46 protein-coding genes and 3 riboswitches (1 of these 49 cut by a window edge) are annotated in these 57671 nt (G+C 36.7%); of the genes, 16 read left to right on the top strand and 30 right to left on the bottom strand.

All coding sequences use genetic code 11. From position 1 onward, the window contains the following. The 3 genes from LC457_RS19845 to LC457_RS19835 all read right to left on the bottom strand — a co-directional run. Window positions 1-52 carry the start of a hypothetical protein gene (locus LC457_RS19845; protein WP_223601400.1) on the bottom strand. The gene continues 701 nt to the left of window position 1, outside the view, so the window shows 52 of its 753 coding nt (coding positions 1-52); its start codon is at window positions 50-52; its stop codon lies off the left edge, out of view. A gap of 201 nt (window positions 53-253) precedes the next feature. After that, the gene (locus LC457_RS19840; RefSeq protein ID WP_223601399.1) at window positions 254-2371 is read right to left on the bottom strand and encodes a TonB-dependent receptor; all 2118 of its coding nucleotides are present in this window, start codon (window positions 2369-2371) and stop codon (window positions 254-256) included. 103 nt (window positions 2372-2474) lie between these two features. Continuing rightward, window positions 2475-2566, bottom strand: a riboswitch (TPP riboswitch). Between the two features lie 135 nt (window positions 2567-2701). Further along, on the bottom strand, window positions 2702-3406 hold the full coding sequence (locus LC457_RS19835; protein ID WP_223601398.1) for a WG repeat-containing protein: 705 nt from the start codon (window positions 3404-3406) through the stop codon (window positions 2702-2704). A gap of 353 nt (window positions 3407-3759) precedes the next feature. Between LC457_RS19835 and LC457_RS19830 the strand changes: the two genes are divergently transcribed. Beyond that, window positions 3760-6543, top strand: a complete 2784-nt coding sequence (locus LC457_RS19830) for a bifunctional aconitate hydratase 2/2-methylisocitrate dehydratase (RefSeq protein ID WP_223601397.1) — start codon at window positions 3760-3762, stop codon at window positions 6541-6543. Window positions 6544-6862: 319 nt separating this feature from the next. After that, entirely contained in the window at window positions 6863-9130 is a 2268-nt protein-coding gene (locus tag LC457_RS19825; RefSeq protein ID WP_223601396.1) for an aconitate hydratase, read from the top strand. A gap of 167 nt (window positions 9131-9297) precedes the next feature. Here LC457_RS19825 and LC457_RS19820 read toward each other — a convergent pair whose 3' ends face one another. Together LC457_RS19820 and LC457_RS19815 are read right to left on the bottom strand one after the other, a co-directional pair. Then, window positions 9298-9975 (bottom strand): LytTR family DNA-binding domain-containing protein, encoded by a 678-nt coding sequence (locus LC457_RS19820; RefSeq protein WP_223601395.1) that lies wholly within the window; start codon window positions 9973-9975, stop codon window positions 9298-9300. After that, the gene (locus tag LC457_RS19815) at window positions 9968-10987 is read right to left on the bottom strand and encodes a sensor histidine kinase (protein ID WP_223601394.1); all 1020 of its coding nucleotides are present in this window, start codon (window positions 10985-10987) and stop codon (window positions 9968-9970) included. The genes LC457_RS19820 and LC457_RS19815 overlap by 8 nt, the downstream gene beginning before the upstream one ends. A 191-nt stretch (window positions 10988-11178) precedes the next feature. Between LC457_RS19815 and LC457_RS19810 the strand changes: the two genes are divergently transcribed. After that, window positions 11179-13302: an outer membrane beta-barrel family protein gene (locus LC457_RS19810; RefSeq protein ID WP_223601393.1), complete on the top strand. Its 2124-nt coding sequence runs from the start codon at window positions 11179-11181 to the stop codon at window positions 13300-13302. Window positions 13303-13330: 28 nt separating this feature from the next. Next, window positions 13331-14170, top strand: coding sequence for a DUF5694 domain-containing protein (locus tag LC457_RS19805; protein WP_223601392.1), 840 nt, complete (start codon window positions 13331-13333; stop codon window positions 14168-14170). A gap of 111 nt (window positions 14171-14281) precedes the next feature. Here the strand turns inward: LC457_RS19805 and LC457_RS19800 are convergent, their stop codons facing one another. Further along, window positions 14282-17026 (bottom strand): TonB-dependent siderophore receptor, encoded by a 2745-nt coding sequence (locus LC457_RS19800; protein ID WP_223601391.1) that lies wholly within the window; start codon window positions 17024-17026, stop codon window positions 14282-14284. A gap of 300 nt (window positions 17027-17326) precedes the next feature. Next, a riboswitch (SAM-I-IV-variant riboswitch) is annotated at window positions 17327-17424 on the bottom strand. A gap of 118 nt (window positions 17425-17542) precedes the next feature. Here LC457_RS19800 and LC457_RS19795 point away from each other — a divergent pair. Beyond that, window positions 17543-19768, top strand: a complete 2226-nt coding sequence (locus tag LC457_RS19795; protein WP_223601390.1) for an outer membrane beta-barrel protein — start codon at window positions 17543-17545, stop codon at window positions 19766-19768. 189 nt (window positions 19769-19957) lie between these two features. Here LC457_RS19795 and LC457_RS19790 read toward each other — a convergent pair whose 3' ends face one another. From LC457_RS19790 to LC457_RS19730, 13 genes are all read right to left on the bottom strand, one after another. Next, window positions 19958-20668, bottom strand: coding sequence for a HesA/MoeB/ThiF family protein (locus LC457_RS19790; RefSeq protein WP_223601389.1), 711 nt, complete (start codon window positions 20666-20668; stop codon window positions 19958-19960). Between the two features lie 114 nt (window positions 20669-20782). Then, on the bottom strand, window positions 20783-21901 hold the full coding sequence (gene thiH / locus LC457_RS19785) for a 2-iminoacetate synthase ThiH (RefSeq protein WP_223601388.1): 1119 nt from the start codon (window positions 21899-21901) through the stop codon (window positions 20783-20785). 9 nt (window positions 21902-21910) lie between these two features. Then, window positions 21911-22687 (bottom strand): thiazole synthase, encoded by a 777-nt coding sequence (locus LC457_RS19780; RefSeq protein WP_223601387.1) that lies wholly within the window; start codon window positions 22685-22687, stop codon window positions 21911-21913. Next, window positions 22684-23298, bottom strand: coding sequence for a thiamine phosphate synthase (locus LC457_RS19775; RefSeq protein ID WP_223601386.1), 615 nt, complete (start codon window positions 23296-23298; stop codon window positions 22684-22686). The genes LC457_RS19780 and LC457_RS19775 overlap by 4 nt, the downstream gene beginning before the upstream one ends. A gap of 4 nt (window positions 23299-23302) precedes the next feature. After that, window positions 23303-24040, bottom strand: a complete 738-nt coding sequence (locus LC457_RS19770) for a hydroxymethylpyrimidine/phosphomethylpyrimidine kinase (protein ID WP_223601385.1) — start codon at window positions 24038-24040, stop codon at window positions 23303-23305. Then, a complete protein-coding gene (locus LC457_RS19765) occupies window positions 24016-24603 on the bottom strand; it encodes a thiamine phosphate synthase (RefSeq protein WP_223601384.1) in 588 nt (195 codons plus the stop codon). Before LC457_RS19765 ends, LC457_RS19770 begins: the two co-directional genes overlap by 25 nt. Further along, window positions 24600-26411: a phosphomethylpyrimidine synthase ThiC gene (gene thiC / locus LC457_RS19760; RefSeq protein ID WP_223601383.1), complete on the bottom strand. Its 1812-nt coding sequence runs from the start codon at window positions 26409-26411 to the stop codon at window positions 24600-24602. Before thiC ends, LC457_RS19765 begins: the two co-directional genes overlap by 4 nt. A 24-nt stretch (window positions 26412-26435) precedes the next feature. Further along, window positions 26436-26642 carry a sulfur carrier protein ThiS gene (gene thiS, locus LC457_RS19755; protein ID WP_223601382.1) on the bottom strand — a complete coding sequence of 69 codons (207 nt, stop codon included), beginning with the start codon at window positions 26640-26642 and terminating at the stop codon, window positions 26436-26438. 57 nt (window positions 26643-26699) lie between these two features. Beyond that, window positions 26700-26796: riboswitch (TPP riboswitch) on the bottom strand. Window positions 26797-26902: 106 nt separating this feature from the next. Further along, window positions 26903-27745: a hypothetical protein gene (locus LC457_RS19750; RefSeq protein ID WP_223601381.1), complete on the bottom strand. Its 843-nt coding sequence runs from the start codon at window positions 27743-27745 to the stop codon at window positions 26903-26905. Window positions 27746-27765: 20 nt separating this feature from the next. Beyond that, the gene (locus tag LC457_RS19745; RefSeq protein WP_223601380.1) at window positions 27766-28443 is read right to left on the bottom strand and encodes an RluA family pseudouridine synthase; all 678 of its coding nucleotides are present in this window, start codon (window positions 28441-28443) and stop codon (window positions 27766-27768) included. An 11-nt stretch (window positions 28444-28454) separates the two neighbouring features. Beyond that, the gene (locus LC457_RS19740) at window positions 28455-28769 is read right to left on the bottom strand and encodes a hypothetical protein (protein WP_223601379.1); all 315 of its coding nucleotides are present in this window, start codon (window positions 28767-28769) and stop codon (window positions 28455-28457) included. Between the two features lie 3 nt (window positions 28770-28772). Further along, window positions 28773-29588: a 3-methyl-2-oxobutanoate hydroxymethyltransferase gene (gene panB, locus LC457_RS19735; RefSeq protein WP_047381678.1), complete on the bottom strand. Its 816-nt coding sequence runs from the start codon at window positions 29586-29588 to the stop codon at window positions 28773-28775. 61 nt (window positions 29589-29649) lie between these two features. Further along, window positions 29650-30363 (bottom strand): Crp/Fnr family transcriptional regulator, encoded by a 714-nt coding sequence (locus tag LC457_RS19730; protein ID WP_034692595.1) that lies wholly within the window; start codon window positions 30361-30363, stop codon window positions 29650-29652. Window positions 30364-30451: 88 nt separating this feature from the next. Here LC457_RS19730 and LC457_RS19725 point away from each other — a divergent pair, with 88 nt between their 5' ends. The 9 genes from LC457_RS19725 (at window position 30452) to LC457_RS19685 (ending at window position 40040) form a co-directional block, all read left to right on the top strand. Beyond that, entirely contained in the window at window positions 30452-32830 is a 2379-nt protein-coding gene (locus LC457_RS19725; protein ID WP_223601378.1) for a heavy metal translocating P-type ATPase metal-binding domain-containing protein, read from the top strand. Window positions 32831-32939: 109 nt separating this feature from the next. Beyond that, window positions 32940-33152, top strand: coding sequence for a cbb3-type cytochrome oxidase assembly protein CcoS (gene ccoS / locus LC457_RS19720; protein ID WP_223601377.1), 213 nt, complete (start codon window positions 32940-32942; stop codon window positions 33150-33152). Window positions 33153-33173: 21 nt separating this feature from the next. Continuing rightward, window positions 33174-35435, top strand: coding sequence for a cytochrome-c oxidase, cbb3-type subunit I (gene ccoN, locus LC457_RS19715; RefSeq protein WP_047377333.1), 2262 nt, complete (start codon window positions 33174-33176; stop codon window positions 35433-35435). Window positions 35436-35457: 22 nt separating this feature from the next. Then, window positions 35458-35658: a cbb3-type cytochrome c oxidase subunit 3 gene (locus tag LC457_RS19710; protein WP_002983870.1), complete on the top strand. Its 201-nt coding sequence runs from the start codon at window positions 35458-35460 to the stop codon at window positions 35656-35658. 10 nt (window positions 35659-35668) lie between these two features. Continuing rightward, window positions 35669-36550, top strand: a complete 882-nt coding sequence (locus LC457_RS19705) for a cbb3-type cytochrome c oxidase N-terminal domain-containing protein (protein ID WP_223601376.1) — start codon at window positions 35669-35671, stop codon at window positions 36548-36550. Between the two features lie 94 nt (window positions 36551-36644). Beyond that, entirely contained in the window at window positions 36645-38099 is a 1455-nt protein-coding gene (gene ccoG / locus LC457_RS19700) for a cytochrome c oxidase accessory protein CcoG (RefSeq protein ID WP_223601375.1), read from the top strand. A gap of 10 nt (window positions 38100-38109) precedes the next feature. Then, the gene (locus LC457_RS19695) at window positions 38110-38562 is read left to right on the top strand and encodes a FixH family protein (protein ID WP_223601374.1); all 453 of its coding nucleotides are present in this window, start codon (window positions 38110-38112) and stop codon (window positions 38560-38562) included. Continuing rightward, on the top strand, window positions 38553-39278 hold the full coding sequence (locus tag LC457_RS19690) for a sulfite exporter TauE/SafE family protein (protein WP_223601373.1): 726 nt from the start codon (window positions 38553-38555) through the stop codon (window positions 39276-39278). Before LC457_RS19695 ends, LC457_RS19690 begins: the two co-directional genes overlap by 10 nt. An 18-nt stretch (window positions 39279-39296) precedes the next feature. Continuing rightward, a complete protein-coding gene (locus LC457_RS19685) occupies window positions 39297-40040 on the top strand; it encodes a hypothetical protein (RefSeq protein ID WP_223601372.1) in 744 nt (247 codons plus the stop codon). 57 nt (window positions 40041-40097) lie between these two features. Here LC457_RS19685 and serS read toward each other — a convergent pair whose 3' ends face one another. The 11 genes from serS to LC457_RS19630 form a co-directional block, all read right to left on the bottom strand. Next, window positions 40098-41366 (bottom strand): serine--tRNA ligase, encoded by a 1269-nt coding sequence (serS, locus tag LC457_RS19680; RefSeq protein WP_223601371.1) that lies wholly within the window; start codon window positions 41364-41366, stop codon window positions 40098-40100. A 66-nt stretch (window positions 41367-41432) separates the two neighbouring features. Continuing rightward, window positions 41433-41951, bottom strand: coding sequence for a hypothetical protein (locus LC457_RS19675; protein ID WP_223601370.1), 519 nt, complete (start codon window positions 41949-41951; stop codon window positions 41433-41435). A 38-nt stretch (window positions 41952-41989) separates the two neighbouring features. After that, on the bottom strand, window positions 41990-43888 hold the full coding sequence (gene asnB, locus LC457_RS19670) for an asparagine synthase (glutamine-hydrolyzing) (protein ID WP_223601369.1): 1899 nt from the start codon (window positions 43886-43888) through the stop codon (window positions 41990-41992). Window positions 43889-43954: 66 nt separating this feature from the next. Then, window positions 43955-45208, bottom strand: coding sequence for an oligosaccharide flippase family protein (locus LC457_RS19665; RefSeq protein WP_223601368.1), 1254 nt, complete (start codon window positions 45206-45208; stop codon window positions 43955-43957). A 5-nt stretch (window positions 45209-45213) separates the two neighbouring features. Further along, a complete protein-coding gene (locus LC457_RS19660; protein ID WP_223601367.1) occupies window positions 45214-46347 on the bottom strand; it encodes a glycosyltransferase in 1134 nt (377 codons plus the stop codon). A gap of 97 nt (window positions 46348-46444) precedes the next feature. Then, window positions 46445-46933, bottom strand: coding sequence for a hypothetical protein (locus LC457_RS19655; RefSeq protein ID WP_223601366.1), 489 nt, complete (start codon window positions 46931-46933; stop codon window positions 46445-46447). Between the two features lie 109 nt (window positions 46934-47042). Next, a complete protein-coding gene (locus tag LC457_RS19650) occupies window positions 47043-48179 on the bottom strand; it encodes a hypothetical protein (RefSeq protein WP_223601365.1) in 1137 nt (378 codons plus the stop codon). Between the two features lie 20 nt (window positions 48180-48199). After that, the gene (locus tag LC457_RS19645; RefSeq protein WP_047381714.1) at window positions 48200-48985 is read right to left on the bottom strand and encodes a (Fe-S)-binding protein; all 786 of its coding nucleotides are present in this window, start codon (window positions 48983-48985) and stop codon (window positions 48200-48202) included. An 87-nt stretch (window positions 48986-49072) separates the two neighbouring features. Further along, window positions 49073-50410, bottom strand: coding sequence for a (Fe-S)-binding protein (locus LC457_RS19640; protein ID WP_047424663.1), 1338 nt, complete (start codon window positions 50408-50410; stop codon window positions 49073-49075). 8 nt (window positions 50411-50418) lie between these two features. Beyond that, window positions 50419-51369, bottom strand: a complete 951-nt coding sequence (locus LC457_RS19635) for an MlaD family protein (RefSeq protein ID WP_223601364.1) — start codon at window positions 51367-51369, stop codon at window positions 50419-50421. Between the two features lie 129 nt (window positions 51370-51498). Further along, window positions 51499-53652: a peptidylprolyl isomerase gene (locus LC457_RS19630; RefSeq protein WP_223601363.1), complete on the bottom strand. Its 2154-nt coding sequence runs from the start codon at window positions 53650-53652 to the stop codon at window positions 51499-51501. A 260-nt stretch (window positions 53653-53912) separates the two neighbouring features. On the opposite strand from LC457_RS19630, the gene lon reads away from it, so the two are divergent. Then, window positions 53913-56318 carry an endopeptidase La gene (lon, locus tag LC457_RS19625; protein WP_223601362.1) on the top strand — a complete coding sequence of 802 codons (2406 nt, stop codon included), beginning with the start codon at window positions 53913-53915 and terminating at the stop codon, window positions 56316-56318. Between the two features lie 207 nt (window positions 56319-56525). Next, complete coding sequence (locus LC457_RS19620) at window positions 56526-57638, top strand: AI-2E family transporter (RefSeq protein WP_223601361.1); 1113 nt, start codon at window positions 56526-56528, stop codon at window positions 57636-57638. Window positions 57639-57671: the final 33 nt, after the last annotated feature.

Below are 57671 nucleotides of genomic sequence, written 5' to 3'. Positions count from 1 at the left end.
TGGCAGTTCCAAATTGTTTTAAGTATTCTAAAATGTATGCTGAAATATTCATTTGGCAGCAAATTTATAACTTTTTCATGACTTTTTAAGATATTTAACCTATATAAAAAAAGACTGCCGAAACAGTCTTTTGATTATTCTGTATCAAAACTGGAATACAGCTATTTAAACTTCTTTTTTTAAGCTTAACAATTGTAATGAAACGGGTAAAAGGGCAAATTTTCAAATTCACTTATTTGCTTCCAACTTCTCATTACTGAATCTTCCAGCTCACTCCAAACATAAAATTGGTTCCTGCCTGTGAAAAATAATAGGGCTGTCCTTCATACACAGATCCATTGTTGACATATTTCTTGTTGAACAGGTTATTCACCAATAGTTTTAATGCAATTTCATTATTGGCAATTTTAAACTGGTACTGAGCGTTGAAATCTGTCAGGAAATAATCTTTAAGCTGCAGATTGGCATCTTCCGTATTATCCAGATATTGTTTCCCGACATACTGATTCATTAAAGCAAACTGAAAGTTCTTTGTAGGATTAAATTTCAGACCTAAATTGGCAATCACATTCGGAGAGAATGAAATCTGTGTATTTCCAAGGCTTTTAGGAACATCTCCATTTTGAATATTAAAATCCTGGTTTCTGCTCTGGCTTAAAGTTACATTTCCTGAAACCTCCCATTGTTTAGATAATTTTGCCAATGCACCAAGCTCCACTCCTCTTCTGTAACTCTTCCCGGAATTGGTTCTGATGAAAGCTCCTACATTGTTAAGTTCACCATTTAAAACCAATTGGTTGACATAATACATATAATACACATTCGCAGTAAATGATACGATCCCAAACTGTTTTTCAAAACCCGCTTCAATATCATGAAGTTTTTCAGCTTTCACATCATTATTTGCCATCAGATCATCCCTGTTCGGTTCACGGTGGGCATGAGCATATGAAAGGAATACTTTACCTCCTTCTATTCTGTAATTTACCCCCGCTTTTGGATTAAAAAACAGCCAGTTTTTGCTTAAATCAGCACCTTCACCATCACCTGCCATGAGGATCTTAGTATTGTAATTGATTTTTCTTAGCTGCAAATCACCAAAAAATTCAAAATTATCTACTCTGAACAAAGCTTTTGCAAAACCGGATACTTCATTCTTTATCGAGCGGCTTCTGTAATACTCGCTTTCATCAATCTGCGGAAAAAATACCCCCGTAACATTTCCGTAGTGTCTACCGTAATATTGATTGGCTACAACTCCCATGTTCAGATCTAAGTTTTCAAACTTTCCGTAAAGTGTTGAAACAACTCCATAAAAATCATTATTCAGCCATTTTTTTCTGATAAAGTCTGAATATTTTATGGTCTGCCCTCCTTCAGTCAGATCAGGTAAATTATATCTGGAAAAAGGATCTCCCTGCTTGTAATTTTCGTAATATCCTTTTCCTTTAGTATAGTGAAAAGTAGTTTCAAGATTCCATCGGTCACTGAATTTCTGTTCCCAAAGCAACTGATAATGGTTCTGTCTGTAATTGTCTGTTTCGTTATCATAGAAGCTTACAATATTCTCCCAACTGGCATCATAAATGGCACCTGAAACATTAAATTTAGGATCGGTTTCCCATGTTTTTCTATCAATACCGTTCCATGCCTGGTAGGTTTTCTCTTTTCCACCGAAAGCCATTAAACGTAATTTGGTATTCCCTTCTTCAAATAAGGCCGTAAAATTATAAGAATGTAAATTTGAGGAAGCCCTGTCTATATACCCATCAGAGTGAATATGGGTATATCTTCCCATTACAGAAAGACGGTTTTTCCAGAACTTACCGGAGCCTATCTCAGCTGAATATTTATAGGTATTGAATGAGCCGTAGCTGTCATCTGTTTTAAAATAAAACTTTTCTTCAGGATCTTTAGAAATCACATTGATACTTGCACCGAAAGCAGAAACGCCATTATTAGAGGTTCCCACCCCTCTTTGAATAACGATCTGTGAAGCAGAACTTGTAAGGTCAGGAACATTCACAAAAAAAGTTCCCTGGCTTTCAGAATCATTATACGGAACGCCATTCATCATTACATTAATCGCGCTTCCTGAAACTCCACGAATTCTAAAACCGGTATATCCTACCCCATTTCCTGCATCTGAAGTAGAAATAATGGAGGTTTGATTTTTTAAAAGAATAGGAAGATCCTGTCCTAAATTTTTACCGTCTAAATCTTTCTGTACATTGATGATTTCCTTTGCAACCGGCAGTCTTTTGGTAAAGTTGACCGCCTCAATTTCTCTGACTTTCAGAGAATCCTTATTCTGAGCCTGCATAAAGGCTACTGAGCCTACGCTAAGCCCTAAAAAAAATAATCCTTTCATTCTATAAATCTTGACATTTAATGAATAAAAGGGGTGATTATGAAATAATTGACAAATAGCAAATGACCATTGATGTTTATCGATCATTTATCGCTAATCATCTATCAATTATTTAAATGGTTCCCTAAACAGCATTACCTGTTCCAGGTTCATTGGGTATAATCTCAGCCTGTTACAGCACCCCTTTATTTCAGCTGCAAAATTACAAAAAATATATGAATTGAGATTCGCGGTGCGAGGTGCAGGGTTTTGAGTTACGGGATAGAAAAAAGCAGAATGAAAAATAAGAGTTATTGGATGAATCATTCATCATTCATCATTTATAATTCTTTAGTAGGTTTTATTGTTTGAGTCAACATAATAGTAATTCGACCCATCTTTGGTCACTTCAAACATCTTACCCAGCTTCCAGCTGAAGTTTCTTTTAATATTGGCGTATTCAAAAGGAATAATGATCTTATTGTTAACATCAATCACTCCAAATTTATCATTATTGGACGCAACAATCATCGGATTGGCCACATCATCTCCTTCCATAATGTACAGATACTGATATTGAGGATAAATCTGGAACTGTCTGTAATCTGCTGCATTCACAAATTTTGATTTTTCAATAATTCCGTAAAAGCCATTCATAGTATATGCCTGAAATAGCTGCTGCTTATATTCTTCGAAGATACATTTTCCAAAATCTGCTTCTTTGAACTGGTATACTCTCTTTCCAGACTGGTCTATCCTGTAAGAGATCATATCTTTTTCTACTGTAGCATATTCTTTTGTGCCAAATTTTCTGACTTTTTCATTAGGAGAATTCAGAAGGTTGCAATCTTCATAAAAAAATACGGCAATATGATATTCCGGTTGAATAATAAATTTTCCGTTCTGGTTAACATACCCAAAATGATCTCCTTTTTTCTTAGGAATCAAAACCGGAAGATCTTTATTGATTATTACTAAATCAGGGTTAGGCTTATTGGCTGCAGGCCCTTTCTTAACCGCAGTTTTCACACCTTTCTTCACCGTTATTTTCTTCACAGATTTAGTCTGTGAAAAAACGAAAAACGAAATAAAAATGCATAAAACTTTAAGGATATTTTTCATATTCGCCATATGTCTACAAAAATATGACCAAAAATAGATATTATAAAATTCATATTTATAAAGAATCTAAATAATTTCGTTTCTATAAAATATTAAAAATTCGTAATTTTGGGAACATTTTGAATTGTTTGATAATTTTAAAAACTTTAAAAAAAAGTGTAGATTATGCTGACTTTATTCGGTTAATGTTGCATCAAAATGCGAGAACTCAAAATGTCATTAACTGTATTTGTACAGACCGGTAAAGAAGAAGCAGGCCTACCTTTAATGTTGAAAGACCTTCTATTATGAATATTTATAAGGATTACATCAAAGAGATTGAAGAAAGAAAAACCCAGGGGCTTCATCCAAAGCCAATTGATGGTGCTGAATTACTAAGCGAAATCATTACACAGATTAAAGATTCAGGTAATGCTGACCGATCGGATTCTCTTAAATTTTTCATTTACAACACGCTACCCGGAACGACAAGTGCAGCGGGAGTGAAAGCAAAATTTTTAAAAGAAATTATTCTGGGTGAATCCGTAGTAGAAGAAATTTCCCCGGCATTTGCCTTTGAATTATTATCTCATATGAAAGGCGGGCCTTCTATTGAAGTGCTGCTAGACCTTGCTTTAGGTAATGACGCAGCTATTGCTAAAGAAGCAGCAGCCGTTCTTAAAACACAGGTTTTCCTTTATGAAGCAGATACAAACCGTCTGAAAGAAGCATTCAACAGCGGTAACGAAATTGCAAAAGAAATCCTTGAAAGCTATGCAAAAGCTGAATTCTTCACGAAACTTCCTGAAGTTGCTGAAGAAATCAAAATAGTAACATTCATTGCTGGTGAAGGAGATATCTCTACAGATTTACTTTCTCCGGGTAACCAGGCCCACTCAAGATCAGACCGTGAACTTCATGGTAAATGTATGATCACGCCTGAAGCTCAGGAAGAAATCAAAGCTTTACAGGCACAACATCCTGATGCAAGCGTTATGCTTATCGCTGAAAAAGGAACAATGGGTGTTGGTTCATCAAGAATGTCCGGAGTAAATAACGTTGCTCTTTGGACAGGAAAACAGGCAAGTCCATATGTGCCATTCGTAAACATTGCTCCAATTGTAGGAGGAACAAACGGTATTTCTCCAATTTTCCTTACAACTGTAGATGTTACCGGAGGTATTGGTGTTGACCTTAAAAACTGGGTAAAGAAAGTTGACGAAAACGGAAACCCAATTCGTAACGAAAATGGAGACATTGTTCTTGAAGAAGCTTATTCAGTAGCAACAGGAACTGTTTTAACGATCAATACAAAAGAAAAGAAATTATATAACGGCGATAAAGAATTGATCGACCTTACCAAATCTTTCACTCCGCAAAAGATGGAATTCATCAAAGCGGGTGGATCTTACGCGATCGTATTTGGTAAAAAACTACAGACATTTGCAGCCCAGCTTTTAGGAATTGAAGCGCCTGCGGTTTTTGCTCCATCAAAAGAAATTTCTCACGAAGGACAAGGACTTACTGCTGTAGAAAAAATATTCAACAGAAACGCTGTTGGAACTACTCCAGGAAAAGTATTGCACGCAGGTTCAGATGTTCGTGTAGAAGTTAATATCGTTGGATCTCAGGATACGACAGGTCTTATGACTTCTCAGGAATTGGAATCTATGGCTGCGACAGTAATTTCTCCAATCGTAGACGGTGCTTACCAGTCAGGATGTCACACCGCTTCAGTATGGGATAAAAAAGCTCAGGCTAATATTCCTAAACTTATGAAATTCATGAACGAGTTCGGTCTTATTACAGCCCGTGACCCGAAAGGTGAATACCACGCAATGACTGACGTTATCCACAAAGTTCTTAACGACATCACTGTAGATGAGTGGGCTATCATTATTGGTGGTGACTCTCACACAAGAATGTCTAAAGGAGTGGCTTTCGGAGCTGACTCAGGAACTGTTGCGCTTGCATTAGCTACGGGTGAAGCATCTATGCCGATTCCTGAATCTGTGAAAGTAACCTTCAAAGGAAACATGAAAGAACACATGGATTTCCGTGATGTGGTTCATGCTACACAGGCTCAGATGCTGAAGCAGTTTGGAGGAGAAAACGTATTCCAGGGCAGAATCATTGAGGTTCACATCGGAACACTTCCTGCTGACCAGGCATTTACCTTTACAGACTGGACTGCTGAGATGAAAGCAAAAGCTTCTATCAACATTTCTGAAGACAATACTTTGATTGAGTCACTGGAAATTGCAAAAGGCAGAATCCAGATCATGATTGATAAAGGTATGGATAACCATAATAAAGTTCTTCAAGGCTTAATTGACAAAGCTGATAAGAGAATTGCAGAAATCAGATCAGGAGAGAAACCTGCTTTGACTCCGGATGCAAATGCTAAATATTACGCTGAAGTAGTGGTAGATCTTGACGTAATCGTTGAACCAATGATTGCCGACCCGGATGTAAACAACGATGATGTTTCTAAGAGATATACTCACGATACCATCAGAGATCTTTCTTATTACGGAGGAGAGAAAAAAGTAGACCTTGGTTTCGTAGGATCTTGTATGGTTCACAAAGGAGACCTTAAGATTGTTTCTCAGATGCTTAGAAACATTGAAAAGCAACAAGGGAAAGTAGAATTTAGCGCTCCTCTTGTAGTAGCAGCACCTACTTATAATATCATTGATGAGCTGAAGGCAGAAGGAGACTGGGAATTATTAGAAAAATACTCAGCTTTTGAATTTGATGATAATGCTCCAAAAGGAGAAGCTCGTGTTGAATACAAAAATGTAATGTATCTTGAGCGTCCCGGATGTAACCTTTGTATGGGTAACCAGGAAAAAGCGGCTAAAGGAGATACAGTATTGGCAACTTCTACACGTCTTTTCCAGGGAAGAGTAGTTGAAGATTCTGAACGTAAAAAGGGAGAATCTCTACTTGCTTCAACTCCGGTTGTAGTTTTATCTGCTATCATCGGAAGAATTCCTAACATTGATGAGTATAAGGCAGCAGTTGAAGGCATTGATCTTACAACTTTTGTACCTTCTATTAAAGAATTAACAAGTACAAGCGCTCACTAATAGAATTCATAAATAAGTCGTAAGACTATTGAAAATTATATAATTGGAAGATTTTAGTCCTTTAGGATTTAAAATCTTCCAATTTTTTGTTTAGAATGTTTCTATTTTAAGTTAAATACATTTTTTTTCTGATAAAATCTCGAAAATAGAATCTATTTTTTCTTAAATTGAAAGTTATAAAATCTCTTGAATATATCGTCAAAATCATCCTGTTAGTGGATTATAGGAACGTTTTTTGATGTATAAAGAATTGATTTTTCTTTTTCAAACATAAGAGAAAGAAGCATTAAACGGAAAAAGAACAAAATTAAAATACGATATGACTTTTGATATTGATATGATCAAAAAAGTGTACGAGCGTTACCCTGAAAGAATTGCTGCGGCAAGACAAATCGTGGGAAAACCTCTTACCCTTTCAGAAAAAATCCTTTACACCCACCTTTGGGAAGGAAATGCTACACAGGCTTATGAAAGAGGAAACTCTTATGTAGACTTCGCACCAGACAGAGTAGCAATGCAGGATGCCACTGCACAGATGGCACTTTTACAGTTCATGCAGGCAGGAAAAACTAAAGTTGCTGTTCCTTCCACTGCTCACGCAGATCACCTGATCCAGGCAAAAGTAGGTGCTGATAAAGATTTACAGGAAGGTATCAACAAAAACTCCGAGGTATTCAACTTTCTGAGTTCTGTATGTGATAAATACGGAATCGGATTCTGGAAGCCGGGAGCTGGTATCATTCACCAGGTTGTACTGGAAAATTATGCTTTCCCTGGAGGAATGATGATTGGTACAGATTCACACACCGTAAATGCAGGCGGACTAGGAATGGTAGCCATAGGTGTAGGTGGTGCTGATGCGGTAGATGTAATGGCAGGAATGGCCTGGGAGCTTAAAATGCCAAAACTTATCGGGGTAAAATTAACCGGTAAAATGAGCGGATGGACTTCTGCAAAAGACGTTATCTTAAAAGTAGCCGGAATCCTTACCGTAAAAGGAGGAACAGGATGCATCGTAGAATATTTCGGTGAAGGAGCAGAATCTCTTTCAGCTACAGGTAAAGGAACTATCTGTAACATGGGTGCAGAAATCGGAGCAACAACTTCTACTTTCGGATATGACGATTCTATGAGAAGATATCTTGCTGCTACCGGAAGACAGGATGTGGTAGATGCTGCCGATAAAATTGCTGAGCATTTAACAGGTGATGCAGAAGTATATGCAAACCCGGAACAATATTTCGACCAATTAATTGAAATCAACCTTTCTGAACTGGCTCCACACTTAAACGGACCTTTCACTCCGGATTTGGCGACTCCTGTTTCTGAATTCAGAGCTAAAGCAGAAGCTAACGGATGGCCTCTAGAAGTAGAATGGGCACTTATCGGATCTTGTACCAACTCTTCTTATGAAGATTTATCAAGAGCTGCTTCTATTGTAGAGGATGCTGTTTCAAAAGGAGTAAAACCTAAAGCTATCCTGGGGATCAATCCAGGTTCTGAGCAGGTGAAATTCACAGCAGAAAGAGACGGATTCTTAGATTCTTTCAGAAAATTTGAAAACGCAAGAATCTTTACCAACGCTTGTGGACCATGTATCGGACAATGGGACAGAGAAGGTGCTGAAAAAGGAGAGAAAAACTCAATTATTCACTCTTTCAACAGAAACTTTGCAAAAAGAGCGGATGGTAACCCAAATACCCATGCATTTGTAGCTTCTCCTGAAATGGTAGCAGCTGTTGCAATCTCAGGTAGATTAGACTTTAACCCAATTACAGATACATTAACTAACGAATCAGGTGAGCAGGTAAAACTTGATGAGCCTAAAGGTTTTGAACTTCCTGAAAAAGGTTTTGCTGTAGATGATAACGGATATCAGGCTCCATCAGAAGACGGTTCAAGCGTTGTTGTGAATGTAAGCCCTACTTCGGACAGGCTTCAGTTACTGGAAGAATTCCCGGCTTGGGATGGTAAAAACATTGAAGGAGCTAAAGTATTGATCAAAGCTTTCGGAAAATGTACTACTGACCACATTTCTATGGCTGGACCATGGTTGAAATACAGAGGTCATTTAGATAATATTTCAAACAACATGTTGATTGGAGCTGTAAATGCTTACAACATGGAAACCAATAAAGTTAAAAACGAATTAACCGGTGAATACGGTGAAGTTCCGGCTGTACAAAGAGCTTATAAAGCTGCAGGCGTTCCAACAATTGTTGTAGGAGACCAGAACTACGGTGAAGGTTCTTCAAGAGAGCACGCTGCTATGGAGCCAAGACACCTTGGGGTGAAAGCTGTATTGGTAAAATCATTCGCGAGAATCCATGAAACCAACCTTAAGAAACAAGGAATGCTTGGAATCACTTTCGCCAATGAGGCTGATTATGACAAAATCCAGGAAGATGATACGGTTAACTTCTTAGATCTTGATCAGTTTGCACCAGGAAAACAACTGACTTTGGAATTCGTTCACGCTGACGGAACTAAAAATATCATCATGGCTAACCACACTTACAACGATCAGCAGATTGATTGGTTTAAGGCTGGTTCTGCTCTGAACCTGATCAAACAACAGGAAAAATAAGATTAATTGTTAGATTAATTAATATAAAGGCGGCTTCAATTGAAGTCGTCTTTTTGTTTTACCACATAGAAATATCGATGTTATGGAAATTCAATAGAGGTGGACTTTAGTTCACCAGATTTTTAGGCATCCATTCTAATTGGCTTTAGCCAAAACTTACAATATACTTATTTTAACCTATCCAAAAGCCCCGCTCTATAGCTTTCACCAATCGGAATTTCATATTCAAAAAGAATAACTTTTTTTGCCCCGATACTTTTGATTTTATCCAAATTGACAATGAAAGATTTGTGAATTCTTACAAATTTTTCAGAAAGCTGATTTTCCATAGATTTAAGAGTATCCAAAACAATATATTCATTACTTTCTGTTCGGATATTGACATAGTCTTTGATGCTTTCAACGTAAAGAATTTCTTGAAAACCGATCCGATGCCTTTGCCCCGAAGATTTCACAAAGAAATGGGTATTTTCTTCCTGTGGAAAAGAAAAACGTTCCTGAGCTTTTAATACGCTCTTTTGAAACCTTTCAAAAGAAATAGGTTTTAGAAGATAATCTACCACATTATGTTCATAGCCTTCCAATGCATATTCCGAATAAGCGGTTGTTAAAATATATTTTTGATTGGCTCCCACAATCTTCATAAAATTGATTCCCGTAAGTTCCGGCATCTGAATATCCAGAAAGATGAGGTCTGAATCATTTTTCTGCAGATATTCTAAAGCCAGAATCGGATTTTCTGTAGAGAAAACCAGTTCAAGAAAAGGAGTTTTCTCCACATAATGCTCCAGAAGAGAGATTGCCAATGGTTCGTCATCAACAATAATGCATTTTATCTTATTCATCCTTCAAATCAATTTTTAAATCTACAATAAATTCCGTTTCTGAATCTTTGATTTCCAGCTGGTGTTTAGGATACAAAATTTCCAATCTTTTTTTCACATTCTGAATTCCTATTCCAGAAACAGTATCTTTCATTTTCTGTGTCTTAAAGTTTAAAAGATAAAAATGCAGCACCTTGTCATGATCTGAAATTTTCATCTCAAACCCTTTATTCCGGAAATCACCATGTTTAAAAGCATTCTCAACAAATGGGACCAACAACATCGGTGAAATCTTCAGATGAGGATGTTGAATATTTTTTTCTATAATCAATAACTCTGGATTCCTGATTCTAAGTTTCTCCAAAGCAATAAGACTGTCAATATATCCAACTTCCTTATCCAGAGGAATAGAGTCTTTTTCAAGGTCTTTTGTGCTGTACCTCAGCAATTGCCCAAGTTCTTCAATGGCAGGAAGTGCTTTATCTGATTTCTGATAGACCAGGGAATAAATATTATTTAATGAATTAAAAATAAAATGAGGATTGATCTGAGTCTTCAGTGCCTGCAGTTCCGCCTGTTTTTTTTCGATCAGAAGTTGTTTTTTATCATTTTCCGCAACTCCATACTTTTCCAGTATCCAAAGAATACCCGCTATAAAAGTAGTCAGGGAACTGTTATAAATATTATCAAAAAAATAGTAAAGAAGGCCTGTTTTTTCATCATAATTCCGGAAACCCAGAGTAGAGGGCAGAATCATTTCTTCCAAAGCATATCTCATGCTGGCAAAACATAACAATGTCAGGATAAAAACGAAAACCGCTGAATACAGTTTCTCAAGCTTAAAAACCTTTGGAAATATAAACAGATAGGAAATATAGAATGTGGTAATTTTTACAATAAAATAGGTAATTCTCAGAATATGTAATTCAGGACGATTGGTCTCCGGAACAAAAAAATTAGGCGTAATGACGGTTCCAAAAAAATTGAATCCCCAGTAAATAATTTGAAGCCAGATAATTTGCTTTTTATTCATAATCAAATATAAATCTCTGCAGGGACAATTCATCAACCCTTTTCGACAAAAACCTATTTTTTTCCGACGAAACTATTTTGACATCCAAAATCATCGCCTTCATCTAAATACTATTTCTTTTCAAATGACCTTCTTATACTTTTGTCACAGAAATTTAAACTAAACAGCATTTAATCTGTTATTTACATCTTATGAAAAAACAGTTTTTATTTATAACTACACTTGTTTGTTCTTTGGTAACCGCACAAACTAAAGATACTGCAAACGTTAACAAAATTGAGGCAGTAACGGTGAACGGTAAAAAAGTTCTGGTAGAGCGAAAAGTAGATCGTCTTGTTTATAATGTTCAGAATTCTATGCTTTCGCAGGGAAGCTCAGGAACTGAGGTTTTGGCAGGAACTCCTTTATTACAGGTAGATGAGAACAAAGGTCTTCTTTCCATTGCAGGAAAAAATGGAGTTTCTGTGATGGTGAATGATCGGATGCTTAATCTTTCCGGATCTGAACTGATCAATTATCTGAGAAACCTTCGTTCTGAAAACATCCTTAAAATTGAAGTGATCACCACACCGCCTGCCAAATATGAAGCTCAGGGAAACAGCGGGATTATTAATATTGTTCTTAAAAAAAATCAGAATCTCGGGTGGAACGGTTATCTGACTAAGAATTATACTCAAAAAACATACGCTGCATTCAGCACTGCAGCAGGAGTAAACTACCAGAATGAAAAGATGAAAGCTTCGGTAAAAATTCAGGGATACGATGGAGACAAAAGATCGGTAGAAAACTATAAGATAATAGGTGAAAACTCCTCTATAAGCAGAGATGAAAGAAGAGATATGAATGATGGATTAGGTCTGAATGCCAATTTTGATTATTCTCTCACGAAAAATTCCAATATCGGATTGATATATGATATTTCGAAGGGGCATTCCAATATGGACATCAATTCAAAACAGAATTACCTCACCGGAAGCAATCCCACATTGCAGACAAATACGGATTCAAAACATCGTTCTTCTTTTACTTCACAAATGCTGAATTTATATTTTGATCAGAAATTCGGGGAACATAAACTAAGTTTGGGAACCAATTACTATGGAAATCTTCCCGATACTGAAGTTAACTTTACCACAAAAAACATTGCCAGCAATTCAACACAGGTTGTCAAAAATCTTTCGTCTGTAGATTATAAAATCTATTCCGGACAGGCAGATTTAACTTTAAACTTCAAAAAAATTCAGTTAGAAACAGGTGCGAAATTCAGCCAGTTTTCTAATAATTCAGAGATTGGATACTTTAATGTTATCAATGGGAATCATATCATTGATCCTGCAAAAAGCAATCTTTTTGATTATAATGAAAAGAACTATGCTGCGTATATCAGCGCCAGTAAAGATTTGAACGAAAAATGGTCTGTGAAGGCAGGTCTCCGTTATGAATATTCACAAACTAGCGGTTTCTCTCCCACTACACAGATAAAATCTGAGAATAATTACGGAAAATTTTTCCCGACAGCTTATGTGTCTTATAAAGCCAATCAGGATAATCAGTTCAGCATTAATTATTCCCGAAGAATCAACCGTCCTTATTTCCGGGCATTAGATCCGTTCCGATGGTATTCTAATCCGAATACCTACTATTCAGGAAATCCAAGCCTGCAGCCCTCTTTCAATCACAATATTGAATTCAATTATATTTTTAAAAATAAATTTTCTGCCAATCTTTATTGCCAGAGAACAACGAATAATTTTGATCAGATCTCCTTCCTGAACGGAATTGATCTTACCAGCACTTTTGAAAACTATTACAATCAGGATATTTACGGAATCAATTTGAATTATACAGATACATTCTTCAAAATCTGGGAAAGTAATATTTCAACTTCGTTCAGCTATAATCAGACTCAGATTACAAGGTTTAATCTGGTTCCTAAAAACGGGCAGTCATTTTATTATTCTTTCAACAATACATTCCAGCTGAATAAGGCTAAAACATTCATGCTATTTGTCAACTACTGGAATAATCTGCCTTCCCGTGACGGATATCTTTCTGTGAAGAACAGAGCTAGTCTGGATGCCGGGGTGAAGATGAGCTTTGCGGAAAAAGCGCTTCAGGTCAACCTTTCGGTGAGTGATATTTTCAAGCAGTCCGGATTTAAGGCTGATATGTATTTTACTGATAATACACAGTCATTCAACAACTATTGGGATGCCAGAAGAATGACACTCAGCATCACATACAATTTTGGAAATCAGAAAGTAAAATCAAACAACAGAACGGTAAATTTTGAAGAGAAAAACCGTGCTCAATAATTTAAAACAAACAAAAAATAATAATACTATGAAAACCATTATTTATATTTTCCTATTATGCCTGTCTACATCTGTTTTTGCCCAAACAAAGCCTTCAGATTATTTTAAAAATCCAAAGACTAAAGTCTTGGTTGTTGGATCATTTCATTTTGATTACCCTAATCTGGATGCCAATAAAACCAATAAAGAAGACCAGGTGGATGTACTGGATCCTAAAACTTCAAAAGAAGTCACGGAGCTGGTGGATTATATCAAAAAATTTAAGCCTACAAAAATTGCCATTGAAGCCTGGCCAAACTGGAATGCCAATCAAAAGCTTAAAGAATACAGTGAGGGCAAGCACCGGGACAAAAGAGACGAACGGTATCAGCTTGCTATGAGAATCGCCAATGAACTTAAAATCAATGAACTTTTCAGCATTGATGCAGAATCTGTTTGGGATGATCTTCAGAAGCATTTTGGAAAAACTGATTCTACATTTTTTAACAACCTCAGCAAAGATTATGATTTCAGTAGTGATGATGCGGTTTCCCAACAGTTTAACCGTTTCTTCAAGAGTTCTGAACCTAAGAATTTCAAATCGCTCTTAGACACTTTTATTTATATGAATTCAAAAGAAAGTCATCAATACGGATATGGTGCTTATTTAAGCGGAGATTTTAAACTAAGAGAACATGATGGTGCCGATATGCTTGCCCTTTACTGGTACAGCAGAAATCTGAGAATGTTCCGCAATATTCAAAACATACCACACAACAGTGAAGACAGAATTCTTGTGATTGCAGGAAATGGCCATGCGGCAGTATTAAGACAGCTTTTCACATCTTCAGCAGAATATGAATTTATCGAATTTTCTTCATTAAAATAAATAAATTACGACAATGACGATAACAAAAAATTCATTTTTTATTGAGTAACAGGATATAAAAAAACAGAGAATAAATCTCTGTTTTTTTATTAAATTTCTAAGCTTTATTGATTAGAATCTGAATTCAACTCTTGCAAATAAGAACCTTCCTCCTATACCATATTGGGAAACCTGTCTGGAATAGACAAACTGATTGTCAGCTGTTAAAGAGCTTATATTTGGGCTTTTGGAAGGCAGTATATTTAAGATATTATTACTTCCGATGGTTGCAGAAATATTTTTATTAAAATCATATCCTACAGATAAATCTGTCACCAGACGACTGTTCAGAATGAAATGCTCTGTGCTTCCTGTTACCCCATCAAAATTAGCATCCACAACATCCGCATCTGTCACTTTACCAAAGAAAGAGTTACGGAGTACAAAAGTAAAGGCGGAAAATCTTAAAGTATTGGACAAGGTAGCTTTTACACGTGGAACAGCTTCTTCAAAATACACTCTGTTGGGCTCTGAGAAATAATTATCGATCTGGCTTACCAATTTAGGAGATGCATGGATATCCCCGATTCTTTTAGTTTGATTAAAATTGACTCCTAAATTATTCTCCAAAGAAACTGCCGATGAGATTTTTGAGTTCTGAGAAATGGTAATATCCAACCCTTTCGTCTGAGAATCTACAGCATTGGCAAAAAAGTTAGCAGCACTTGCTCTCGCCAAATCAAAAGCACTCTGCAGAACAGCCTGATCAGAACCTGGAGTAAAACTACCATCAGGACGGTAGAAAAGATCTGTAAGCACTACTCTATCTTTAATCTTTATTAAATAAGCATCTGCTGTGAAAGTAAGGCTTAATGCCGGAATCTTCCAGGTAATTCCTGTGCTGTAAGATTGTGAAGTCTCCTGTTTTAATTTTGGAATCCCCAATGCCTGTGCAGCCTCAGAATTATTTCTGAAAGTACCTACCTGTGTTGTTTTCCCCTGCTGAATCAACGTAGAAGTGGAACTGTAATAGATCTGAGCCAATGAAGGCGCTCTGAATCCTGTAGAAACGGCTCCTCTCCAGTTCAGATTGGGAGCCAGTTTTACATTTGTTGCCACCTTATAATTAAATGTAGACCCGAAGTCTGAATAGTTCTCATATCGTAAGGCTCCTTCCAACAGCCATCCGTCAGTAACCTCCAACTCTGCATCAGCATAAGCAGCAACACTGTTTCTGTTTCCTGAAACGGCATTTTCCGGACTGAAGCCTGGAAAAACCTGAGCCCCAGCTGGTCTTACTTTTTCAAAGAAATCAGTTACTTTTTCATTTTCAGGAGTGTTAGCGGTTACCACACGTCCATAAATGTCGTAAGAAGCATAAGAATTTTCTTTTCCTGCATTTACTTTATAATTCTCGTGTCGGTATTCTCCTCCGAATGCTATATTCAAACCTTTCAGCACATCATATTTTTTGGAGAAATCCAGATTGACGGTATTTTGTGAAAATTCAGATCCTCCGGCATCAAATGTTCTTGGTGAACCGTCTGTAAGCGAAGCATTAAAAGTATTGACAACGCCAAAACCAAAAACATTTTTCCCGAACGTATTACTGAAATCTACATTCCAGCCCTTCCATTTTCCTTTAATTCCGGCAGCAAGAGAATAATCATTTACCGCTGCTTCAATCTGAGGAAGATATCCATTGGGAGTAACGGCATTGATGTTCCTTTCATTATTCGGAAGTCGGTAAAATCCTCCTGCATTTCCAAGACGGTAGCTGTAGCCTCCAAATGAATAAATCTTCCATTCATCATTAACAGGAATTTCAGAGTTGAAAAAGAGCTGCCCTGACTGTAGTTTAGACTGTCCGGCTCTCAAACTGAAATCTTTTCTCTCCAACCCTCTGTAATTAAGCTCCTGGGAGGTAAAATCTCTACCCAATATTTTTTGAAGTTCAGAAATACTGTTTGCCCCTGAGATCTGAGACTGAAAATCATTCCCAAAATAATTTACTTGGGCTGCATACTGTTTAATCGTGTTGATAATCTGCTGAGTATTGGGAGTATTGGTAATATTTTTATACAAACCGTCAATATTCACTCCATCCTGTAATGCTCTGTAATTAATTGCATTATAAGCATTAAAGATATCTCCTTCCCTCACTCCTGCTCTGGAATATGGATCACGATATTGGGCAGAACCGGTAACGTTAAAAAATCCGGACTTTCCTATTTTAGCTCCATAATTAAGATCCACAGAAATGGTTTGTCCATCCACTCCTCCGGAGAAATTATTGGCAACAGGTGAAGCATATCCACCCAAAAATACCTGTCCGGAAAGGCCCAGTCTTTTTTTCAATCCCAGGTTAACGACTCCGGCAATAGCATCGGAACCATATTGGGCAGAAGCTCCATCTCTTAAAACTTCGATCTTTTCTAAAGCAAAAGCTGGAATGGCATTAAGATCAGTTCCCACAGAACCTCTTCCCGGCGTAAGGGTAACATTAATCAATGAAGACTGGTATCTTCTTTTCCCGTTTAACAAAACTAAAACCTGATCTGGACCTAACCCTCTTAAAAGAGCTGGATCCACAAAATCAGTACCGTCATTAACGGTGTGCGAGGTGGATGAAAACGAGGGTACGATATAATTTAAAGCCTGGCTGATATTATTAGTCGGGCTCTGTTTTAAAATTTTTGATATATTGATGATGTCCACCGGAATCGGTGTATCTGTCAATGATCTTCCGGAGCCTCTTGATCCAAGGATGACTACATCTTCTATTTTCTTGGATTGTAAAGTGTCCGTCTGTGCGTAATAAAATGTAGAAATAAGCGCGATAGAAGGAATAAAGATTCTTTTTTTGAAATTGTGCATAGTATTGTTGTGTTCTTTTGTTGTTAAAAATTGTTTTTGAGCAATACAAATCCTGTAGCCTTAATTTTAAGGTTACCATCGATTTTCGAAATGTTTATATTATTTTTTAAAAATAGAAATAGAAATAGCTAGAAGCAACAACACATGCGCATGTAGAAATGGCATGAAAACATATTGGAATAATGAAGGTTCACTTCATGATCCGAAGAATAAAAAATTACTGATGGAATGTGATTTCCCTTGTCTTTAAACATTTGGTTTTAACTTTAAAACAAAAATTCAAGATGGGAGTGTGATAGAATGATAAACATTTTTTCCGGAAGATCCGGCTTATCGATTGCAGCACCTTGCTTGTTTTTGCAGGTTGCTATCCCATCTAGAGATTCTTGATAATTACCTGGCAAAGATATAATTATTTCGGAAATAAAAAAATATTTAGCCTAAATTTTCGATTTTCAACATTTTAGCGTAACAAATTATATTTTTCAGCGTCTAACCGGATATCAGTAAAACATTATGAAAAAAACGATTTTCGCTTTATCCTTATTAAGCTCTGTTTTTGTTTTTTCACAGGAAAAAAATAATAAACCTCAGGAAAAGCAAATTGAAGGTGTAGTTATCACCAAAACTAAAAAAGCAGTTGAACAAAAGGCAGACCGTACTATTTTTGACTTTTCTGAGCAACCTCAGCTCAATAACGGAAACGTTCTGGAAGGAATAAAAAAACTTCCTGGACTTGTATCTACCGACATCGCAGGAATGATGTATCAGGGAAAAATGCTTGAAGTGTATCTTAACGGAAGACCACTGAATATCACTTCCAATGAATTGAACTCCTTTCTGGAAGGAATGCCTGCTAATTCTGTGGAAAGAATTGAAGTGATCACTCAGCCCGGCGCTGAATTTCCAGCCACTTCCGGAGGTGCGATCATGAATATCATCACGAACAAAAATGCCAATAAATATTTAACTGCTACTTATTCAGGGAATTATTCTTTTACAAATTACGACAAGTATAGAAGCAGAACGACCAACTCCGTTAATTTAAATGCCAGAAATAAATATTTCGGATGGCAGCTGAATGTAGGACAAAACTATCGTGAAAGTATGCTGAATGGTCAGCAGGATGAGCTTTTAACGAGTCATACAGACAGATACGGACGTGGGTATTTTGCAAAATCCGGACTGACTTTTGATTTAGGGCAGGACAGATTGTTATTAAATTACGACATTTATCACAACAATAATGACAACTACACTTTAAGTAACGGCCATGGAGATTTACCTTTTGAAAATAATCCAAAGGATTTAAGAGAGGCTTTTTATACTTCTTCGGATGTTGCCCATACCAATAGTTTGAGACAGGAAGCTGTGGTAACGTATCAGAAACGCTTTGCTGACAAATCTCAAAAGCTGGATTTCCAATTTGGTTATACAAGATCTAACAGTAAGTTTGCTCAGGACAATTATTTCCAGAACGGTACATTTGTAATACCTGCAAACACTCCTATCAATAGTGCAATGAGTGGTTTAAAGGATATTCTGAACAATGAATCTGTGATGAATATTGCCAACTTTAAAGTAGATTATGCCCAACCGATCAAACTCCTTGATGGAGGAAAGGTAAGCTTTGGAGGATTGTATGAAAAACAGGATTACGATACAGAAAGTTTTGGCTTAACCAATCTTGAATATCAGAGACAGACTGCTTCAACTTATTTAGAATTCCAGGCTAAATTGAAAAAATTTGATTTCACATTGGGTTCCCGTGCTGAAAACTATGATATTTCCGGAGTAACAAGATATTTTGATAAGGATGCAAAATTGGTAGAGGCTAATTTGATTCCTTTCAATAAGTTTAAATTTTTCCCGAACGCAAGTGTGCAGTATAACATGATGAATCAGGTTTATATTGCTGCGAACTACAACAGAAAAATCAGTTTACCAAGTATTTCTGCCCTGAACCCGAATAACGTAACATTCTCCGGGCCAAGTACGGAGGTAAACGGTAACCCGAATCTACAGCCCACTATTTTTGATAATTATGAAATAAAAGTATCAGCTTTTGATTATGCATTTATTGGATATAGCGTAAGCTCGGCAAGTAATCAGGTGGCACAGATCATCAGAAAAGACGGACGAAAACTCTTTAATGAGCAGGTGAATATTTCAAATATGAAAATTCACAATTTCAATGTTGGGCTACCTGTCCCTTTTATGATTTTCAGCAAGCCTTTGAGTGAGATTATGAAATTTGATTTCAATCCTGACAAAATCAACTTCATGTACTTATACGCTGGTTATCAGAAACATGAAATCGACAATCTGAATAATAAAGGGTTCTGGATTTTCAATATCATGACGCAGATTCTTTTGCCTAAGGATATCAAAATGACAGCCAATTACAGCTATCTGACACCAAAAGCAGGATATTTCTACTTCACGGCAGAGAAACCATTCAACAACTCTCTTGATATCACATTGACGAAGAAGTTTATGAATAACCGTCTGACACTATCTGTTTTCGCGAATGATATTTTCAACGGACAGATGATGCAGGTACGTTCTAATCCGCCATCGGGAACTCCGGTAATGATCAGCAGCAAGTATGACACAAGAAATTTCGGATTTTCTATCAACTATAAAATTCCGACAAGAAATAAACTGGCGAAAGAGGATCCAAATATCCTGAACCAGACTAAAAAAGAGGATAATGGAGGCGTAATGCAGCAGGCACAATAATTCTTTTTTTGTGTAATAGAATAAAAATAGGCGTAAAATGATTTGCGCCTATTTTTTATTTGTTGGGCAAGTTTTGGCTAAAGCCGAAGGATGGTTTTATAAAAGTAAAACGGGCTAAAGCCCGTTCCTATTGATAGTAAAATGGTGTTATTCGTGAAAATATTAGTGACATTGGTGTTTACATTTACATCAAAAATCTATCGTCTGAAATCTCCAGTCCAGCGTATCCACCAGTGTCAGCTGATTAACGCTCACCGGAATATCTGTTATAATTTTTAACGTCTGAAGAGCCATCATACTGCCTATGATTCCGGGAAGGGCTCCCAATACACCAAGGCTGTCACAATCCGGCACATCTTCATCGAAATGCGGTTCAGGAAAAATATCCCTCAAATTTTTACTTCCGTTATGATTAAACACCGCAGCTTGTCCTGAAAATCCCAAGATGCTTCCGTAAATCAGAGTCTTTTTTAATTTTACGCAGGTATCATTCACCAGATATCTTGTGGAAAAGTTATCTGATCCGTCAACGATAACATCGTACTGAGAAAGAATTTCTTCAGCGTTTCTTTCATTGAGTTTTTCCTCAATCCCATTCAATGTAACCTGATGATTAAGGTTCTCCACAAATATCTTAGCACTCTTTACTTTTGAGAGTCCTACCTTTTCTTCAGTATGAATGATCTGCCGATTCAGATTGTGAAGTTCTACCTCATCAAAGTCTGCAATTCCCAGAGTTCCTACTCCGGCAGCGGCCAGATATTGAATTACAGGACTCCCCAAGCCTCCTGCACCAATGACAAGGACTTTTGAGGCTAATATTTTCTTTTGTCCTTCCAATCCTATTTCTTCAATAAATATCTGCCGGCTGTACCGTGAAAATTGATCTCCTTTTTTCATACTTTATGATAATTGAACCATTAAGATTCTTTAAGTTGATAAGAAAAGTTAAGTCGAGCTTCGCTTATCTTAATTAAGCTTCATCTCTTCAAATTTCTTAATGGTTTAAAAATTTTAAAATCCGCTATACACAGAATCCCAGTCTTTCATGACAGGATCGTAGCCTGCTTTTTTGATCATGAGTCTGATGTCATCCATGCTTCGTTCGTCACTGGTTTCAAACTGTTCCAAAGATTCTTTATCTACGGCATAGCCGCCAGGATTGGTTTTTGAGCCAGCACTCATCGCTGTAGCTCCCAGAGATACTATATTATTTCTGAATACTTCATTTTCTCTGGTAGAAATGGAAATTTCAAGGTCTTCATTCCAGATCCTATAAGCACAAATGAGTTGAAGAAGGTCTTTATCTTCCATAATAAAATTAGGTTCAATGATTCCTTCTGCTGGCCTGAGCCTTGGAAAGGAAACAGAAAACTTACTTTTCCAGTAGTGTTTCTGAAGATAATCAATGTGTAATGCGTTGAAAAAACTGTCTACTCTCCAATCTTCAAGTCCAAGGAGAACTCCAAGCCCGATTTTATGAATTCCTGCTCTTCCTATCCTGTCCGGAGTTTCCAGGCGAAAATGAAAGTTTGATTTTTTACCTTTCGGATGATATTCTCTGTAAACATCCTGATGATAGGTTTCCTGATAGACCAAAACGGAATGCACTCCTTCTTCATGAAGTAGCTTGTATTCTTCTTCCATTAATGGCTGAACTTCAATGGATATATTGGAAAAATGAGGTTTTAACTTACGGACAGCATTCTGAAAGTAAGGAACTCCAACTATTTTATTAGCTTCGCCACTTACCAGCAGTACATGATTCACTCCCATAGATTTCAATACTGATGCTTCAATCATCAGTTCCATATCGGAAAGTGTCTTCCTTTTCAGTTGATTATCAAGACTGAATCCGCAATAGGTACAGATATTCTGACACTCATTACTGAGATACAGCGGAGCATAGAGCTGAATGGTTTTTCCAAATCGTTTTTGGGTAAGTGTCTGTGTCATTCCTGCCATCAGTTCCAATTCCCGGGAAGCTGCTGGTGACAGAAGATTCAGGAAATCATCAAGGGTTTTATTCTTTTTCTGAAGACTGGATCTTACATCAAACAGAGTTACTTTTTCAAGCTTATTCTTTACCTCCTCCCATTGGTAGCGTTCAAAAACGTCTTTAAAGGTTTTCATAATTTTGATTTATTCAAACAAAAATGAAGTAAGCGGACTTGAAGCTTCGGCATGGCTAGCAATTGCCCCCAATCCTGATTCAAAAGCTCTTCTTCCGGCAATAACTCCTTCTTTAAAAGCCACAGCCATATTCAATGGATTTCTTGCAACAGCAATGGCAGTATTCACCAAAACAGCATCTGCTCCCATTTCCATGGCTTTTGCCGCATCTGACGGTGCACCAATTCCTGCATCTACTACTACAGGAACATTACTCTGGCTGATGATTATTTCCAGAAAATCCTGTGTTCTTAATCCTTTATTGGTTCCGATAGGTGCTCCCAAAGGCATTACTACAGCTGTTCCTGCATCTTCAAGACGTTTGCATAAAACAGGATCGGCATGAATGTAGGGCATCACCACAAATCCCAGTTTGGCAAGTTCTTCGGTTGCATATAAAGTTTCAATAGGGTCTGGTAACAAATATTTCGGATCGGGATGAATTTCCAGTTTTACCCAGTTTGTTTCCAGTGCTTCTCTGGCTAATTGTGCCGCTAATACAGCTTCTTTTGCGGTTCTGGCTCCGGAAGTGTTAGGGAGAAGATGAACATTGGTTTCTCTTAAAGAATCAAGCAGATTTTCTTCATTGGATTGGGCATCAATTCTTTTTAATGCCATAGTCACCATATCGGTTTCTGATGCGATGACAGACTGTACCATATCTCTCAGACTTCCGAATTTTCCTGTTCCTAAAAACAGTCTTGATTCAAAAGTTCTTCCTGCTATTTCTAATTTCTGATGGTTCATATCATTACTTTTTTTAATTCATTAATAATGGTCGGCTGCTTTGTAATTATTCCGGATACGGCAACACCATAAATTCCGATCTCCTGTAACGGCAAAATATCTTCAAGGCCAACACTTCCGATTGCAAATATTTTAGGAATGTCAATTGATTGCTCTCTTAAACCATCTATGATTTTCTGATATCCTTCAAACCCAAGAACAGGGCTTAATTTTTCTTTGGTTGTGGTAAATCTCAATGGCCCCAAACCGATATAATCACAAGATTCATTGATTCTCTGTATGACATCTGAAAGAGTATTTGCTGTTCCACCAATAATTTTATTTTCTCCCAGAATCTGTCTGGCTTCTTCTACAGCGCTGTCATTTAATCCTAAATGCACACCATCCGCATCAATTTCTTTCGCTATTTGTATATGATCATTGATGATACAAACCGATTGATATTCTGAACAAAGTTGTTTTGATATTTCACAAAGATGAATCAATTCATTTTCAGGAGCAATTTTCCATCGAACCTGTACCCATTTGACACCGTTGTCAAGGGCTTTTCGGATACAAAGTTCCTGTTCCTGAAGGGTATTTCCCTGTGATATGTATTGTAATTTTTCCATTTTTCTATGAATGCGTTCCCAGTAAAGAGGGATTGCTTTTTAAAAATTTTTCGATGTATAATTTCCCATTTATACAGGCAGTTTCGATGTTTTCACCTTTCGCAAGTTCTGCTGTAATGGCTGATGATAAAACACAGCCGGAGCCATGTTTAGGAAAATAGGCTGCACTACTTTCAGTTGGAGTTAAAACAATTTCTTTTTCGTTTTCAACTAAAATATCCGTTCCTAAATGATCATCTCTATGTCCTCCTTTGATCAGCAATGAGCATTTATTGGAATCCGGTAAAAGATTATTTTCCTTTAAAATTTTGTATTCATTATAATTGGGAGTTATTAAACTGAGTTTATTAACTGTATTTTTTAATTGAGGAAGTGTTTCAAGATCAAAAAAATTGAATTCGGAAGTGCTTTTAAGAACAGGGTCCCAAACTATTTTTACTTCGGGATCGTTGCTCTTTACCTTTTTTATAATTTCATCCAGAAATTCTGCATCTTTCACAATTCCGATTTTCACTGCTGAAACGGGATAGCTTTCCAACAATACCTGAATTGCTTTTGTCACTTCCTCCAATAGCCGCCATTCAAGACTAAGACATTGGGAAGCTGTTTGCAATGTCAATGCTGTACATACTCCCAGCCCAATCACTTTCGACTGTTCAAAGGTTTTACAATCTGATAATAAGCCTGCTCCACCACTGGGATCAAAGCCTGCTATACTTATGACATAAGGGCGTTCCTGCATTTTTTGAATACTTTTAAAGGTTCTTCACTTTCCCAGATAGCGCCTAATAAAGCTGCTCCATTGGCATCTGCCTCGAAAACTTGATGAATATTATCCTGATTAATTCCTCCAAGGGCAATCAATTTCACGTCCGGATTATTCCGATGTTGTATTTCTTCCTGAATGGTTGAATTCAATCCATATCCTTTTTTGGATATACTTGGAAAGAATGGGCTTATAAAAGCATATTCCCATTCTTTATCCAAAGTATTGTATGTTTTAATATCGTGTACCGATGTTGAAATGGTCTCCTCTTTCACAAAAGGCTTGTATATATCTTCCTTTCTATCAATCTCTCTGAAATGAAACCTTGAAATAGTAAATTCCTTTCCAAGATCGTAATGCGTATGCAGTACCAGTTGTGGATAGAAAGCTTCATCAATCTGAGTAATAAATTCAGTCATTTCATTTCTGCTGATCCATGGTTTTCGGATATGAAGCAGATCAAGACCTTCCTGAAACATCTGATTGATACTATCTGTTTCCTTTGGAACCATCAGATCAGGAGTGATAACAAAGATCATATATAAATTTCTTTACCTTTCTCAATGAACTCCTGTGATTTATCCAGCATTCCCTGTTCTGCGGATTCACGAATTTCCTGGGTAATTTTCATAGAACAGAATTTTGGTCCGCACATAGAACAGAAATGCGCAATTTTTGCTCCTTCTGCCGGTAAGGTTTCATCATGGTAAGCTCTTGCAGTTTCAGGATCTAATGAAAGATTGAACTGATCTTCCCATCTGAATTCAAATCTTGCTTTACTTAATGCATTGTCTCTGTATTGTGCTCCCGGATGACCTTTTGCCAAATCTGCCGCGTGGGCTGCCAATTTATAAGTAATTACTCCAACTTTTACATCATCTTTATTCGGAAGTCCTAAATGTTCCTTTGGTGTTACATAACAAAGCATTGCACACCCGAACCATCCGATCATTGCTGCCCCGATTCCGGAAGTGATGTGATCATAACCAGGTGCGATGTCTGTTGTTAATGGTCCTAAGGTATAAAACGGAGCTTCATGGCATTCTTCCAGTTGCTTTTCCATATTTTCTTTAATCATGTGCATCGGAACGTGTCCCGGGCCTTCAATCATTACCTGTACATTATGTTTCCATGCTATCTTTGTCAGTTCACCTAAAGTTTCCAGTTCGGCAAACTGAGCGGCATCATTGGCGTCTGCAATAGATCCCGGACGAAGACCGTCTCCCAAAGAGAAAGCAACGTCGTATTTCTTCATAATCTCGCAGATTTCTTCAAAATGAGTATACAGGAAACTTTCTTTATGATGGAACAAACACCATTTTGCCATAATAGATCCACCTCTGGAAACAATTCCGGTGACTCTTTTCGCTGTCAAATGAATGTATCTCAACAAAACTCCCGCATGGATGGTGAAGTAGGAAACTCCCTGTTCTGCCTGTTCAATAAGGGTATCTCTGAAAATTTCCCATGTCAGATCTTCCGGAACTCCTTTTACTTTTTCCAATGCCTGATAGATTGGAACTGTACCAATAGGAACCGGACTGTTTCTGATGATCCATTCTCTTGTTTCATGGATATTTTTTCCGGTTGAAAGGTCCATAATGGTATCAGCTCCCCATCTGCAGGCCCATACTGCTTTTTCCACTTCCTCTTCAATACTGGATGAAACAGCGCTATTCCCGATATTGGCATTGATTTTCACAAGGAAATTTCTTCCAATGATCATCGGTTCACTTTCCGGATGGTTGATATTATTGGGAATAATAGCTCTTCCGGCAGCAATTTCGTCTCTTACAAATTCCGGAGTAATCTTACTTTTCGGAGTATTCGCTCCAAAGCTGTGTCCCGGATGCTGAAAAGCCATTTCTTTAGACACAGAATCAAGCTGTTCTATTCTTTGATTTTCCCTGATTGCCACATATTCCATTTCCGGAGTAATGATTCCCTGTTTTGCATAGTAAAGCTGGGTCAGTTCTTTTCCTTCCTGTGCTACTTTGGGCTTATGATCATAGGAAAATCTTAATTCATCAAGACGTGGATCTGCTAAACGGGCTTTTCCGTATTCAGAAGTAATTCCGTTCAGGATATTCACATCATTTCTGTCCAGAATCCATTGTTCCCTGATTCTTGGAAGTCCTTTCTGAATATCAATAACTGCATTTTCATCGGTATAAGGACCTGAAGTGTCGTAAATAGTAACCGGAGCATTATGTTCAAAGCCGCCATTGCTAAGTTTGGTGGGGCTAAGCTGTATTTCACGCATTGCTACATTGATAGGGTGTAATGTACCTTCAACATAGATTTTCTTTGAGTTCGGAAATGGCGAACATGTAATGGAGTGAGCCATAAGTATTGGTATTAAATATGAGAATTAACCGCCCTGAGTGGCAGTGATGATTAAAACTGAATCGTTGTTGTTAAGGATGGTTTCCGCCCAGAATGTCAGGGGAATAATGCGATTGTTGAGGGCTACAGCAATACCTTTCTTTTTTCCAGGCAGCTCAATAGCCAGTAATGCTTCCAGATTTTCAGGAAGTACATCAAATGTTTTTCGGGTGTGGTTGATTATAAGTTCCATTCCTAATATTTTAAATATACTTTAGGAATGGCTATTATTGTACAATAGAATGTACAGCAAAAGTCATCTACTTTTCCCTACGCTGGTATGATCCAGATCAGGTTCAAAGGGTAAAGTCTCAGTCTGTTGGTAACAGACACCCCTAAAGTTTGAGACGAAGTTAGACATTTTTTTAGAATGGGCAAAATCTGAAATGATTTTAAAGAAAAAAGACCATCTCAATTTTGAGACAGTCTTCACTTTTATTTTAAATAGTTCTTTTAGTAAAAAAGCTTCAAGCTTCCATCAGAATTATATTGATTAGTCCAGTTTGATTGGCTCAGAAAAAATTCGGAGCTATAAGGTTTAAACTCTTTTGAAAATCTTCTTTGAGGATTATTTTTTGATAATGAAAAGTAAAAATAATCTTCAAAAATACCCAAATTCTTAAATGGATTTTGTGCAGAATCAAAGTTATCAAATGTAATTTCATTCGTAACATAAGCATCAATATTATTATGCTTTTCAGTTTTAATTGCCTTTTCTAAATTTCCTGAGGTGTTATAAATAAACTTTTCTACGTAGGTCAAAATATAATCTTGTGGATCAGTTGGATCGTATGGAACATTAGGATATTGAGTTAAAATCTCAGTTAACTTTCCTGAAGCGTCATAAGTATAGGACAAATACTTATCCATATATGAATTATTAACCTGTGGAATAACTACTTTACTAACTCTACCTTGGTTATCAAATTCAAATCTTCTTTCCTTCAACTGAACATTGAAACCAGGGTCAGAGCTGTAATCTTTCATAATTGCTGTATTTCCTGTATAGGTTACCGCTGTATAAACAGATTTTGAATAAGCATAAGGAAACCCTGTACTACTAGAAAGTTCCAACTTTCCTCCTACTTTTTTACTAATTCTTCCCTGAGCATCATATTCGAATATATAATTTTGTTCCCATCCATTAAAGACAGGTGACAAAACAGGATAATTCCACGATATTTTACTAGTATTTTCAGTAATCGCCTGTTGTGAATTATCAACCGGCAATTCATCATTGTCTGAACAAGATGCCATAACCAGCAATGTGGCTAATAAAAGTGATTTGAATTTCATGGTATAGTTTTATAATATGCTTATTCTTCACAAGCTCTCCAGATCGCATCATTCTGCGGAACAGGAGCTATGATTTCAATATTTTCTTTGGTTACGGGATGAATAAACTCAAGTTTCCTTGCATGAAGATTGATTCCTCCATCCGGATTGGAACGTGGTGCTCCATATTTCAGATCACCCTTAATCGGAATTCCTGTTTTGGATAATTGTGCTCTGATCTGGTGATGTCTTCCCGTTTCAAGGTCAATTTCCAGCAACAAATAATTGTCTAATGTCTTGATAACATTATAGGTAAGAATTGCTTCTTTTGCGCCTTCGGTAGCTTTAGGAAAAACAATAGTTTTATTATTCTTTTCGTTTTTCTTTAAATAATGTACCAGCCGCTGACTTTGGGGAATCATTTCTTTACCCACAACCGCCCAATATGTTTTTTTTACCTCCCGGTTTTTTACCATCTGCGTAAGACGGGAAAGTGCTTTGGAAGTCTTGGCATAGATCACCAGCCCGGAAGTTGGACGGTCTATACGATGAACCAAGCCGAGAAAAACATTTCCCGGCTTAGCATCTCTTATTTTTATAAAATTCTTGATGGATTCTAATAGTGATTCATCACCGGTTTTATCACCCTGAACGAGCTGGCCAACCTTTTTATTAATCACCAGAAGATGGTTGTCTTCATATATAATCTGCTCCTTCATACTTCTTCCGTCTATCTTCTTCTATTGGATAATGAAAGGATGATTCCCGCCAGAAGCCCTACTGTTTTTACTGCAGAAAGTTTTGAACCTTCCGGAATGAATGCTCCCAATACACAAATGACAGCGGCAGCATACATAGCATAGACAAAATTCTTATTGGTAAGCAGTGGAGCCTGAATAAAGAAGCTCGCACCTATCAGAACATAAAAAACTTTTCTTGAAAGTAAATGATTGATTTCCGGGGAAAATAAATTAAACCATCCTACAGCAAGACAAATCAGTGCTGCAATAGATAATATTCCCTGGATAGATTGTTGATTCTGCATAGATTAATAGCTTTCGTTTTCGTTTGGAAACTCTACATTCTTCACATCTTTTACATATTGAGAAACGGCTCCTGTAATTTCTGTGTAAAGGTCAAGATATCTTCTTAAGAATTTCGGACTGAAACCTTTGTTCATCCCTACCATATCATGATATACTAAAACCTGTCCGTCACAATCTGCTCCGGCACCGATTCCGATAGTAGGAATGGAAATGCTTTCAGTCACTTTTTTCGCCAATTCTGCAGGTATTTTCTCCAATACAACAGAAAAACAGCCTAATTCTTCCAAAAGCTGTGCATCAGCAATCAGTTTTTCAGCTTCTGCCTCTTCTTTAGCTCTTACTTTGTATGTACCGAATTTATAAATAGACTGTGGTGTTAATCCCAGGTGTCCCATTACCGGAATTCCTGCATTGATAATTTTTTTAATTGATTTGGAAATTTCCTTTCCGCCTTCAATTTTCACAGCATGTGCTCCACCTTCCTTCATCATTCTTACCGCAGACTCCAAAGCTTTTTCAGGATTACTCTGATAAGTTCCGAAAGGTAAATCTGCTACAACCAAAGCCCTGTCGGTTCCTCTTACCACACTTTGAGCATGATAGATCATTTGATCCAGCGTAATAGGCAATGTGGTTTCAAAACCGGCCATTACATTTGCTGCAGAGTCTCCAATCAAAATAGCATCTACTCCACCTGCATCTACCATCTTTGCTGTGGTAAAATCATAAGCTGTAAGCATTGTTATTTTTTCCTTGTCGAATTTCATTTTACGCAAGGTTTCAGTCGTAACTTTTTTAATTTCAGAGTGAACAGACATAATTTATCTATTTTTAAAAGTTAAAAAGTCGGCCTTCAGCCGACTTAAGTTTTTGTATGATTTATAAAACTACGTGACCGAGTTTCATGAGTTTGTCGTGATTTAAGATCTTGATATTTCTTCCGTCTACTTCAATGAGACTATCCTGTTTGAATTCTGAGATCAGACGGATGGCACTTTCTGTAGCGGTACCGATGATATTGGCAATTTCTTCTCTCGTTAATGAGATCTTGATGAAGCCTTCAGGATCTACTCCCAGCTTCTGTTCCAAAAGCAGCAGTATTTCAGCCAGTCTTTCTCTTACCGTTTTCTGGGCAAGGAAAGTAATGGTATTTGAAGATTCTCCTAATTCGTATGAGATTTTCTGAAGCATTACGAAAGACAGTTGCGGATCTACTTCCAGAAGATACATGAAAATATCTGCGGGTAAGAAAACACATTCAATATCTGTCATAGCTTCTGCTTTGGCCTGGAAATTTTCCCCGCAAAGCAAAGAACGATAGCCGATGATATCCCCTTCTTTGATAAATCTTAAAATTTGATCTTTTCCGAACGCACCTGATTTCGAAAGTTTGGCAGCCCCCTTTTCCAGAACAAAAACTCCTTTTGGAGTTTCACCATCCTCGAAAATGGTATCATGTTTCTGAAAACTCAGTTTCTTTTTGCCATTAATGTATTTTTCAAAATCTGCGCTAGAAAGTCTTTCTTTAAATGATTTATCATTAAAAACTCTGGCGAACCTCTCTTCAATTGCTATCTGTTGTTCCTGCGGCATTTTATATGATATTTATCACAAAAATAGAACTTTTTAACGCGATAAACAAAAAAATTTGTTATAATTTTGTAGTTCAATATTTTATGGGGTGAGCGAGAACTGTTTTCATTGTGGTCAAGGGATAGAAAAAGAGAGAATTTTATTTGATGAAAAGACTTTCTGTTGTAATGGATGTAAGTCTGTTTACGAAATTCTAAATTTAAATAATTTAAGCAATTTCTATGAGCTTAATAAAGGAGCGGGAATTCGTCCGAATGATGAAAATTCTACTCAATTTGACTACTTAGATACACCGGAAATTTTTGAAAAAGTGACTGATTTTTCTGAAGGAAATACCAGTCTCGTTACATTCAAAATCCCTGTAATCCATTGTTCTTCATGTATCTGGCTATTAGAAAGCCTTCATACATTAAATAAGCATATTAAATATTCGCAGGTTAATTTCACAAGAAAGACCTTACAGATTTCATTCAATCATAACGATCTGAAATTAAGCGAACTCGCTAAATTTTTAACTAACCTAGGATACAAACCGGTTATCAGCCTTGAAACCGCTGACAAAAATGAAGATCATCTTGACAAATCTTTATTAGTAAAATTTGCCATTGCTGCTTTTGCTTTCGGTAACGGAATGTTCCTTGCCTTTCCTGAATATATCGGAGGTGAAGATTATTGGATGGACCATTATAAAGGCTTATTCAGAACCCTGATATTCCTTCTGGCAACGCCTGTTGTATTTTACTCAGCTTCAGATTATTATAAATCCGCATGGTATGGTTTAAAAAATAAAATCGTCAACATTGATGTTCCGATTGTCTTAGGAATTTTCGTTCTATACGGGAGAAGTATTTATGAAGTCGTGACAGATTATGGCCCAGGATATTTCGATACTCTTTGTGGACTTTTATTCTTCATGCTTCTCGGAAAAATTTTCCAAAAAAGAACATACAATGCACTTTCCTATGACAGAGATTACAAATCCTTCTACCCGATTGCCGTAACAAAAGTTGATTTTGAAGGAAAACAGGATAATATTTTACTGTCCGAAATAAAAGTGGGTGACAGAATTCTCGTTAGAAACCAGGAAATCATTCCGGTAGATGCTATTCTGATCAACGGAGAAGGAAATATCGATAACAGCTTCATCACTGGAGAAAGTGAAAGTATCAGTAAGCAACCTGGTGATAAGATTTTTGCCGGAGGTAAGCAGATAGGATCTTCTCTGGAACTGGAAGTGATTAAGGATGTTGACCAAAGTTACCTTACCCAGCTATGGAACAAAGAAGCCTTTAAGAAACACGAAACAGGGCTTGACACACTGACAAACAATATCAGTAAATATTTCACATTCATTATATTAGGCATTGCTCTTGTTGCAGGAACCTACTGGGCATTTATTGATCTGGAGAAAATGTTCCAGGTGATTTCAGCTATTCTGATCATTGCGTGTCCTTGCGCTCTTGCACTGTCTGCACCGTTCACTTTCGGTCACATTATGAGAATCTTAGGCCGAAATAAGTTTTATGTAAAAGACACTTTAACGATTGAAAAGATTGCGAAGCTTGACACGATTGTTTTTGACAAAACCGGAACGATTACCCACAGAAAAAAATCAAATATAAAATACGAAGGACCAGAAATCAACGAATTTGATTTACTGAATATTAAAACATTATTAAAGAACTCCAACCACCCGCTTTCAAAATCATTGTATGAATTCATCGAAGTGAATGATGATTACTTCCCAGTAGAAAATTTTGTTGAAATTTCAGGAAAAGGATATGAAGCCAATGTAAGAGGAAACCTTTATAAAATCGGGTCTGCCCGTTATAATGATCAGGAACCTAAAAATCTGGAAACAGCGGTTTATATCAGCAAAAACGGAGTGTATTTGGGTAAATTCATCTTTAAGAATGAATACCGTCCGAAACTGAAAGAGCTTTTCACAAAATTAACCAGCTACAAAATATTTATCCTGAGTGGAGATAATTCCTCAGAAGAAAACCAGCTTAAAGAGCTTATTCCAAATTACAAAGGAATGGCCTTTAACCAAAACCCGGAAGACAAGCTGAATTACATTAAAAACCTTCAGGATCAACACATGAAAGTTGCAATGCTAGGAGATGGTCTTAATGATGCCGGAGCTTTAAAACAAAGTAATGTAGGGATTGCAATTGCTGACGATACAAATAGTTTTACACCATCCTCTGATGTGATTATGAACGGTGATAAAGTGGTCACCTTGGACAATTACCTGAACGTTTGTAAGGGCTCTATCACCATTGTGAAAATGACATTTATAATCAGTTTTCTATACAATATTGTTGGTTTAAGTTACGCTGTCACAGGGCATATGCATCCGCTCTTCGCTGCAATCATCATGCCAATCAGTTCGATCACCGTGGTTACCTTTACTACACTTTCAACCTGGATTTTAGGTCGGAAGTATTTCAAAAAACAGGCTTAAAAGCCCTTATTTAGACTGATTTTAAATTAGCTGAAATCGTCTTTTCGTGATGAAAGTCATTATTTTTCACTAAATTTGAACCCCGAAAATAGGTTAATTTTGTTGTCCAATGGATATTCTATATTTAATGATCCTCTGCAGTGTTTCTTTGGCTGCGATTTTCTTGGTCGTATTTATAGTGTATGCCCGAAAAGGACAGTTTGAAGATGATGAATCTCCGGCTGTCAGAATCCTTTTTGATGATGAAAAAGTCAAAGAAAATGATGAATCTGGCAACAAAGATAAAGACGAGAAAGAAATAGGAGAAAATAATAAAAATTGAGAAAAATAGTGAATAGTTGATATGGAAACACAGAAGTTTAGTTATGACAATAGTATTGTCCGTGCGTTCCTTTATGCGACCTTAGTTTTCGGTCTTATAGGGTTTACGTTCGGGCTTACGGCGGCATTAATGCTTTTCTACCCTGAATTACCTGAATTCTTTTTCGGGACAGATGACACAACCATCAAAAGTTTGGCATCAGGAAATATTCAAGGTTTAATAAACACTCATGGTGCATTTGGTTTTGGTAGAATCAGAATGCTGCACACCAACACCGTAATCTTTGCATTCGTTTGTAACATTGTTTACACGGGTATTTATTACTCATTACAGAGATTATTAAAAACAAGAATGTACAGTGACACTTTGTCTTGGTTACATTTCTGGACTTGGCAGTTTATGATCGTTGCTACGTTCGTTACGTTCTTTATGGGGATCAATACCTCTAAGGAATATGCTGAACACGAGTGGCCGATCGACATATTGATCGCATTCTCATGGATCATTTTTGGTATCAATATGTTCCTGACTATTTCAAAGAGAAGAGTGAGACACCTTTATGTAGCCATTTGGTTCTACATCGGTACATGGATTGCAGTAGCAATGCTTCACATCTTCAACAACCTTGAAGTACCTTTATCTTTCACAGGCTGGAAATCTTATTCAGCATATGCAGGAGTAAAAGATGCTATTGTACAGTGGTGGTATGGACACAATGCGGTTGCATTCGTATTGACGACTCCGGTTCTGGGTTTAATGTATTACTTCCTTCCGAAGGCTGCAGACAGACCGGTATTCTCTTATAAACTGTCTATTATTCACTTCTGGTCATTAATTTTCGTATATATCTGGGCTGGTCCTCACCACCTTCAGTATACAGCTCTTCCAGCTTGGGCTCAGGCGGTAGGAACAGGTTTCTCTATCATGCTTATTGCACCATCTTGGGGAGGTATGTTAAATGGTCTTCTTACATTAAGAGGAGCTTGGGATAAAGTAAGAGAAAATCCTATCCTTAAGTTCTTCGTAGTAGCTGTTACCTGTTATGGTATGGCAACGTTTGAAGGACCGCTTTTGGCAACTAAAAACATCAACAAAATTGGTCACTTTACAGACTGGGTTATCGGTCACGTACACTTAGGAGCTCTTGGATGGAATGGTTTCATGGCATTCGGGGTTATCTATTATTTGGTACCAATTATGTGGAGAACAAAACTTTGGTCTGTAAAATTAGCTAACTGGCATTTCTGGTTAGGTACTTTAGGAATCATTTTCTATGCAGTTCCAATGTATATTTCAGGATTCACACAAGGATTAATGTGGAAGCAATTCAACCCGGACGGAACCTTATTATGGAAAAACTGGTTGGATACAGTAACGGCTATTATCCCTTACTTCAAAATGAGATTCGTAGGAGGTTTATTCTATATCTCAGGATCTATCCTAATGATTGTAAACGTAATTGCTACGGTAAGAAAAGGATCGTTCCAGAAAGAAGTTCCTGCTGAAGCTCCTGCATTAGCAAACATCAGTAAAAACAGAAAAGAAGGAGAAGGTACTCACCTTTGGCTGGAAAGAACTCCGGTATTATTAGGTATTTTATCTTTCATTACAATATCTATTGGTAGTTCAATTGAAATCATTCCTACACTATCTCTTAAGAAAAGTGTACCTACGATTTCAGCGGTAAAACCTTATTCACCACTTGAACTTGAAGGTAGAGATATTTATATCCGTGAAGGATGTAACGCTTGTCACTCTCAGATGATCAGACCGTTCAGAGATGAGATCACAAGATTCAACGGTAAAAACGGACAATACTCTAAAGCAGGAGAATTTGTATACGACAGACCATTCCTATGGGGTTCTAAGAGAACAGGACCGGATTTACATAGAGAAGGTGGTAAAAACCCAAGTTCTTGGCACTACAAACACATGTATAACCCAAGATCAACTTCTGCAGGTTCTATCATGCCTCGTTACCCTTGGTTAATTGCTACAGACTTAGACAGAACTAAGATGGTAGACAAAATGAAGCTGATGAAAAATGTATTCGATGTTCCTTATTCTAAGGCTGAAATCGATTCTGCAGACAAATGGGCAAACAACCAATCAGCAAAAATTGTAAAAGATATCTTCTCTGAAGCAAATGACCTTAAGCAGGCTTATGCTAAGAGACCTCAGGGAGAACTAGAGAAAAAAGAAATTGTAGCTCTTATTTCTTATCTTCAGAGACTAGGTACAGATATCAAAACAACTGAAATCAAAACAGCAAGTAATAACTAAAAAACATTAAAAGGTTCATATTATGATTCCTCAGAACTTTAAAGATATATTATCCAATACAGAAAACGCTGGTTTCTACCAGACGCTGGCTCTGATTTTCTTTATGCTGTTCTTCATAGCTTTAGTAATCTATGTTTTTAGCAGGCCTAAGAAATATTACAAAGAAGAAGAAGAAGCACCACTTGGGGATGATGAGGATGACGATTTTAATTTAAAAAATTAAACTATTTTTTATGAAACAAAGAACACCTGTTGTAGTAAACATCTTAATAATAATCGGGCTTTTAATAGTTTTTTATTATTTATTTGTACAGAGCTACGCGTTCCTAGCTTCGCCTTACTTCTGGGGAACTGTTGTGATCGCTGGTATCCTTGCCTATATCCATAGCGCCATTGGAGATCTGATTGAAAACAACAAATTCAAAAAATTATCTCCGGAGGAGAAAGCAGCTTATTTAGCTGAAAAGAAAGTTCCTTTCTTAAAAAGAATGTACCAAAGTGCTTTCAAAAAGCAAACGGCTTCTGAAGAAAAAGATATCCTTATCGACCACGGTTTCGATGGAATCATGGAGCTGGATAACCAATTACCAAAATGGTGGGTAGGTTTATTCTATTTTGGGACCGCTTTTTGTATTGTATATATTGCTGCATACTCTTTCACAGACTTCGCTCACCCGTTAAGCGAATATGAAAAAGAATATAAAGAGCAGTTAGCCAGTATTGAAGAATACCAAAAAACTCAACCTCCTGTAACAATAGAAACGGCTAAGTATTCAGCTGATAACATTGCAGAAGGTAAAGAATTATTCAAAACAAACTGTGCATCTTGTCACAAAGAAGACGGTAGTGGAGGTATTGGACCAAACCTTACTGATAACTACTGGATCAACCAGCCTGAGAAAACGTTATTCAAAAACGTATTCCATATGGACTGGAATGGTTCTCCTACTAACCCTGCGATGAGAGCATTCGGTAAAAACGGAGAAGTTTCAGGTGCAGAAATTGAAAAGATTGCAGCGTATGTATATCATATCAATCAAGAGCAACCACCAGTGACTCAGGCTCAAGGAGGAGCAGCTCCTCAAGGAACTGAAGCACATTGGGAAAAAGAATAATTTAAAAAATTAGAAACATATGAAAAAAACATAATTTGTTATTAGATTAAAATAGTAACGAATTATGTTTTTTCTTTTTTAAAACCTATTACATATGTCAGACATAGAAGAAATAGAAGTACGCGGCGGACAGGGACAGGTTCTGGACCCTGAAACTTACAGAGATTCTATAGGGACAATGGAGCAATCCGGAAAAAGAAGATGGGTATTCCCGAGAAAGCCTAAAGGGAAATATACCAACTATAGAAACATTGTAAGCTATTTATTATTAATTATTTATTTTACATTGCCGTTCATCAAAATCAACGGTAATCCATTATTATTGTTCAATGTCATAGACAGAGAATTTTTCATCTTTGGACAGCCTTTCTATCCACAGGACTTTTTTATCCTAACTTTAGGTGCTATTGCCTCTTTAATCTTTATTATTGTTTTTACGATTGCGTTCGGAAGAATTTTCTGCGGGTGGATTTGCCCTCAGACAATTTTTATGGAATCGATCTTCCGTAAAATAGAATATCTGATTGAAGGTGACAGAAACAAGCAAATGAAGCTGGACAGACAGGAGTGGAACAGCGAAAAGATCTGGAAAAGAAGTTTAAAATGGACTGTTTACATCATCATTTCATTAATAATCACCCACTTCATGTTCATGTATATCGTAGGATATGAAGAAGTATTCAAGATCATTGGTGAAGGGCCATTTGCACACCCTACCAATTTTATCGTAATGATTCTTCTTACTGCTGCATTTTACTTTGTATTTGCATGGTTCAGAGAGCAGGTTTGTACATTGGTATGCCCGTACGGAAGACTTCAGGGAGTATTAATTGATAAAGATACAATCAACGTTTTCTATGACTTCAAAAGAGGAGAAAACAGATCAAAATGGAGAAAAGGAGAAGACCGTAAGGCTGCAGGCAAAGGAGATTGTATCGACTGCCACCAGTGTGTAGTGGTATGTCCTACGGGGATTGACATTAGAGACGGACAACAATTGGAATGTATCAACTGTACAGCCTGTATTGATGCCTGTGATGAAGTAATGGAAAAAGTAGGACTTCCAAAAGGATTGATCCGATATGCTTCTGAAAACGAAATTGAAAAACAAACTCAATTTAAGTTTACAGGAAGAATGAAAGGATTTACCGTATTCTTATTCCTTCTGGTAGGATTCTTAGGATACCTTCTTTACAGCCGTGGTGAAATGGAGGCTAAATTCATTAAACCGGCAGGAAGTACATTCTTTGTAAAAGAAGGTAAAATTACCAATACTTATAATTATACTTTCCTGAATAAGACAAACGAGAAAAAGATCGTTACCATCAAAGTAATTGATCCTGCACATGGTGAAATCACTTACAGTGCGTCCAGTAAGATTCAGGTAGACCGGGATAAAATTTCTAAAGGGACAATTAATATCAGCTTCCCGGAAGATGAAATGAAGCTTTCTAAACAGAATATTACCATTGGCGTTTACGATATGAAAGGTAAATTGATCGATTCATATCAGACTTATTTTGAAGGGCCATTCAAACTGCAATTTTAATTAGATAAAAATGAAGAACTTTAGTTGGGGACACGGTGTTGTAATTGCATTATTAGCATTTATAGTTTTTATATTATCCATGATGTTCCTTTTCCCGAACGGGCAGAAGAACTCTGAAATGGTAACGGATAATTATTATGAAGAGGAGTTGAAATATCAGGATGTCATTGATGCTAAGAAAAAGGCAGATGAATTACCGGAAAAACCTGTATACAGCCAGGATCCTAAAGGGATTAAAATTACTTTTCCAAAAGAATATAACAACTCAAATACTACGGTAAAATTTGTTTTAAACAGAACCGACGACCAGAATTTAGATATCAAAAAATCTGTGCAGCTTGATGCCAGCCAATCTTTCACAATTCCTTCACAGGTATTGAAAGTAGGAAACTACACCTTAAGATTAAGTTGGACAAAAGATAAAACAGACTACCGAATGGATTATGATGTGATATGGAAATAGGACTTATTGTATCGGCTATTGCTTTAGGCTTTGCTTCCGGATTTCACTGTATCGGAATGTGCGGACCTATTGCTTTATCGATGGGATTAACCAAAAAACAGGCTGCCAATTTCTATCTTCAGAACCTTACTTATCAATTCGGAAGAATATTCACCTATTCATTATTGGGTGCGCTTCTTGGAATTATCGGGCAGGGATTTGAAATGGCAGGTTTCCAGAAATATCTGACTATTACTGCAGGAGTTCTTCTGATCATTATGGCTGTATTTTCGTTTGGCGGAAAAGATTTTGCATCAAAAATTCCTTTCCTTTCCAAATTTTTATACTCTGTCAAATTAAACTTAGGAAAACTTCTTCAAAAGGCAGATTACCGTTCAAGATTCTCTACTGGCGTTCTTAATGGCTTTTTACCTTGTGGAATGGTTTATATGGCACTTACAGCAAGTCTTGCAGGCGGAGGAATATGGCAGGGAGCTTTATATATGGCTTTATTTGGTATGGGAACCCTTCCGTTCATGTTTGCCATTGTTCTGGCTGGAAATCTCATGAATCAGGCTTTCAGAGTGAAAGTTTTGAAGGCGGTTCCTGTAATCATGATTATTTTAGGAGGATTATTTATTCTAAGAGGTCTTGAACTGGGAATTCCTTATGTTTCTCCAAAAGCAGAAGCCATGACAATCTCTAAAGATCCAAACGGAGCTGTTAACTGCCATTAATTCGTATTTAAATACACCATGAAGAAAACCATTGTCTTATTTCTGATAAGCCTTTTTATGCTGCAATCCTGCAACATTAATACTGAAGTAATCTACCATAAAGATGCAGCTTCATCTATGATTACTGATATTGATACCAGGGAATTTATGGCTGAGATGCAGGCCATGACACCAGATTCATTACAAGACGAGAAGTTCAAGGATATGGATAGATTTCCAACCATCTGGACAAGTATGTATGATATGTTAAAGAAAGAAGGAAAACTGAAAACTGAAAATCAGGATACTATTAAAATCCTGAAAAAGTTTTTTTTGAAATCTGTAAAAGAAGACAACAAACCTGTTCCTGTTGGCTATTCCTTTAAAATGGATCATATCACGCCAAATGATTATGAATTAATTAAAAATTTTAATAAAAACGAAAAGTTACCCTTTGATCAAAATTTACTCAATATCTGGGATGGAAAAACATTAACCATTAATACAGATTTTTTCAACGTTAAAAATATTGAAGAAGTTCTTCAATCTAAAGGTTCAAAAGAGGAAACTCAACAAATGGAAGGAATGATGATGATGTTTTTCAAAAATATAGGAACAACATTAAAATTTGAAAATAAAATAAAGTCAATCACAGGTAAACATGACTGGTTAAAAAAGGTTGACGACTATTCTGTACGAATAGAATATGACCTGAAAGCCCTATATGACAAAGATTCAAAATTCAAAAACGCTGATAAAAAAATAATTATCGTTACAGAATAAAGCAAAACCCACCGAGATCCGGTGGGTTTTTATTGTATACTAAATTAACTGATTAATTTAGTTGATTACTTCAAATCTTGCATATTCTGCAATCTTCTTAGGAAGCTTGATTCCTTCCGCTGTTTGATTGTTTTCAAGCAATGCCGCCATAATTCTTGGCAGTGCCATTGCAGATCCGTTCAGAGTGTGAACCAATTGAGATTTACCATCACCTTTGTAACGGCATTTCAATCTGTTTGCCTGGAAAGTTTCAAAGTTAGAAACAGAGCTTACTTCCAACCACATTTCCTGCGCGGCACTCCATACTTCAAAATCATAAGTCATTGCAGATGCAAAACCAGTATCACCACCACAAAGTCTTAATACTCTGAATGGAAGCTCAAGATCTGTAAGGATTTCCTTGATGTGCTCTACCATTTCTTCCAAAACAGCGTAAGAGTTCTCAGGTTTTTCAATTCTTACAATCTCTACTTTTTCAAACTGGTGAAGACGGTTCAAACCTCTTACGTGAGCTCCGTAGCTTCCCGCTTCTCTTCTGTAGCACTGAGAGAATGCCGTATTCTTGATTGGAAGATCTTTCTCCTCAAGCAATACATCACGGTAAAGGTTTGTTACAGGAACTTCTGCTGTAGGAATAAGGTATAGTTTATCTTCGTTAATATAATACATCTGTCCTTCTTTATCAGGCAGCTGCCCGGTTCCAAATCCAGATGCTTCATTCACAACGTGAGGAGGATTTACTTCTGTATATCCTTTTTCTACGTTTTTATCTAAGAAATACTGAACCAAAGCTCTCTGCAATCTTGCGCCTTTCCCTAAATAAACCGGGAAACCTGCTCCTGCAATTTTAACCCCTAATTCAAAATCAATAAGGTTGTATTTTTTGGCCAGTTCCCAGTGAGGAATAGCTCCTTCACCAAGACCTTCTACCGGATGAGACTGGAAAATCATTTCGTTGTCATCAGCAGAAGCCCCGCTTTTTACTAATTCATTTGGAATGTTCGGAAGCTGGTACAGAATATTCAGTAAGTCATTTTCTTTAACTTCTAACTGGGATTTCAATTCTGAGCTCGACTCTTTGTATTGTGCTGTTTTAGATTTTGCAGATTCCGCTTCTTCTTTTTTCCCTTCTTTCATCAAAAGCCCGATTTCTTTCGAAATTTTGTTGATTTCGGATAGCTGGGAATCTAGTTCAAACTGGATTCTTTTTCTTTCGTCGTCGGCAGCGATAGCCTCGTCTACCAACTCAAGATTTTTGAATTGTCTTTTCTTAAGACCTTCTAAAACGCGTTCTTTATTGTCGCGCAAAAAATTGACTTGTAACATTTTATTTAGATGTTAAATATTAGATGTTTAGCTTATAATAAGCTAACAATTGTACAAATTTAAAAATTATTTTGTGATAGTTACAGTATTTATCGAAGTGGGAGCATTTTCATCCTTAGAAAATACCGGAACTTTGTTATATAGAACTTTTGAAACCTGGAATACCGTTGGCGTATTACGATACTGAACTTCCAAAGTATCAATCACATTATCACTTGCATTAGTACTTTTTGTATACGTAATCTGCATTCTGGAGTAGTAAGAATTTCCTGTCCCCGGATTATCAGGACTTATAGAATCCAGCCTTCTTCTTTTGGCTCCTGCCAGATACTCCATATAGAATAAGGAATCCGTTGTCATTCTTAACGAAACACTTACCGGAGCAATATCTTTGGTTCCAAACATATCATTTACCGAGAATCCAGTATAAGATCCGGTTTTTTTACTGTTCAGAAGATCCTGTCCAGTGCTGTTTTTCACATAGATATTAAGTAACTGATCTATTCTCTGCAAAGAATCATCATCACTTTTACAACTTACAAGTGCAAAAACTGCAACAAGTATGCTCCAAAAATATTTCATCATAAATACAAAGGTAAAATATTAATCTTTAGGCTGCTTCTTTATTTTTCAAAATATTTCTGATACCACAGTTCAAAAGTTACCAGCTGCCAGATTTTCACCCAGTCATACTCATGTTCCTGATGATTCCACCACTCATCAATTACTGCACTATTGAAGAAGTTTCTCTTTTTTAAACTTTCAAGATTTTCAACAATAAAATCTCTTACTCTTTTTTCATTCTTAATGAAATAATGAACCGGAAAAGAAAATCCTTTCTTAGGCATATTCAAAACGGATTCAGGAAGATATTTTTCAGCTGTTTTACGCAGCAATGGTTTGTTCTTACTTCCATTAAATCTGATATTCTCAGGTAAAGACGCTACATAATTGATCAGATTATTACTCAGATAAGGGTAACGAAATTCCACGCTATATTTCATAGCGCTCAGGTCATCCCTGAATACATGATGGGAAGACAGTGAATATTTCATATCGTATTCAAAATATCCGGAATAGCTTTTTGATTCAGAAGCATGGTAACCGGATAAATCAGTGTTAATGTTTTTAAAAATAGATTTCTGTAAAAGACTTTTTACTTCCGAAGGCATCATACTGATCTGGCTCTGTCTGAAAAAATCAAACATATCATCCTGAGAAAAGTAGTTTTTTATCCGTTGCGAAAATTTATCTTTGGTAAAAATAAAAGGCTTTACAAAGTTAAAATTCCTCATCAACAGCCATCTATTCAGCTTTAAGGTATGGGAATAGCCGGCAAAAAGTTCATCGGCACCATTTCCGCTTAATACCACTTTAAAATCTTTGTCATGTGCATATTTTGCGGCATTGATCAAAACTTCAAAACTGCTGTAAGGTTCTTCAAAGTGCTGAATATTTTCCTTAAGCTGTTCCAGCGCTTCATCGTCACTCACTTCTTTGATGTCATGTGAAACACCAAAATGTTGGGCAGCCAGAGATGCGTTTTTCACTTCTTCTTCAGAAAACGGGTAAGAGATGGTGTACGTGTTGATATTGGGATTGAAAGGTTTTGATTTTGAAGCAATTAAAGTAGAATCTATCCCACCGCTCATCATCACTGCTACAGGAACATCTGCATATAATTGCTCTGATATACTTTCGGAAAGCAGTTCATCTATTTTGCTTACAGCTTCTTCTTCCGAAACTTTTTTTTCAGACGGCGAGGGCAGTGTCCAGAATTTTTCTTTGGTAATTTTATGATCTGTTAAATCAATAGTTATAATAGAAGCTGGTTCCAGGGATAAAATATCCTGAAAGCATGTTTGCGGAGCTAATGTCGTTTGAAAAAGGAAATTGGTGTAAACGCCATTCCAGTTGATTTCAGGCTTTACAAATTCATTTTTCAGCAACGCTTTTATCTCTGAACCCCAAACCACTCCCTTTTCACTTTGATGGTAAAAAAGTGGTTTCATTCCTACTCTATCTCTTGCCAGTATAAGTTTTTTATTGGTAAGGTCAACAATACAGATTGCAAACATCCCATCCAGCTTTGAAAAGGTTGAGTTCCCCCACTCCTGGTAGCTCTTTAGGATAACTTCAGTATCAGAATTGCTTCGGAATGAATGGCCTAAGGACTCGAGTTCTTTTCTTAATTTTTTAAAATTATAAATCTCTCCATTAAAAGTGATAATGATCTGTTCATTCTCTGAAAGCATCGGCTGATGGCCTTTTTCAGAAAGATCAATAATGGATAATCTGCGGAAACCCAAGGCAATATCAGAACTTCTTTCCTGTAAAACCGGAAACTGTTCTTTAATTTTCGGAGTAGAATCATTTCCTGAGAAAGAAATCCCCTGCTCATAATCATACAGCCAGAATCCTTCATCATCCGGCCCGCGATGTTGGATCGCCTGATTCATTTCCAGAATATTTGTAGAGGAAATACTTTTATGAAATGAATAATAACCGCTGATTCCGCACATACAATGAATTAATAGATTTGTAAAAATAGGAAAATGACTTTGTTTTCCGTCCCTGAACTGAGTAAATTATTTCTTCAAAAATTTTTCTTTTAAAAGCTGAATTTCTTCTTTTGATACCATGTAATCTTTCAAACTGAAGGTGGTAGAACTATAAAATTTTCTGAACAGCAGAAAGGCAGAAACCAAATATGATGATGTGGTTGCAAGACAAGCACCCAAAATTCCCCATCTTGGTATTGCAATGAAAGAAAACACTACCGTAACAATCAGTCCTACAATTGATTTTATATTGAGAATTTTCAGCTCCCTCATTCCAGAGAAGTAATGTCCTACCATATCACTCACAGCGATCGCAAAAATTCCCGGGGATAAGAGAAGCATAATTTCTTTGGTATTTCTGAATTCTTTTCCGAAAATCATTTCATAGACCTGCGCCGGAATAATAATGATTCCCAGTACAAAACCTATCATCAGAATAAAGGTCAGTTTTAAAGAATCCTTGGTCTTTTCTACAGATTCTTCCCTGCTTTTACTATTCACTACATCTGAATATAAAACCACGGCAATACTGCGGGTAATCGTCCAGACCGCTTCGGAAAAAGTCACTCCGATAGAAAAGATCCCTACGCTGGCAATGCCTTCAAAATATTCAAGAAAATAAAATGAAAGTCTATAATTCAGAAACTGGACAAATGCACTCAGCTGGGTTTTCCAGCCGTATTCAAACATATTTCTGACAACATCTTTACAGAATGATATTTCGGAAATATCACATTTCTTAATGATCTGAAAAAAGCTGGTCAGAAAAAGAAGCGCCAGACATCCGATCTGTGCAAGAAAGTATACTGAAACATCTTTCTTTCCGAAGAGATATACCAATATCCCGATAAATATGATGTGTATAAGCTGTTGTAAAACAGTATAAATATTAAACTTCCTAATATCCTGTGTTCCAATAAATAAACTAATATTTGTGGATAACAGTGAAGAAAAAACAGAAATTCCGATAAGATACAAAAGATATTCACTCTGAATAGAAGCCAGGCTGAATAGAAAAGGAATCAAAAGCCCCGTCAGAAGAGACCACAAGTAGGCAAATAATAAAACTTTCTCTATTTTAAACCTTGAGGCAAAATAGGAAGCACTGCTTCCCGAAAAGATACTGCTGAAAAAACTCACCGCTGCAGCATTGGCAACCACAATAGAAATGGTTCCCTTTCCTTCGCTTCCCCACATATTCGTAGAATAGATCACCAGCCCGAAACTCAGGATCAGAATAAGAAAACGTGAGACAAAGGTTTTAATAATAGTAAGCTGCATAGCAATTATTTATCATTAGATTTTTTCACAAAATCAACAAACGAATCTTTTATCGTTCCCCAATTATATTTTCTTTCAAATTCATTCCGTGCATTGAGAGCATGCAAATGATACAATTCCGGGTTTCTTACATATTTGAGGATAACTTCTGAAATGGCTTCAGCATTCTGCGGATCTACCAAACTGCCAAATGAAAGCGTGCCCATATGTTTTCGGATTCCCTTCAAGTTTGAATAGATCACTGGTTTTCCCGCTCCCATAAAGTAAAACAATTTTATTGGCAGTGAGTGATTATTTTCAAAATTGATTTCCCGAAGGTCAAAACATAGGTCTGCATCTGCAAACGCTTCTGTAAACCGCTCAAAAGCAGCAGGTTTTCTGATCTCGATATTATTAAAAGAATATTTCTTCAGTAATGCTGAAAAATAGAGTTCATCACTTTCCTGTACTGTTGATCCGATAATCAGAATCTTAATATGAAGGGCTGGAACTTTTTGACAGAGAAGATCTACGGCCTTAAAGAAATTTTCAATCCCTTTATCTTTAGAAATCTGACCTGTATAGCATAAAGTAAGGGCATTAGGCTCAGGATTCTTGATATTTTCACTGATATACACAGGATCCGGATAATAAGGAAGAATCATTTGTTTTTTAAAGCAAAAAAAATACGCCAAAGGAAACGTTTTTGTCCTTTCTCCAAAAATGAGATGAGTACTTAAAAAACCTGCATACCACTGAATAAGAGAAAACTTAACGGCCTGAAAGATTTTAGCGGGAAACCGATATCTGTCCAGCATTGACATGGAAGGATACCATTCTGTAACATCAAAGATACAGCTTGCATGATGTTCTTTTACGAATTTCTTTGAAGCCACCACAGCAAGAGGTTCGGAACAAATAATCGCCTGGGGTTGAAAATTGTCACAAACCTTACGGAATGTTTCCATTTTCTTTTCTATATTTTCTTCCAGAATGGCGTAGGATTCTATTTCAATTCCGTCAATAACTCCATTGTACGCTGCATACAAACTGCATATTTTTACTTCATACCCATTATCTCTAAGAGCCTTTGCCTGATGATAAAAAATACGGTCATCATTATAGCTGTGGGATGTCGTTAAAAAAAGTACTTTAGGCATTAGTCTTACTCGAATCTATGCAAAGATACATTAAAACAAAAAAGTGAGAAACACGTTCTCACTTTATGATTATTCAGCTGTATAAGCTTAATAGCGTTTATTTTATAGAAGCCGCCCAGCTTTTCTCTAAAGGAAGAAGGAAGTGGCTCAAAAAGTCAAGGTAAGTGTTTTTTGAGAAGTCAAAAACCTGGATATCGTCTGAAAGTTCTCCATTTCTCAATTTTGCTTTAAAATCAATCAGCTTTAAAGTTTTCACTTCACCATTTTCTACAAAACTAGCTTTCATTCTGTCGAAAAGCCCCAATTGATATTCTTCATCAATTTCTCTCATTACCTTCCCTAAAGCATCAATGCTGCATCCTGAAGCCATTTCTTTTTCTTCATCTACACACACCACAATAAACTGATTCTTTTCAATTTTAAATGAAGAAGAAAGCGGTTTTCCATGTGCGGCCCATGTAGCAAGGAAATCAAATAGCTTTTCGGTAATTGTCTTTGCTTCTTTAGTTTCAAAAGGTCTTGAAGCCGGATATATAATGACTCTGTAGTCGTTGGTTTCTACAATATTAGATTCTTCGATTTTCATAATGTAAGTATTTATTTTTCAAGGATCTGTGTAATTACTTTCAGTTCTGATTCTTGAACAGATATTTCTGAAATGATGATATCAAACCCTTATTATCTTAAAGGCAAAATTACGCAATTTTCTCGAGTTTGAGATCATTGTATTTTTTACTCAGCACATAAAGCATCATAATAAAAAGCGGAAAAATAAACGGAAAGAAGAACCTCAATGCTGCCGACTGTGGAAAGAAAAAGAATTTGATGTACACGTTTACAAGGAAAAGGACTGAAATCATCCTTACCCATGCATCTTTGGAACGCCAAAATACTATTGCGATCATGATGCTTACAGATAAAGTTACCTTTTTGAAGTAGATAATCTTGATATAAATAATACTCAGATAGTCTTTTAAACTTACATCGATGGGATGTGTCGAAATAATAGGTCTTCTGTCGATAAAAGTGTCGTAAAAAACGTCTTTCCAGCCTGGATAATGGTAAAATTTAATGATCGCCAGATACATCGCTAAAAGTACTGCGCCCTGTGCAATAAGGGAAACATCAATCTTCTTTTCTCTGAAATAGTAAAAGAAGAAAACTGCCATAATATAAGTAAGGGTAAATGTAATATAATCCGGTCGTATAAAAGTAATAGCGAACAGAAGCACAAACATCGCCCATTTATCCCAATTTTTTATTAAACCGATGATAAAGATCAGGATAAACTGAAAAATGAACATATCCGGTGTGGAAACCCTGGACATATATGTCATTGGCGGCAAAAGCATACAGACAACTGTTAATCCTGCTGCCAACCAGTATTTCTTCGGAAACAGAAGTTTTAGAATATAAAACAATAATAATCCGGAAAAAAAATAAGAAATAAGACTGGTAAACAGGACGGCCATTGGAGAGCTAAGTCCCAGCTTATAAAAAAGGGTTATTACAAGAATATACCCTACTTTGATTTGAAAATAGGGTAATTGTTCTGTAAAAGATTGTGTATTTTTTACGAAATACTGCCTGGGAATATCCCACTGCTTTATTCCGATGATGTCTGTATAATGGTCTGCAGGAGCTTCTTTTTTTATTTCATCATAAGTGATGATACGAACTCTATCCGGTGAATTCGGGAACTCAAAAGTGTACATACTTCCTAAATACCCCGGCATATCCCAGTCATATACTCTGTTTTGGTAATTCCAGAATGTAAGAGCAGCAAGTATCGAAATTATAAACAAAAAGGAGAGTCTCCATTCTACCTTCATAAACCTGTATAAGATTACAATTATAAATCTTCTGCTTCAGCAAGAAGTTCAACAATATCTTTTACGGCTACTTCTGTATTTTTGTTAAAGTGTTTTACACCATCGGTCATCATGGTATTACAGAATGGGCATCCAGTAGCAATTACCTTTGGCTCAAAAGATAATGCTTCTTCTGTTCTTTCAATGTTGATGTCTTTTTTTCCTTTTTCAGGTTCTTTAAACATCTGTGCTCCTCCTGCTCCACAGCAAAGTCCATTGGTCTTGCAACGCTTCATTTCTACAAGCTCTGCATCCAGTTTCTCAAGCAGCATTCTTGGAGCTTCATATTCATCATTGGCACGTCCCAGGTAACAAGGATCGTGGAAAGTAATTTTTTTCCCTTTGAATGCGCCTCCTTCTATTTTCAGTCTTCCTTCTTCCATTAAGGTTTTAAGGAACTGAGTATGGTGCACTACATCAAAATGGCCGCCTAAGCTTGGATATTCATTTTTTAGAGTGTTGAAACAATGTGGGCAAGCCGTTACGATTTTCTTTACTTCGTAAGCGTTCAGCACTTCAATATTCGTAAGGGCCATCATTTGGAAAACGAATTCGTTTCCTGCTCTTTTTGCAGGATCTCCGGTACAGCTTTCTTCCTGTCCCAAAACAGCAAATTCCACCCCTATCTTATTTAATATCTTGCAAAATGCTTTTGTAATTTTTTTAGCACGGTCATCAAAGCTTCCCGCACATCCAACCCAAAATAAAACTTCCGGGGCTTTTCCTTCGGCAGCATATTCTGCCATTGTTTTTATATTGAAATCCATTTCTTTTTCAATTTGAAAATGTGAGAATCTGGAAATTTGAAATGATTAGAATTGTATCAATTTCAAATTTTCAAATCGATTAATTATCTAGTTTTCCGATGCCCAATTAAGACGGTCAGCCTGATTGTACTGCCAAGGAGCTGCATTATTTTCCACATTGGTCATCATCAGATTCAGTTCCTGTGGAGCAGCAGACTGTTCCATCACCAGGAATCTTCTCATTTCAAAAATTATGGAAAGCGGATCAAGCAATACCGGACAGGCTTCTGTACATGCATTACATGTTGTACAAGCCCAAAGTTCTTCTTTTGTGATATAATCGTTCAACAGTTTTTTACCGTCATCAACGAATTTTCCGTTTGCATCAATATTTCGTCCTACTTCTTCCAATCTGTCTCTGGTTTTCATCAGGATAAGTCTCGGAGAAAGTTTTTTACCGGTAATATTAGCCGGACAAACGGAAGTACAGCGTCCGCATTCTGTACATGAATACGCATTAAGCAGCTGTACCTGGTTAAGGTCAAAGATATCTTCAGCACCAAATTTAGACGGCACATCAGCTTCAGCTCCTTCAGCTGGTGCAGCATAAGGATCTGCGTTAGGATCCATCATTAATTTGATCTCTTTAGTTACAGAGTCTAGATTATTGAATTTTCCTTTTTTATCAAGATTTGCATACCAAGTACTTGGAAATGCAAGGATAATATGCAGGTGTTTTGAGTAATAAAGATAGTTCATGAAGAAAAGAATTCCCACAAAATGGAACCACCAGGCTCCTTTTTCTGTGAACATCAAAAATCCGCTGTCAAAATTGAAAATTTCCAAAAACGGAACGAATGTCATTTCACTAATCGGGAAGCTTCCATGTTCAGGAAAAACACCTCTCGCCTGTAAAATAAAATCTGAAGCATTCATCATAAAGAAAGCCATCATCAGAGCGAATTCAATGATCAAAATCCAGTTTGCATCATTTTTAGGCCATCCGAAAAGTTCTTTCATTGTCAATCTTTTCACTCCGTAAAAATTTCTACGAATAAAGAAAATAACAACACCAATCACCACCAAAAGTGCTAAAACTTCTAGTGTTGCAGTGAAGAAATTATAAAATGTATGTCCTAAAATGCTTGATAAGAAACGATGTGTCCCAAATATTCCATCAACAACGATTTCTATTAATTCGATATTAATAATCACAAAACCGACATATACAAAAAGGTGCAAAACTCCCGCAACAGGACGTGCCGTCATTTTACTCTGACCCATTGCTACACGAGCCATCGTTCCCCAACGTTCTCCTTTTCTGTCGTTTCTGTTGATTTCGTGACCTAACCTGATATTTCTATAGATCTTTAAAAGGCTTTTGGCAAACAAACCAAATCCGGCCACTAATAAAATCAGGAAAATAATGTTATCGATGTACTGCATACGGTGTATTAGTCTTTATTATTTTTACCGAAAACCGAGAAGTTGATATATCTTTTCGGGTTCGCTTTCATATCTTCAATTAATGTATTCAGGTTGGAAGAAGCTGAGTTCAGATTATTGTAAAGCTGATCATCTTTCATCAGTTTACCTAAACTTCCTTCTCCTTTGTCTATTCCACCAATCACCTGATTCAGTTTTCCTACAGTAGCATCCAAGTTAGCAATAGTTGCATTCAATTGTTTAGTATCAATGCTCTGTGCCAGATTTCCGTATTTATCCAGCGTCACTTTTCCACTCTGCATCGTAAGGCTTGCATCATCCAGTACTTTCTGAAGTTTAGGATCATTGTGTCCTACCAGGCTGTTTACACTTCCTGCTGTAGTCTGTAATGCACCTACGGTTTTATTAAGATTGGATAATAAAGCTTTTATTTCAGCTCTGTTTTGAGCATCAACAAGCAGATTGGCATTAGCCATCAGAGAGTCTACTCTGTGTAGAACCACCTGCAGTTGATCTTTTACCGGACCTACCTGAGAAGAAAGACTTCCCAACGTTCCCAGTTTGAAAGCTCCCTGCAGGGTATCACCGTCTTTAGCGGTCTGACCTCCGTATGCAAGGTTTACTCTCATTTCTTTGCCGGACATTAATCCTGGTTCAAAGATTTCTAATGATGAATTTTTTGAAAATTCAAATTTGTTATCTACTGTAATTTTTACAACAAAATTAATTTTACCGTCTTTTGAGGTTAGAGGAATAATTTTATCCACCTGCCCTACTTTCAATCCGTTGATAGAAACCGCAGAAGACTGTGCCAGACCTTCTACATTATCATATTTTGCGTAAAATATATTGTCGGTAGTAAAAAGGCTTTTCCCTTTCATAAACTGAAACAATACCACAAAGCCTACAATAGCCAGAAGTGTGATCACACCAGCTTTTAATTCTTTACTGAACTTCACTTGCTAATTTTTTTCTAATAAGCAAATATAACACATTTTAAATAAATCTTTTCCAATATTGTTCTGCGTTAAATACAAAAAAAAGCGACAAAAAAAATTGTCGCTTTTTATATCATTGAAATGATTTTTTTATTGTTGTTGATTTCCAAGTTTACCCCAGATTTCAATTCTAAAATCTTCAATATCTGCATTGTCCTGAAGACTCTTCATCCAAGCCTGTCCGAACATTCCAGAACTTCTCTGAGTAAGAGACTCTGTAAACTGCTTAAGATCTCCAGGTTGTTTGTTGATTGTTTCTGATTTTTTAATCAAAACATAAACTCCTGTTCCACCTTCAACCGGGTTAGAAAGCTTACCTTTTGCAACACCGAATGCTGCACCGGCAACTTTAGGTTCCATAGAACCAGCTACTGAAGGGTTCAATAGATTTACCTGAGCAGATTGTTTTGGAGCTGCAAATAATTTAGCTACCTGATCTAAGCTTGAAGCTTTTGCTGCAGTAATTTTATCAGAAATTTGTTTTGCAGCCAGTTTATTTTTAACGATAGTCTCAATCTGATCTCTTACAGATTCCGGATCAGCAAGACCTGCATCCTGTTTTCCATTCAGATAAACTACAATTTTATCACCTGTTCCATCTACAGTAAATAGTTCAGTATCTCCTTTAGTTCTTTTCTTATCGAAAGCCCAGGTAAGAATCTCTGCATCTTTTTCAGTACCTAAGCCCTGAATCTGACCTTCAAATCTTTTTGCTGCTTTTGGATTAGAGAACTGGTAATTTCCTTTTTTAGCAATATTCACGAAATCGTTGAAAGATTTTCCTTGAACCTGCTGAATGAATTTTCTTGATTTTTTGTCTGATTCAGCCTCAGTAGCATCTGAAGGTTTAATTGCTTTCACAAGGTTGGCAACTTTATACCCCATTGATCCTGATTTTTTATCTTCAATATTGATGATATGGTAACCGAACTGTGTTTCTACTACTCCTGTAGCTCCTTTAGGATTGCTTGCAAGGTAAGCAAGGAATTCTGGTACGAAAGGCGTTTCCGGAGTTGTCCATCCTAAGCTACCTCCTTGAGCTGCAGAATTCGGATCGCTGGAAAGCTTAAGGAATTCTGTAAATTTAGCTGGAGTTGCTTTTACAATAGCACCAATAGAGTCTGCTAATTTCTTAGCCTGTTCTTTCGATCTTGTTACTCCTTCGCCTGCAGGACTTCCTTTGAATGCAATAAGGATATGTCTTGATAAAGTAGAATCTGAAGCTCTTTTACCAACAAGTTTAGAAACTACATAAACGTCTTGCTCTTTATAAGGCCCAAAAGTCTGACCTACTGCTGCTGTAGTAATCTGATCTTTGATCGTTGGAGGCAATTGAGCAGGATTCATATACTGAGGATTGAATGGCGCATCAGAATTTGCCATTACAAACATAGAATCGTTTTTCGTGTTCTGGAAGTTTTCCGTACCTCCGCTTGCATCTGTACCTCCTGAATATAATTTTGTAATTTCTTTCAGAGTTGCCGCATCATCTGCTGCACTAGGTTTTGATGGGAAGTATACAACACCGATATTTCTGCTTGGTTCAGCTTTGAACATTACAGGGTGTTTCTGGATGTAGTCTGCCAGATCCTGTGTTGTAACATTGATCTTGGTTTTCTGAAGATATGCCACATAATCCACTTTCACAAAGTCGATATCTGCAAGCTGATCTCTCTGCTTCATCAATTCTTCTGCTTCTTTCTTACCGGTAGTGATACCTGCTGAAATATTGGTAAACACCTGTCTTGCCATTAGTCTGTATTCAATCGTCTTTCTAGTTTTCAACCATTGATTATATCCTTCAGGATTGGTGTTTTTTAATGTTTCAATTTCTTTTTTAAGATCTTGAGTTTTAAAGTTACCTTTCTCATCAAAGAACTGCTGATTCTGAGCAAACATCTGATCGTACTGGATTTGGTTCCAGAAATAATCATCAGTCATTTCAAAGCCTAGTTTCTCAAACTGTTGTTTGATAAGTTTAGATTGTACAAGTAACTGCCACGCCTGCTCTTCAAGACCGGCTTTCGGACGACCTTGTTGTTCAGCCTGCTGCTGCAACACGAAAAGCTGATCATTGAACTCTTCGCGGGTGATTTTCTCACCATTTACTTTTCCTAAAACGTCAGGATTTTTACCAAAAACCTTGTCGATACTATCCGGGTTCACCAAGAACGCCAAAAGCGCTAAGGCTATTACTCCCATTAAAAGCCAAGGCTTACTCCTAATCTGTCCTAAAATTGCCATTTTATAAATTATAGTTTTTTATCAGTTTGCGAAAATACACATTTTTAAGAAATTACAGAAACAGAACTGCTTTATTTTGATTTTTAATGCAAAGATTATCTAAAAAAGGAAATTTTGACCGTATTTTTAAGTAAAAAACAAATGGCATAAGTATTGTGCATTTTTAGAATATTATAATATGCCACACGTTTTCAGAGCATATTATAAAAAATCCCTTTAACGATAAAAAACGAAAATGACAATTTGTCATTCGATTGACTATGATAGAATTTGAAGATATTAGTTTAGAAGAAATGATCAGTGACGGATTTGATATCGTAACTGAAGAAATCAATCTTTCCGACTTCGCTGAGACTGATAAAAATTCCGAACAGAAAATATTCCCTATACTTCCCGTAAGAAATATGGTAATGTTCCCCAATGTGGTAATTCCTATTACTGCCGGGAGAAAAACCTCTATACAGCTTCTTGAGGAAGCCCAGAAGAACGGAGATTTCATTGGAATTGTAAGCCAGAAAAATTCGGATATGGAACAGCCTGCCGAAAAAGATATTTATACAACCGGTACCTTAGCAAAGATCATTAAGATTATTAAGCTTCCGGAAGGAAATATTACGGCGATCACGAAAGGTTTCCATAGATTCAAGATTAAAAAGATTGTTGAAAATCAACCTTATTTCAGGGCAGAAATATCAAAATTAAAAGATACACGTCCTAAAAATCAGGAGGAATATGAAGCATTGCTTGAAAACATCAAGGATCTTGCTTTAAAGATCATTGAACTGGACCCGAATATTCCTAATGCAGCCAATTTTGCGATCAAAAACATCAATAATAATGATGATCTTCTTAATTTCATCTGCACCAATGCCAATTTTTCTTCAATAGCAAAACAAAAGCTTCTTGAAGAAAAAAACCTGATGATAAGAGCTAATCAATGCTACGAAATGATGCATGAAGATTTCAGAAAACTGGAATTGAGAAGCCAGATTCATCAGAAAACTTCAAAGGATCTTGACAAACAGCAGAGAGAATATTTCCTGAATCAACAGATCAGAACCATCCAGGAAGAATTGGGCGGAGGACCTGAAAGCGATGTGGAAGATCTGATTGCCAAGGCTAAAACCAAAAAATGGAGTAAAGAAGTAGAGGAGCATTTTCAAAAGGAAATCGGCAGATTACAACGCCAGAATCCTAATTCTCCCGACTATAATGTACAGAGAAACTATCTGGATTTCTTTACAGACCTTCCCTGGGAAACGTATACAAAAGATATTTTTGATATTGCAAAAGCAGAAAAAGTGCTTGACAAAGCTCACTTTGGGCTGGAAGATATCAAGAAAAGAATTTTGGAACACATGGCTGTTTTAAAATTAAAAAATAATATGAAGTCTCCTATTTTATTGCTGGTAGGGCCTCCAGGAGTTGGTAAAACCTCTTTAGGAAAATCTATTGCAGATGCTTTAGGAAGAAAGTACGTAAGATTATCTTTAGGTGGTCTTCATGACGAAAGTGAAATCCGAGGACATAGAAAAACCTATATCGGTGCTATGGCGGGAAGAATATTACAATCGATCAAGAAATCCGGTACGTCAAACCCGGTAATCGTACTTGATGAGATTGATAAAATCGGACAGGGACTTCATGGGGATCCAAGCTCAGCACTATTAGAGGTTCTTGATCCTGAACAAAATAAATCTTTTTATGATAATTTTCTTGAGATGGGTTATGACCTGTCAAAAGTAATGTTTATTGCTACAGCCAATTCTCTTTCAACGATACAGACTCCTCTTTTGGACAGAACGGAAATTATTCAGATTGCCGGGTATACTTTAGAGGAAAAGATTGAGATTGCGAAAAGACACTTAATCAAGAAACAACAGGAGGAAAATGGCCTGGATGCAAAGTCATTCAAACTTGGAAATGCAGAGCTTAAGCATATTATAGAAGCACACACTTCGGAAAGCGGTGTAAGAACTCTGGAGAAAAGAATTGCTGCCGTTGGAAGATGGGTAGCCCTTCAGACTGCTTTGGTAAAAGAATATGATCCAAAAATTTCAGTAGAAAAAGTAGATGAAATCCTTGGAGTTCCAAGACCAAAAAGTTTGTCAGAAATTACCGGAGTTCCAGGAGTTGTAACAGGTCTTGCCTGGACAAGCGTAGGCGGAGATATTCTTTATATTGAAAGTATTTTAAGCAATGGTAAAGGAGCATTAACGATGACCGGAAACCTTGGTACGGTAATGAAAGAATCTGCAACTATTGCCTTGGAATATATTAAAGCCAAGCATGACGAACTGGGAATTCCACAGGAGGAACTGGACAAGAAAAACATCCACGTACACGTTCCTGAAGGGGCAACTCCTAAAGATGGACCGTCTGCAGGTATTGCAATGCTTACATCAATGGTTTCTTCTTTTAAAAACAAAAAGATAAAACCTCACCTTGCGATGACGGGAGAAATTACTTTAAGAGGAAAAGTGCTTCCTGTAGGAGGAATCAAAGAAAAACTTCTTGCTGCTACAAGAGCCGGAATTAAAGATGTTATCCTTTGTGAAGCCAACAGAAAAGATGTTGAAGAGATCAAAAAAGATTATTTAAAAGATCTGAAAGTACATTACGTCAGCAGAATGGAGGAAGTCATTGACATCGCCATTGAAGAATAAAACAATTTGTAACATATTAACTTCTCAATAAGGAAACACGTTCTGAGTATCAGAGCGTGTTTCTGTTTTATCAACAAATACATTCTTTTCTTCGTTGCATGGAATAAAATTTGATACAATAGAAGAAAATCCTGAAGGATTGAATAAAAAATTTTTCAATTCAAAGGGGTTTTCTTATTTTTATTCCACACTGCAGATTTTTAGATTATGAATTTTCTTAGACTTCCTTTCCTTGCCAAGCTTACACTTGTGGTCATTTCCATCATCGGTCTTGGCTATCTTCTGGCATTAGGACAGAGTATTTTAGCTCCGTTTTTCCTGGCATTCCTTATGGCTATGCTATTTTTGCCGGCAGCCACTTTTATGGAAAGAAAGTTAAGATTTCCGAGATCCATGTCTACAATGACTTCAGTATTTATTATGCTGATAATTCTAAGTGGTATTATTTATTTTTTCACCAATCAGCTGTCTGACTTCAGCAAAGATCTTCCACACCTCAAGGAGCAGTTTACCACTGTTTTCAACAGCCTGCAGCACTGGGTTTCCAAAACATTTAATGTAAAAGTGGATGAACAGGTGGATTATATTAACCAGGGATTAACGAAACTGTTATCTTCTTCGGGAGTCATTTTAGGATTTACTTTTGGGATTTTCTCAACGGGATTCGGCTTTATTATATTTTTCACCCTGTTTTTTATCTTTATTTTAAATTACAGAAGGCTTTTAAATAATTTTATCGTCACCGTTTTCAACGAAAGACATAAAACAAGTGTACAGGAAGCTGTAAATGAGATCCGTATCATGACCAAGAAGTATATCTTCGGGCTTTTTCTTCAGGTAATTATCGTTTCTGTTTTAACATCTATTCTCCTTACAGTTTTAGGAGTAAAATATGCCATTCTCTTAGGAGTTCTTACCGGGTTATTAAATGTGATTCCTTATCTTGGAATTTTTATTTCACTTCTAATTTCCTGTTTTATAGCTTTTGCAACGTCTACTCCTTCAACATGTATCTATGTTGCTTTGGGATATATTGCGATTCATGCTGTAGATGGAAATATTGTCCTGCCATTTGTAGTGGGCTCCAAAGTAAAAATCAATGCTTTATTTTCATTTATTGGAATTCTTTTAGGAGAGCATCTTTGGGGAATTGCAGGAATGTTCCTGTGTATTCCGGCGATTGCTATTATAAAAATTATCTGTGAAAGAGTTGACGATCTCAAACCTTGGGGAAGATTACTCGGGGAAGAACAGAGACCTGATAAAAAGAAGAAAAGTTATAAGATTTCTAAGAATATTACGCTGAAGGAAATGGACTGATCATTACTAAGAGCAATATGTAATGAGTAATAA

The sequence above is a fragment of the Chryseobacterium sp. GVT01B genome (assembly GCF_019970045.1).
GTDB lineage: Bacteria > Bacteroidota > Bacteroidia > Flavobacteriales > Weeksellaceae > Chryseobacterium.
The sequence above is the reverse complement of the archived record's forward strand: the minus strand, read 5'-3'. Positions and strand labels throughout refer to the sequence as shown.

What these genes read in the sequence shown, in the direction of transcription:
- thiC (WP_223601383.1), bottom strand. Translation starts at nt 26,411, where the DNA reads ATGGCTCACTCCATTACATGTTCGCCATTTCCGAACTCAAAGAAAATC.
- LC457_RS19640 (WP_047424663.1), bottom strand. Translation starts at nt 50,410, where the DNA reads ATGCAGTACATCGATAACATTATTTTCCTGATTTTATTAGTGGCCGGA.
- LC457_RS19750 (WP_223601381.1), bottom strand. Translation starts at nt 27,745, where the DNA reads ATGAAATTCAAATCACTTTTATTAGCCACATTGCTGGTTATGGCATCT.
- LC457_RS19645 (WP_047381714.1), bottom strand. Translation starts at nt 48,985, where the DNA reads ATGGATTTCAATATAAAAACAATGGCAGAATATGCTGCCGAAGGAAAA.
- LC457_RS19650 (WP_223601365.1), bottom strand. Translation starts at nt 48,179, where the DNA reads ATGAAGGTAGAATGGAGACTCTCCTTTTTGTTTATAATTTCGATACTT.
- LC457_RS19815 (WP_223601394.1), bottom strand. Translation starts at nt 10,987, where the DNA reads ATGAATAAAAAGCAAATTATCTGGCTTCAAATTATTTACTGGGGATTC.
- LC457_RS19805 (WP_223601392.1), top strand. Translation starts at nt 13,331, where the DNA reads ATGAAAACCATTATTTATATTTTCCTATTATGCCTGTCTACATCTGTT.
- LC457_RS19820 (WP_223601395.1), bottom strand. Translation starts at nt 9,975, where the DNA reads ATGAATAAGATAAAATGCATTATTGTTGATGACGAACCATTGGCAATC.
- LC457_RS19790 (WP_223601389.1), bottom strand. Translation starts at nt 20,668, where the DNA reads ATGAAAAAAGGAGATCAATTTTCACGGTACAGCCGGCAGATATTTATT.
- LC457_RS19630 (WP_223601363.1), bottom strand. Translation starts at nt 53,652, where the DNA reads ATGGCAATTTTAGGACAGATTAGGAGTAAGCCTTGGCTTTTAATGGGA.
- LC457_RS19685 (WP_223601372.1), top strand. Translation starts at nt 39,297, where the DNA reads ATGAAGAAAACCATTGTCTTATTTCTGATAAGCCTTTTTATGCTGCAA.
- thiH (WP_223601388.1), bottom strand. Translation starts at nt 21,901, where the DNA reads ATGAAAACCTTTAAAGACGTTTTTGAACGCTACCAATGGGAGGAGGTA.
- asnB (WP_223601369.1), bottom strand. Translation starts at nt 43,888, where the DNA reads ATGTGCGGAATCAGCGGTTATTATTCATTTCATAAAAGTATTTCCTCT.
- ccoN (WP_047377333.1), top strand. Translation starts at nt 33,174, where the DNA reads ATGGAAACACAGAAGTTTAGTTATGACAATAGTATTGTCCGTGCGTTC.
- LC457_RS19775 (WP_223601386.1), bottom strand. Translation starts at nt 23,298, where the DNA reads ATGGAAAAATTACAATACATATCACAGGGAAATACCCTTCAGGAACAG.
- panB (WP_047381678.1), bottom strand. Translation starts at nt 29,588, where the DNA reads ATGTCTGTTCACTCTGAAATTAAAAAAGTTACGACTGAAACCTTGCGT.
- LC457_RS19825 (WP_223601396.1), top strand. Translation starts at nt 6,863, where the DNA reads ATGACTTTTGATATTGATATGATCAAAAAAGTGTACGAGCGTTACCCT.
- LC457_RS19655 (WP_223601366.1), bottom strand. Translation starts at nt 46,933, where the DNA reads ATGAAAATCGAAGAATCTAATATTGTAGAAACCAACGACTACAGAGTC.
- LC457_RS19660 (WP_223601367.1), bottom strand. Translation starts at nt 46,347, where the DNA reads ATGCCTAAAGTACTTTTTTTAACGACATCCCACAGCTATAATGATGAC.
- LC457_RS19730 (WP_034692595.1), bottom strand. Translation starts at nt 30,363, where the DNA reads ATGCCGCAGGAACAACAGATAGCAATTGAAGAGAGGTTCGCCAGAGTT.
- LC457_RS19665 (WP_223601368.1), bottom strand. Translation starts at nt 45,208, where the DNA reads ATGCAGCTTACTATTATTAAAACCTTTGTCTCACGTTTTCTTATTCTG.
- LC457_RS19690 (WP_223601373.1), top strand. Translation starts at nt 38,553, where the DNA reads ATGGAAATAGGACTTATTGTATCGGCTATTGCTTTAGGCTTTGCTTCC.
- ccoG (WP_223601375.1), top strand. Translation starts at nt 36,645, where the DNA reads ATGTCAGACATAGAAGAAATAGAAGTACGCGGCGGACAGGGACAGGTT.
- LC457_RS19780 (WP_223601387.1), bottom strand. Translation starts at nt 22,687, where the DNA reads ATGAACCATCAGAAATTAGAAATAGCAGGAAGAACTTTTGAATCAAGA.
- thiS (WP_223601382.1), bottom strand. Translation starts at nt 26,642, where the DNA reads ATGGAACTTATAATCAACCACACCCGAAAAACATTTGATGTACTTCCT.
- LC457_RS19710 (WP_002983870.1), top strand. Translation starts at nt 35,458, where the DNA reads ATGATTCCTCAGAACTTTAAAGATATATTATCCAATACAGAAAACGCT.
- LC457_RS19800 (WP_223601391.1), bottom strand. Translation starts at nt 17,026, where the DNA reads ATGCACAATTTCAAAAAAAGAATCTTTATTCCTTCTATCGCGCTTATT.
- lon (WP_223601362.1), top strand. Translation starts at nt 53,913, where the DNA reads ATGATAGAATTTGAAGATATTAGTTTAGAAGAAATGATCAGTGACGGA.
- LC457_RS19830 (WP_223601397.1), top strand. Translation starts at nt 3,760, where the DNA reads ATGAATATTTATAAGGATTACATCAAAGAGATTGAAGAAAGAAAAACC.
- LC457_RS19740 (WP_223601379.1), bottom strand. Translation starts at nt 28,769, where the DNA reads ATGCAGAATCAACAATCTATCCAGGGAATATTATCTATTGCAGCACTG.
- LC457_RS19840 (WP_223601399.1), bottom strand. Translation starts at nt 2,371, where the DNA reads ATGAAAGGATTATTTTTTTTAGGGCTTAGCGTAGGCTCAGTAGCCTTT.
- LC457_RS19770 (WP_223601385.1), bottom strand. Translation starts at nt 24,040, where the DNA reads ATGCAGGAACGCCCTTATGTCATAAGTATAGCAGGCTTTGATCCCAGT.
- LC457_RS19745 (WP_223601380.1), bottom strand. Translation starts at nt 28,443, where the DNA reads ATGAAGGAGCAGATTATATATGAAGACAACCATCTTCTGGTGATTAAT.
- LC457_RS19695 (WP_223601374.1), top strand. Translation starts at nt 38,110, where the DNA reads ATGAAGAACTTTAGTTGGGGACACGGTGTTGTAATTGCATTATTAGCA.
- LC457_RS19675 (WP_223601370.1), bottom strand. Translation starts at nt 41,951, where the DNA reads ATGATGAAATATTTTTGGAGCATACTTGTTGCAGTTTTTGCACTTGTA.
- LC457_RS19765 (WP_223601384.1), bottom strand. Translation starts at nt 24,603, where the DNA reads ATGATCTTTGTTATCACTCCTGATCTGATGGTTCCAAAGGAAACAGAT.
- serS (WP_223601371.1), bottom strand. Translation starts at nt 41,366, where the DNA reads ATGTTACAAGTCAATTTTTTGCGCGACAATAAAGAACGCGTTTTAGAA.
- LC457_RS19620 (WP_223601361.1), top strand. Translation starts at nt 56,526, where the DNA reads ATGAATTTTCTTAGACTTCCTTTCCTTGCCAAGCTTACACTTGTGGTC.
- LC457_RS19795 (WP_223601390.1), top strand. Translation starts at nt 17,543, where the DNA reads ATGAAAAAAACGATTTTCGCTTTATCCTTATTAAGCTCTGTTTTTGTT.
- LC457_RS19810 (WP_223601393.1), top strand. Translation starts at nt 11,179, where the DNA reads ATGAAAAAACAGTTTTTATTTATAACTACACTTGTTTGTTCTTTGGTA.
- LC457_RS19705 (WP_223601376.1), top strand. Translation starts at nt 35,669, where the DNA reads ATGAAACAAAGAACACCTGTTGTAGTAAACATCTTAATAATAATCGGG.
- ccoS (WP_223601377.1), top strand. Translation starts at nt 32,940, where the DNA reads ATGGATATTCTATATTTAATGATCCTCTGCAGTGTTTCTTTGGCTGCG.